At 46.9% G+C, this 48,217-nt stretch carries 32 protein-coding genes; 10 read left to right on the top strand and 22 right to left on the bottom strand.

Annotation, left to right across the window (positions count from 1 at the left end; genetic code table 11):
- Window positions 1-381: 381 nt before the first annotated feature.
- Both BC792_RS08605 and BC792_RS08600 read left to right on the top strand, forming a co-directional pair.
- Window positions 382-3,546, top strand: coding sequence for a SusC/RagA family TonB-linked outer membrane protein (locus BC792_RS08605; protein ID WP_148908586.1), 3,165 nt, complete (start codon window positions 382-384; stop codon window positions 3,544-3,546).
- A gap of 20 nt (window positions 3,547-3,566) precedes the next feature.
- A complete protein-coding gene (locus BC792_RS08600) occupies window positions 3,567-5,147 on the top strand; it encodes a RagB/SusD family nutrient uptake outer membrane protein (RefSeq protein ID WP_148908585.1) in 1,581 nt (526 codons plus the stop codon).
- 87 nt (window positions 5,148-5,234) lie between these two features.
- Here BC792_RS08600 and nrdF read toward each other — a convergent pair whose 3' ends face one another.
- From nrdF to BC792_RS08580, 4 genes are all read right to left on the bottom strand, one after another.
- Window positions 5,235-6,218, bottom strand: coding sequence for a class 1b ribonucleoside-diphosphate reductase subunit beta (gene nrdF / locus BC792_RS08595; protein WP_148908584.1), 984 nt, complete (start codon window positions 6,216-6,218; stop codon window positions 5,235-5,237).
- 97 nt (window positions 6,219-6,315) lie between these two features.
- Window positions 6,316-8,421, bottom strand: coding sequence for a class 1b ribonucleoside-diphosphate reductase subunit alpha (nrdE, locus tag BC792_RS08590; RefSeq protein WP_148908583.1), 2,106 nt, complete (start codon window positions 8,419-8,421; stop codon window positions 6,316-6,318).
- Window positions 8,381-8,788: a class Ib ribonucleoside-diphosphate reductase assembly flavoprotein NrdI gene (gene nrdI / locus BC792_RS08585; RefSeq protein ID WP_148908582.1), complete on the bottom strand. Its 408-nt coding sequence runs from the start codon at window positions 8,786-8,788 to the stop codon at window positions 8,381-8,383. The genes nrdE and nrdI overlap by 41 nt, the downstream gene beginning before the upstream one ends.
- 28 nt (window positions 8,789-8,816) lie before the next feature.
- Window positions 8,817-9,050 carry a glutaredoxin family protein gene (locus BC792_RS08580; protein WP_148908581.1) on the bottom strand — a complete coding sequence of 78 codons (234 nt, stop codon included), beginning with the start codon at window positions 9,048-9,050 and terminating at the stop codon, window positions 8,817-8,819.
- A 563-nt stretch (window positions 9,051-9,613) separates the two neighbouring features.
- Here BC792_RS08580 and BC792_RS08575 point away from each other — a divergent pair.
- Entirely contained in the window at window positions 9,614-12,016 is a 2,403-nt protein-coding gene (locus BC792_RS08575) for an alpha/beta hydrolase family protein (RefSeq protein WP_148908580.1), read from the top strand.
- A gap of 149 nt (window positions 12,017-12,165) precedes the next feature.
- Here the strand turns inward: BC792_RS08575 and BC792_RS08570 are convergent, their stop codons facing one another.
- Window positions 12,166-12,684: a DUF2911 domain-containing protein gene (locus tag BC792_RS08570; protein ID WP_148908579.1), complete on the bottom strand. Its 519-nt coding sequence runs from the start codon at window positions 12,682-12,684 to the stop codon at window positions 12,166-12,168.
- Window positions 12,685-12,877: 193 nt separating this feature from the next.
- Between BC792_RS08570 and BC792_RS08565 the strand changes: the two genes are divergently transcribed.
- Complete coding sequence (locus BC792_RS08565) at window positions 12,878-14,377, top strand: S41 family peptidase (RefSeq protein ID WP_170249996.1); 1,500 nt, start codon at window positions 12,878-12,880, stop codon at window positions 14,375-14,377.
- Window positions 14,378-14,796: 419 nt separating this feature from the next.
- Here the strand turns inward: BC792_RS08565 and ilvA are convergent, their stop codons facing one another.
- From ilvA to BC792_RS08485, 16 genes are all read right to left on the bottom strand, one after another.
- Entirely contained in the window at window positions 14,797-16,044 is a 1,248-nt protein-coding gene (gene ilvA, locus BC792_RS08560) for a threonine ammonia-lyase IlvA (protein WP_148908577.1), read from the bottom strand.
- A gap of 168 nt (window positions 16,045-16,212) precedes the next feature.
- The gene (locus BC792_RS08555; protein WP_148908576.1) at window positions 16,213-17,370 is read right to left on the bottom strand and encodes a 2-isopropylmalate synthase; all 1,158 of its coding nucleotides are present in this window, start codon (window positions 17,368-17,370) and stop codon (window positions 16,213-16,215) included.
- Window positions 17,371-17,452: 82 nt separating this feature from the next.
- Window positions 17,453-18,535 (bottom strand): 3-isopropylmalate dehydrogenase, encoded by a 1,083-nt coding sequence (gene leuB / locus BC792_RS08550; protein ID WP_148908575.1) that lies wholly within the window; start codon window positions 18,533-18,535, stop codon window positions 17,453-17,455.
- Window positions 18,536-18,603: 68 nt separating this feature from the next.
- Window positions 18,604-20,070 (bottom strand): ATP-binding cassette domain-containing protein, encoded by a 1,467-nt coding sequence (locus tag BC792_RS08545; RefSeq protein ID WP_211357503.1) that lies wholly within the window; start codon window positions 20,068-20,070, stop codon window positions 18,604-18,606.
- Window positions 20,070-20,654, bottom strand: a complete 585-nt coding sequence (gene leuD, locus BC792_RS08540; RefSeq protein ID WP_148908573.1) for a 3-isopropylmalate dehydratase small subunit — start codon at window positions 20,652-20,654, stop codon at window positions 20,070-20,072. The genes BC792_RS08545 and leuD overlap by 1 nt, the downstream gene beginning before the upstream one ends.
- A gap of 149 nt (window positions 20,655-20,803) precedes the next feature.
- Entirely contained in the window at window positions 20,804-22,204 is a 1,401-nt protein-coding gene (leuC, locus tag BC792_RS08535; RefSeq protein ID WP_148908572.1) for a 3-isopropylmalate dehydratase large subunit, read from the bottom strand.
- 101 nt (window positions 22,205-22,305) lie between these two features.
- Window positions 22,306-23,787, bottom strand: a complete 1,482-nt coding sequence (ilvC, locus tag BC792_RS08530; protein ID WP_148908571.1) for a ketol-acid reductoisomerase — start codon at window positions 23,785-23,787, stop codon at window positions 22,306-22,308.
- A gap of 38 nt (window positions 23,788-23,825) precedes the next feature.
- The gene (locus tag BC792_RS08525; RefSeq protein ID WP_148908570.1) at window positions 23,826-24,299 is read right to left on the bottom strand and encodes a DinB family protein; all 474 of its coding nucleotides are present in this window, start codon (window positions 24,297-24,299) and stop codon (window positions 23,826-23,828) included.
- Window positions 24,300-24,442: 143 nt separating this feature from the next.
- Entirely contained in the window at window positions 24,443-25,033 is a 591-nt protein-coding gene (gene ilvN / locus BC792_RS08520; RefSeq protein ID WP_148908569.1) for an acetolactate synthase small subunit, read from the bottom strand.
- 13 nt (window positions 25,034-25,046) lie between these two features.
- The gene (locus BC792_RS08515) at window positions 25,047-25,448 is read right to left on the bottom strand and encodes a four helix bundle protein (RefSeq protein ID WP_148908568.1); all 402 of its coding nucleotides are present in this window, start codon (window positions 25,446-25,448) and stop codon (window positions 25,047-25,049) included.
- A gap of 27 nt (window positions 25,449-25,475) precedes the next feature.
- Window positions 25,476-27,218 carry a biosynthetic-type acetolactate synthase large subunit gene (ilvB, locus tag BC792_RS08510; RefSeq protein WP_148908567.1) on the bottom strand — a complete coding sequence of 581 codons (1,743 nt, stop codon included), beginning with the start codon at window positions 27,216-27,218 and terminating at the stop codon, window positions 25,476-25,478.
- A gap of 85 nt (window positions 27,219-27,303) precedes the next feature.
- Entirely contained in the window at window positions 27,304-29,004 is a 1,701-nt protein-coding gene (gene ilvD, locus BC792_RS08505) for a dihydroxy-acid dehydratase (protein ID WP_148908566.1), read from the bottom strand.
- Window positions 28,988-29,878 carry a branched-chain amino acid transaminase gene (locus BC792_RS08500; protein ID WP_148908565.1) on the bottom strand — a complete coding sequence of 297 codons (891 nt, stop codon included), beginning with the start codon at window positions 29,876-29,878 and terminating at the stop codon, window positions 28,988-28,990. The genes ilvD and BC792_RS08500 overlap by 17 nt, the downstream gene beginning before the upstream one ends.
- A gap of 641 nt (window positions 29,879-30,519) precedes the next feature.
- Entirely contained in the window at window positions 30,520-30,768 is a 249-nt protein-coding gene (gene atpC / locus BC792_RS08495; protein WP_148908564.1) for an ATP synthase F1 subunit epsilon, read from the bottom strand.
- A 107-nt stretch (window positions 30,769-30,875) separates the two neighbouring features.
- Window positions 30,876-32,378 carry a F0F1 ATP synthase subunit beta gene (gene atpD, locus BC792_RS08490; RefSeq protein WP_148908563.1) on the bottom strand — a complete coding sequence of 501 codons (1,503 nt, stop codon included), beginning with the start codon at window positions 32,376-32,378 and terminating at the stop codon, window positions 30,876-30,878.
- A gap of 258 nt (window positions 32,379-32,636) precedes the next feature.
- Window positions 32,637-33,233, bottom strand: coding sequence for a hypothetical protein (locus BC792_RS08485; protein WP_148908562.1), 597 nt, complete (start codon window positions 33,231-33,233; stop codon window positions 32,637-32,639).
- Between the two features lie 377 nt (window positions 33,234-33,610).
- Here BC792_RS08485 and BC792_RS08480 point away from each other — a divergent pair, with 377 nt between their 5' ends.
- The 6 genes from BC792_RS08480 (at window position 33,611) to BC792_RS08455 (ending at window position 46,350) form a co-directional block, all read left to right on the top strand.
- Window positions 33,611-33,895, top strand: coding sequence for a hypothetical protein (locus BC792_RS08480; protein WP_148908561.1), 285 nt, complete (start codon window positions 33,611-33,613; stop codon window positions 33,893-33,895).
- 224 nt (window positions 33,896-34,119) lie between these two features.
- The gene (locus tag BC792_RS08475; RefSeq protein ID WP_148908560.1) at window positions 34,120-36,873 is read left to right on the top strand and encodes an alpha-d-galacturonidase; all 2,754 of its coding nucleotides are present in this window, start codon (window positions 34,120-34,122) and stop codon (window positions 36,871-36,873) included.
- 96 nt (window positions 36,874-36,969) lie between these two features.
- Window positions 36,970-38,502, top strand: coding sequence for an MGH1-like glycoside hydrolase domain-containing protein (locus BC792_RS08470; protein WP_148908559.1), 1,533 nt, complete (start codon window positions 36,970-36,972; stop codon window positions 38,500-38,502).
- A complete protein-coding gene (locus BC792_RS08465) occupies window positions 38,499-40,073 on the top strand; it encodes a glycoside hydrolase family 28 protein (RefSeq protein WP_148908558.1) in 1,575 nt (524 codons plus the stop codon). Before BC792_RS08470 ends, BC792_RS08465 begins: the two co-directional genes overlap by 4 nt.
- A gap of 5 nt (window positions 40,074-40,078) precedes the next feature.
- Window positions 40,079-42,868: a glycoside hydrolase family 95 protein gene (locus BC792_RS08460; protein ID WP_211357502.1), complete on the top strand. Its 2,790-nt coding sequence runs from the start codon at window positions 40,079-40,081 to the stop codon at window positions 42,866-42,868.
- Between the two features lie 41 nt (window positions 42,869-42,909).
- Complete coding sequence (locus tag BC792_RS08455; protein ID WP_170249994.1) at window positions 42,910-46,350, top strand: malectin domain-containing carbohydrate-binding protein; 3,441 nt, start codon at window positions 42,910-42,912, stop codon at window positions 46,348-46,350.
- 165 nt (window positions 46,351-46,515) lie between these two features.
- On the opposite strand, the gene BC792_RS08450 is transcribed toward BC792_RS08455, so the two are convergent.
- Window positions 46,516-47,391 (bottom strand): AraC family transcriptional regulator, encoded by an 876-nt coding sequence (locus tag BC792_RS08450; RefSeq protein WP_148908555.1) that lies wholly within the window; start codon window positions 47,389-47,391, stop codon window positions 46,516-46,518.
- Window positions 47,392-48,217 lie beyond the last annotated feature (826 nt).

Raw genomic sequence — 48,217 nt, 5'->3', positions numbered from 1 at the left:
AAACCCTTTAAACAAAAATGACCGAGTAAGGGAACACCTATACTCAGTCATTTCTTTAAATCTCATTAAAAAATTGAGGCTTTTTCAGTGCCCTCCTTTTTAGACGCCTTCTTTTTATATACTTTTTATAGTGTTTTATACAACTATGATGAGAAATATATTGTGTTGCAGCTAGAAGAAAGTGATATAGGCTGGAATATTCCTTTAAAAAATGTTCGATAATTTCTTGGTTGTTTTGATAATTTATTTGTTAATTAGTGTTAAGGGAAAGCAACTATAAACCTGTCATCTTCTGTTTTTTTTTCAAACAAGAGGGTGAGTATTTTGTTGTCTAACTTATAAATCGATTTAGCTAAACTACATTTTACAAACTTCAAACTTATGTGGAACTCTAACAAATTTAAAAAAAAGGGCAGCAGGGTGTGGATTGTCCCGCTCGTGCTTCTGGCGACTAGTTATGGAAATGCCTACGCCCATGGGAACCTCTTTCCGGAAGAAAGGGGGAGTAGCTATGGGGCACAAGTACAGCAGACGGTAACTGGAACAGTAAAAGACGCGGGAACGGGAGAACCTATCATCGGTGCCACAGTCGCGGTCAAAGGCACAACGGTTGCTACGCAGACAGATGAGAACGGGGCGTTTTCTATTGAGGCGACGGCCGGGCAAGTGCTGACCGCAAATTTCTTGGGCTACAAAACCGCAGAGGTAACAGTAGGAACGGGACCGGTTAATTTCTCTTTAGAGGGTGACGAGTCGTCTTTAGAGGAAGTCGTCGTTGTGGGTTACGGTACAATGCGGAAGTCGGATGTAACGGGATCTATCTCCATGGTAAAAGGAGAGGATATGGTCAAGGCTCAGAATTTCAGTCCGTTGGACAACCTACGGGGTAAAGCGGCGGGCGTGAATATCTTTTCTAACTCAAGCCAGCCGGGGGCCTACGCGAACCGCGTTGTTATCCGTGGTATGGCTACTATTAATTCGTCGTCGAACCCACTTTATGTGGTAGACGGGGTGGTTATGGAAGACTTCCACCTGCTGAATCCTAACGACATTGATCGTATAGAGGTGTTGAAGGACGCGTCCTCTGCCGCTATTTACGGAGCTCGTGGAGCGAATGGGGTTATCCTTGTGACAACCAAGCGGGGAAGCAAGGATGGACGTAAAACGGTATCTTACCAAGGCTCTGTCAGCTCGAGTTCTCCACAACGTTATATGGAGGTACTGAACGCACAGGAATGGGTTGATGCTTTTATGAAAGGATTAGAAAACGAGAACAAATGGCACGATGACTTCCTCGCGAACAGGAATGAAAATTGGACGCCGTGGTCTCTTAATAAAAGCGATTGGTTTAATGACCCGAACTATTTTGACGCGAATGGCAATCCGTTGTATGATACGGATTGGCAACGGGAAGCGACACGGACAGCACTGTCTCACAACCACCAGCTGAATATCCAGCAGGGTGATGAGAGTTCATCCATGGGGGCATTCCTGAACTATACGGATCAGCAAGGTATTGTCAACAATACGGACAACCGGCGTATTAACGGTAAGTTGGCCTACGACTCCAAACCGAAGGAGTGGCTGTCTACAAGTATTAATCTGACCGCGAACCACACCTGGGGGCGCTTTACCCCCGAAGATGGAGGCGGACAGGACGCCCGGAGAACCATGATTGAGATGTTGCCTTGGTATCCGGTATATCAGCCCGATGGTAGATATACGTCATCTGCTTCGTCCTCCGTTTCGGAAGTGTTGGGCTTTGAAGGAATGTCTAATCCTGTCGCTATTCTAGACCTGCAAAAACGCATGCGTTATAATACGCAAATCTTTGGTAACGCGGCGCTGACATTCCACCTGGCTGATGGATTGGATCTGAAAACGCAATTCGGTATTGATAGCCATAAGAAAGCGTACAAAGGCTATTCTTCCATTACCCTTAACAACCTGTCTATGCCGAATGGCTGGGCCGATATCCAGAATTCTGATATTTTATATTGGCAGGAAGAGACCTACCTGACGTACAATAAGCAGTTTGATAAGCATCGCATCAATGCGATGGCGGGATTGTCGTGGCAGGAACGTACGTTTGACTATAGCAGGGCACGTACTGAAGGGTTTACTAGTGATTTCTTCGAATGGTATAATCTAGGGGCGGGTAGTATACCTTCCACTCCGGAGTCTAGCTGGAACAGGTGGGCGATGAACTCGTACTTTCTACGTGCTGCCTACTCGTATAATGACCGGTATTCAGCAACAGTTACCGGGCGTTATGACGGCTCCTCCAAATTTGGTGCAAACAATAAATACGCCTTTTTCCCTTCTTTAGGATTGGCATGGAATGTTTCTAATGAAGATTTCCTAGCGGGGAATACCTTAATCAGCAACCTGAAGCTGCACACGAGCTACGGTTTGACCGGAAACTCCGAAATTAATCCGTACCAGGCTTTGGCTAACGTAACTTCGGGGACGATACTAATGGGCGGCTCTCGTAGTCCTTACTCTTATGTGAGTAGTATTGCGAATCCTGATTTAAGATGGGAGAAGACGGGCACTTATGATGTCGGCGTGGAGCTAGGCCTGTTTCAGAACCGTCTGAATTTTGATGTTTCGTATTACAATCGGAAAACAACAGACTTGTTGCTGGAAGCGCCCCTTCCTAATTCCTCGGGTTTTTCTTGGGTGATGCGTAATATTGGCTCAGTACGCAACCAAGGTGTAGATATTATGGTAACGGCTACTCCTGTTCAGCGTGACGAATTTACTTGGAATACGACACTGAATATGAACTATAACAAAAATGAGGTCCTGCAATTGGGTGCTAACAACGAAGATATACCCCAGCTCAGCTGGGTCGGCGGGCCGAATGCCATCATCCGCGTAGGTGAAAATCTAAATAGCTTTTATGGCTACAGACGGTACGGGGTGTACACGGTTGAGGACTATGAGAACGGAGATATAGCAAAAGAGCAGATCGGACGTCCTAAACGTTCCTCGACGCAGGAAATCTTAGGTAAAGGTGCACCTGATTGGACAGGAAGCTTTATCAATAATTTTAGTTACAGACGCTTTGATCTGATGGTGGATCTACAGTTTGTATACGGTGTAGAAACTATGCAGCAGTTTTATCACTCGACATACGATCGCTTTGGGATCACCAACGGCCTGAAGGAAATTCTTTACGGCGCTTATGATGGCACTAACCCGAATACAATGCAGCAGGCTGTTGTACTGACTAATAGTGGACATAGAGGACAGGATACAAATGTGGATTCGTCGTGGGTTGTAGATGGTTCATACCTTCGATTTAATGTGGTTCAGTTGGGATACACTTTTGAGCCGGGGTTAGCCAAGAAGATGGGATTTTCTTCGCTGAGGGTATACGGAAGTGCCAATAACCCTTGGTTGATCACCTCTAAGGATTTCAAAGGTTATGATCCCGAAAGCACGTCGCAAGGTGACAGTAACAAATTCGGTCAGAATATAACGTTCTTCTCATATCCAAGGGCGAAAACTTTTACATTCGGTGTGAATCTTACATTATAATATAAAGACAGATAAAAATTATGAAAACTAAATATATAGCGTTTGGCTTGTTATGCAGTGGACTGCTCCTGACAACTTCCTGCAGCAGCTTTTTAGATGAGGATCCTCGATCAGGAGTTACTCTCGGAGCGTATTATAAAGATGCGGCACAAGCCGTCGAAAATATCAGATCCTTATACCGAATGGGGGCGCCGGTTCGATATGGGCAAGCAGGCAGTGCGTACATTGGCCCCACAGCTTCTATCAACAGTATGTTGACAGGGTATTTCTCGAATAGCTATGAAGGACAGGAGCTCATCACTATGTATGCCCGGCAATTAACTCGTCAGCAAAACACCAGAATTGTCTCCAATACCATGAATACGATATGGAACGACTCATACAGGGCCATAAACATTGCGAATGGGGCCATAAAGCACATTCCGGAAATTAGCATGGATGTTAATGAGCAGAAGCGCCTGATTGCTGAGGCAAAGTTTTTCCGGGCTTTCAACCTATTTTACCTCGTGAAGACTTTTGGTGATATACCGTTGACGACAGAACCTTACGAGGCCTTCGACGGCGACATGGCTCCCTTCTTTCTATCCAGGACAGCAGCGGCACAGGTCTACGAACTCATAGAAGAGGATTTGAAGGAGGCTGTTGAAGTCCTGCCAGCTGCCATGTTCACGGATAACGGTTATCGTTTAACCAAATATGTGGCGGCGATGGCCTTATCAAATGTGTACCTGCAGCAGAGCAAATATGCTGATGCGGCCGTTTATGCAAAAATTGTTACGACGTCGCCTCACGCTTTGACCCAACATAGCGATCTTCACATGGGTAGCGCTTACAATAAACTGCGCACTGAAGATTTGATTCCTGAGGTTATTTATTCTTATGAATTTGACGAAACAATCAGCACAAGTGGATCTTGGCCTACGTATGCTTTTAGCTCTTCGGCAACCGCGGTATTCGACAAATACGCGATCTTCGAACGTGTATACGGACCGACAAACCGATTCTTGAATGTCTATGATGAAGATGATCTTAGGATCCAACCTAATCAATTTTTTCATTGGGAATATACGCATCCTATCAATGGCCGGAAATGGACGTCTGATGTGGCCGGCGTATGGTACTTTCATGATGAGAACGCGGTTGTAAACACTGGACGCGGTACGAAAGACTGGAATATATACCGCTATGCGGAAGCGTTGTTGATCGCGGCGGAAGCTATTGCGGAATCTGAAGGCGTTACGGCGGAAGCGGCGGGCTATCTGGCAGAGATTAAAGCGCGTGCTGATATGGACGGTAAAGATGTGGCTAGTTATACGGCGGAACTACAGGGGCTGTCCGCAGAGGAATTTGTAAAAGAGGTGTGGAGAGAACGTTTAAGGGAGCTGCCACTCGAGTTTAAAATGTGGGACGACTGCGTGCGGACGAGAATGTTTCCTGTGGTGTCTGCGACGGAAAAGGGCCGAATTGACTTTGTTCCATTAATCGGTGCTCAGAACGGAGCGGGAGCAACCTTTAGAGAGTCGGATCTGTTATGGCCAATATCAATGGATGAACTACAACGTAATCCTGAGTTGACGCCTACGGAAGGCTATCAATATTAAAATAAAAGAAGAAGGCACCCAAGAGTGCCTTCTTCTTTTATTTTAAAGCTTTGACGTCTGTTAAAGATATCACATGCAACGTCCTCTTTAAACTTCCAAAGAAACATCCATTTTAAAATCGTCATCTTTTAAGTGTACGATTTCCATGGCTTTCTCATAGTTCGTCGATTTCTTTGAAAAGAAGTCGTGCTGTGTTGTTTCGGTATTTAACCCGTTCAATACAATAGGGTTAACCTGCTTGACTTCGAAGATCGGATCAAAGCCCAGGTTCATTAACGCTTTGTTACCGTTGTAGCGCACGTATTCTTTTACTTCGGCTGTCAGGCCTACTACCGTATATAGTTCTTCGGTATACTTTAATTCGTTTTCGTAAAGATCATTCAAAAGAGTCAGGAAACGCGCCTTTACTTCTTCCTTGTTCGGTAGACGGCCGAATACTTCCTGTGCGATCAGGCCGACGAAAACGCCGTGAATAGATTCATCAGCAACTATTTTCTTAATAATATCGGCCGACGCTACCATTTGTCCTTGGCCACATAACCACAAAGGTAAAAAGAAGCCCGAGTAAAACAGAAAAGACTCCAACAGTACCGATGCGGCCAAAGCCATGAATAGTTCTTCGTCCGAGACGTTTTCTTTGTCTATGGCGCGGTAGTATTTATCGATTGTTGCTGCTTTGTACTGTAAGAACTTGTTTTCTTGTACCCAGCCGAACACATCGTTAATCTCGTTGGTGGTGGAGACAGTTGTGAAAATTGTGGAGTATGATTTCGCATGGATGGCCTCCATCATACACATATAGGACAATACAGCTTTGTTCTGTAGCGAGCTGATGTGATCGATAATTTTGGGCATACCGGTATGGCTTTGCAACGTATCCAATAACGTTAACCCGCCAAGAGCTTTTTTATAACACTCTTTCATATCCCAGCTGAGCCCTTTCCAGCTATCAATATCCTTCGAAGGGATATACTCTGTGTCAATCCAAAACTGTTTAATATTCTGTTCCCAGAACATCAACACATAGTCGTTCTCTGGGGTGTTCCAATTTACAGCGGTATATTGTTTCATCGTTTAATAGTCTTTTTAGTTTACGTTTCGTTACTCGTGACCGTTGTCCGTGAGCTTTGTCAGGCCCAACCAACCGGTTATGAATCACGAGTTACAGTTATGCCGAGCACGAAATACACTCCTCTACGGTCGACTTTCGTGTTCTGGTGTAATACAGGGACTTTAGGCCCAGTTTGTGCGCATAGATATAATATCTTGCTAAGTCCCTGGTGGAGTCTTTCGAGTTCGTATGGAGAATTGTCGATACGCCCTGATCGATATGCCGCTGGATGACAGAAATAAGTTTCAAGACCTTAAATTGATCCATATCGTAGGCCGATTTAAAGTAGAAATAGTTGTCGTTAGTTAAATATGGCATAGGATAATAAGTCGTGCTATCTCCGTATTCGCGGACCTCAATGATGTCTACTACCGGCATAACGGACGCGGTAGCGTTCATGATGTAGGAAGTCGATTGGTTGGGTGCTATAGCCAAACGATAGGCGTGGTAGATACCGTGTTCTTTTACCTGTGCTTTTAAATTCTCCCAATCCTGGCTTGTCGGGATGTAGATCCCTTCGAAAAGCTCTTTGACTTTATCTGTTGTCGGAACGTATTCTTTTTCTGTATAGCGGTCGAAATAGGTGCCGTCTGCGTAGGCGGATTTCTCAAAGCCGGCAAACGTTTTTCCTCTTTCTTTTGCAATTTCCATGGATGCTTCAAGGGAATAGTAGTTCATGATCATGAAGAACGTATTGGCAAAGTCCAGCGCCTCCGTTGATTCATACATGATAAAGCTCTTCGCGAGGAACCCATGTAGGTTCATTGCGCCCAGCCCGACAGAGTGTAATTCCCTATTCGCTTTGGCAATCGACGGCACCATATCAATGTTGGTCACGTCCGTTACGACGGTTAGTGCCCGCATAGCCGTTTTTACGGTTTCTTTGATGCGTTTATTGTCCATGACCGTCGCTATGTTCAAGGATCCCAGGTTGCAGGATATTCCATAGCGGATCGTGTCTTCCTGCCCATAGATGTTGATGTCTGAAACTTCAGACACTTGCATGATTTCCGTACATAAGTTGGAAAACTTCACTCTGCCCAGGCCGTTCAACGCGTGTCCTCTGTTTGCGTTTTCTTTAAAGAAAATATATGGATAGCCAGACTCTTTTTGTGTTTGAGCTATTCTAACGAGCAGATGACGGGCATTTATTTTTTTCTTTTTTACATTCGGATTGGTGATCAATTCGTCGTACATCAAATCCATATCCATTTCGTCCAGGTACTGTCCGTATTCCTGCATAACAGTGTGTGGATAGATGAGGTAGCAGGCTTCGTCTTTCTCTGCTAGTTCCATAAACTTGTCAGGAACGATGATACCTATGGAAAGTGATTTTATACGGACCTTTTCGTCAACATTAATCTTTTTACAATCCAAAAACTCCTCAATGTCGGCATGGAAAATATTCAAGTATACAGCTCCGGCGCCGGGTCGTTGTCCAAGCTGGTTCGCATAAGAAAATGTATCTTCCATGATCTTCATGATCGGAAGCACCCCTCCGGCACGACCGTCGACGCCTTTTATCGCTTCGCCACGGGCGCGTATTTTGGAGATGTTAAACGAAACGCCGCCGCCGATAGACGAAAGTTTCATCGCAGAATCTACTGCATAACCAATACCGTTTAGGTTGTCACCAATTTCGTCCAGAAAACAAGAAACGAGTTCACCGGAACGTTTTTTTCCGGCATTCAAGAACGTCGGGGTAGCAGGCTGATATTCTTGATTAATCATGATTTCGGCGTATTCGATAGCTTTTTGTACGCCTTCCTGACGAGCAAGGAACAATGCAACGGCAACGACGCGGTCTTCGTAGCGTTCTAAAAACTTCTCGCCTGAGTCATCGCGAAGCGCATAGCTTTGGAAGAACTTGAACGCAGCCATGAACGATTGGAAGCGGAATTTTTTAGCGTAGACGAAGTTATATACTTCCTCCATCTGCTCGAACGTAAACCACTCGTAGAAATTGATATAGTAGTTGTTCTCGATCAAATAGTCTATTTTCTCTTTTAGCGTGTAAAAGAACACCGTATTCTTGTTTACATACTCCAAGAAATAGGCACGTACAGCTTCCTTATCTTTGTGTAAGCTGTACTCCTCATCATGCTTAATCATGATCTCATTATTAAGCAATATCCAATTTTTTGCTACCTCGTTTGCTATCATTGTATTGGTGTTTAATTATGTCAATAAATTGATGAATATCTTCCATTGTGCCCGACAATTCGAATTTCATGGCCAATGGGACATCGTAATCTTCTGATACTTTATTGGCTGCTAATCCGAAATTTTTTCCCCAATTTCTATTGCCACTGGAGGTCACCGAGTAAATCATGTCCGCGTGTCTGTCCATAAACAATCTCGTATTATCTGGAACGCAGCCTAGCTTTGTCGTATACGTGACAAGATGTCCAGCCTCGCAGACTTTCAGTCCGTCCTCAATTTTGTGCACCTGCCATCCGGTGATTTGAGCCACCTTCTGGATAAAGCGCTGGACGTTTCCAGTTTTAGAATCGTAATATAAATGGACCATTTTCGCTCAGTTTAAGTTGTTAAACCTATTACAGTGCTAATGTTGCCAGCTCTTCAGGCTTGAAGCCGATAATGCGTTTTTGTACTTCCTCGTTTTCCAGGACTAGAACGGTGGGGACAGTTCTGATTTTAAACTTAGCGGCCAGATCGGGCTGATCAAAGGGGTTGATAGTTTCATAACTAATACCTCTGTTATCTAGGTAAGCCGACACCTGTGCGCATGGAGCACAGTCATTTTTTTCGAATTTAATGATTCTTGCCATGTTGTTGTTAAGTTTAATTTTGTGACGGAGGTTTTCTCCTCTCGCCTAGAAGTTAAAAACACGAAACTTGGAGCAGATGTGCATCTCAAGCATAACAAATATCCAAACTTTTAGACCCGAGTGTTAACGATACTTTTCCACATGGGAAGGAAAAGGAATGAATAAACCGCCTTCCTAGCGAGTTTTTTAGTGTAAAATATTGAATGACAGTTTGTGGCGTAAATGTTGAAAACTTTAAAAGTGTGTTTGATATACAAATTTACCTGTAAAAAGTTCGTAAAAATTTAGAAGCTTTCTGTTAAAAAAGCTGACTAATTTGTGACTAATTTTTCTGTCTTTTTTTGAATGGCGTTTCTTCTCTCGAAGCGACTACCGGCTGGGGTAATTGTCCAATCGCTCGACGGAAATCACTTCTATCTGCTAGCCAAAAAATCGAGCTTTCTGTATTTTTACGCGGGCAACCACGAGACATTGCTACAGCGCGCAAGACATCTTTCCTAAAAGATTGCCACAAGGTTAAGCTCATTGATAAATAATCCTTATTTTAGCATAAACTAACACATATGAAGCTATTTTTTAATCTCCTACTTTTCTCGTGCTTGCTTGGTGCTGTTCACGCCCAGGAAAGCATCACATTTCAGAAGCCGTCCGCAGAAATCCTGCAACTGGCAGACTACCAACGTCCACCTTCCGTGATGATGAGTCCGGATGACAATTGGTTGGTACTATCTTACAGGCCAACTTATAAGAGCCTCGATGAACTGAATCAGGCGGAGGTACGCTTGGCAGGGCTGCGCATTAACCCGACAACAAATATCGCTAGTACAACAGCCTATCTGAATAATATAAAGATCAAACGGGTTGGTACAGCAGATGAACTCCAGGTAAAGGGGCTGCCGGAGACGCCCAGGATAGCTAGCCTAGGCTTTTCGCCGGATTCCAGGACATTGGCGTTTACGAATACGACAGCAAAAGGTGTTGAACTGTGGATTGTTGATCTATCGTCTGCAACAGCCAAGCGGATTACGGATGATGACCTAAATGCCAGCATGGGGACACCCTATAGCTGGTATAGGGATAGCAAGAGCTTGTTGATCAGCAAGCTGCCTGGAAACAGGCCTGCATTAATTGATACGGAAAAGGAGTTGCCGAAAGGTCCTATCGTATCCACCAGCGGGGGCCAGACCTCCCAGTTGCGTACCTATCAGGATCTGCTAAAGACCCCTCAGGACGAAGCAAATTTTGAAACGTTAACGCAATCAGAGCTCCATCTGGTGGATTTACAAGGAAAGCAAACGAAGTTGCTGGATGCCGCAATATATAGCCAGCGTTCTTTTTCCCCGGACGGCAATTACCTACTTGTGACGACGATAAGCCGCCCGTTTTCCTACGTCGTACCCTACTATAACTTTCCGCAAAAGACCTCAGTATTCGATATGCAAGGCCAGCTGTTAAAAGTTGTCAATGAGACACCGCTGGTAGAGATCATGCCGAAGGGCTTTTCTTCTACCAGAAAGGGTAAGCGTAATATGGCTTGGCGCGCCGATCGGCCAGCTTCGCTCATGTATGTAGAGGCGCTCGATGAGGGCGATGCTTCCAAAGATGTAGCCTTTAGAGACGAAATTTTATCCTGGGATGCTCCGTTCAATGGACAGCCAGAATCGTTACTCAAGGTGGCTGATCGTTTCGCCAGCATCATCTGGGGCGACAAAAACAACGCCTTGGTCTACACACGCTGGTACGATACCCGCAATGAGAAGATTTTTTTGCTGAACCCTACATCAAAAGAGGCGAAGCTCCTATCTGAAAGGAATTCGCAGGATGTATACGGTCATCCCGGAAATGTTCACATGAAGCAAAACGAGTTCGGATCGTACGTAATGCATGTTAAAGACAATAAGACTTACTGGATAGGCAGTGGATTCACAAAGGAAGGGCAATTTCCGTTTGTCGAAGAACTTGACATGACAACTCTAAAGAAGAAACGCCTTTACACGTCGAATGTTACCGGAAAAAAAGAAGATATCTCGACTATTTTAGATATGAAGAAGGGAGAGATTCTGGTCTCTCTACAATCGGCTACGGAATATCCGAATTACTATATAAAAAATATGAAGTCTGGGAAGATCACGGCTTTGACACAGCTTGAAAATCCGTTTAAAGGACTTGATGGCGTGCATAAAGAAGTTATCCATTACAAGCGCAAAGATGGCGTGGATCTATCGGGTACATTATATTTGCCGGCCGGTTACGATAGAGACAAGAAGGAAAAGTTGCCGCTGCTGATATGGGCTTATCCAACAGAATATAAAGATAAGAGCACTGCCGGACAGAGTACGGCTAATCCCTACCAGTTTACGTATCCTTCCTACGGCTCCTTTATATACTGGGTCACGAAGGGATACGCGGTGTTGGATAACGCGGCTTTTCCGATTATTGGAGAGGGGACTGCCGAACCCAATGATACGTTTATTGAGCAATTGGTGGCGAATGGCGAGGCAGCTATCGACGCTGTGGATAAACTAGGATACATTGACCGCTCAAAGGTGGGTGTGGGAGGACATTCGTACGGGGCTTTTATGACCGCAAACCTGTTGACGCATTCTAAACTGTTTGCCGTCGGGATTGCCCGTTCGGGAGCGTACAACCGTACGCTGACACCTTTTGGCTTTCAATCGGAGCAGCGAAATTATTGGGACGCACCGGAGGTATACCATACCATGTCGCCTTTTATGCACGCTGACAAGATGAAAACACCGATGCTGCTTATCCATGGGGCGGCAGATAACAACCCCGGAACGTTCACCCTGCAGACGGAGCGTTACTTCCAGGCATTGAAAAACTTAGGCGCCCCTGTACGGATGGTATTGCTGCCTTTTGAGTCGCATGGTTATGCCTCCGAGGAAAATGTACTGCACACTTTGTGGGAGCAAGATCAATTTCTTGAAAAGTACTTAAAGAATTAGCCGTCAGCCGCTAAGCAAAGATTAGAGACACGAGAAGGGGGCGTGAGCACCCAGATCTCGTGTCTCTTTTTTTTTATCCGTCAATCGATGCGGTACAGTGCCCAGTGCTCTCGTGACCGGTGATCACGCTGGAACGGCGACACCGCAGGTTATTGATCGGCTTTCACCTGAAAGGGGAGAGCATATTCACCCCAGGCGAGCGTTACGATTCCGGTGGGGGTCACGGTTATCGAAAACTGCTCCTGCGGAGTGCTTGCTGTCGTATTGGGTATGTCCACCCGTAGCGCGTCCTGCGTCTGATCATATTTCGTTCCCCATTGATTCCATGACTTGTTAAAGATAATGGTCGACTGCTGCTCTCCCGGGATCGAATAAAGGCTGTATTTACCTGCGGGCAGCTTTTTGCCTTCTATCGTCACGTCTTTGTTGACCGCAAAGGTAGTGGCTTCGTTAGCTCCGGTACGCCATACTTTGCCTGCTGGAGCAACATCAACCCCAAGCTGACGTCCTTTCAGCGACGGTTTGCTGTAATGGATCTCAACCGTAACGCCGTCGTTTGTAGTTACGGTGACACTGTCGGGAGGGCTGGGCCGCTTGCTTTTGTCTGTCTGTCCAAAGCTTAGGGTACAGATCATCGTCAGTAAGAATAAGATGCTTGTCGCTTTCATGATGTGTAAATGTTAAGTTTCTGCTCTATCGTAAACAACCGGAGATGGTTTTTGTTTTAGCGTAGAGCCGGCGGTCAGCGAAGGCATGTCCAGGGGATCGTCTGCGGGACAAGTAATTGTTAAATCGCAAGAAGCTGCAAATAAATTCATATTTTACTGCTATATTCGTGTAGATGGTGTAAATAACCAATTTATGAAAACAATGAAGTATATCGCCGTGATGGGTATGGCGTTTTTTTTATTTGCCTGCAAGAAGGAAGTGGCTCCGCCAGAGCCGAAACCTGAGCCGGTCGAAGATACGAAGGAGCAATTGATCCGCGATAGCATTTATTACTATTATAACCTCTATTCGCTGTGGACAGAACGTGTTCCGGATCACGATGTGCTACGCACGTTCACCGCCAATTATTCGAGCTATGATGCCGTCCTGACTGCGTTAAAGGCGCTAACTCCCGCCCATCCGGGGTATCGTCAGAGCGGCGGCTATATAGACCGATTTTCATATTATACCGAAATAAGTGCAGGCGGGCAGGTGAGCCGGTACGGCCATTTCCGTATGGATAACAACGACGGCTATGGTCTTTATATTTCTTTTGGAGTAACCACAGACACGACAGCGAATCCGGTGATTCATTTTGTTGAAGGCGGATCTCCCGCACAGAAAGCGGGAATAAAGCGAGGGCATATTATTACTGCGCTCAATGGGGATGATAAGCTTGCGGTAAAAGTCCGAGAAGGAATAAATGAGAAAGGTGAAATTGTTTATTATATTGATGATCAAGCCGCCTATACCGATGTCGTAACCAAGTTATCAAACGCCTTAGAAAGATCAGCCCTGACATTAACGATAGAGACGGCTTCCGGATCCAGTCAGGATTATGCTTTGCAGTATACAACGTATGCAATAGATCCGGTTGTGGCCGACACCGTATATAAATTCCCTTCAAAAAATATAGGCTACCTGGCGTTCTCTTCGTTCGAGGAAGTAGATAATAACAGCCCGAACCATCAGAAGTTCGAAAAGATATTCACATCTTTTAAAGAGGGGGGAATAACCGAACTGATTCTCGATATGCGCTACAATACAGGTGGCTATGTGAGTACAGCGGAGTATCTGGCGAATAAGATCATTCATCCGGCAGGAGACGGGCAGCTCATGTTTACGTATGAGGTGAACGATTATTTAACCCGATATAAAACAGGCCGGAACGCAGAGTTTGCTGACGTGTATTTTTCGAGAAATAATGACCTGAGCCTCCAGACGGTTTATGTATTAGTAACGGAGTCTACGGCTTCGGCGGCGGAGTTGCTGATCTCGGTATTGAAGCCTTATCTGGACGTTCGGCTTATTGCCGAGACAAATCGGACGTATGGTAAACCGGTTGGCTTCTTTGAACAGAAGGTGCATTCGACAATATCCTTATGGGTAACGTCGTTCAAGACTATCAATAAGGATGGGTATACTGATTTTTGGGACGGAATGGCTGTTGACAGATCAAATGTCGAAGACTATATCTTTAAGGACTTTGGCGATCCTACGGAGAGTATGATTGCGGCGGCGCTCGATCTCGCCGGCGTACGGACCTCCTCTTCCAACAAGGCGTCCATAAACCGTTCTGCTACACCGGCACGGGTCTCGAAATCGAAGCTCGGCGTAGTCAATCAGGTAGAAGAGCGAAATATGCTGAAATAGGTGATGATTTTTCAGGCCCTTAGGCTCGCTGTTATAGTTTGGGGAGTCGACGACGGTTTCCCAAACTCTTTTGCGGATTAGCCACTTAACTTTTAACACTGTCCTTAGTGTGATTTTAGGGTAAAAGAGAGTCTCAGACTCCTCTACAAAGCCTTTTTTATCTATTCCATAATACCCTATTGATTGCCAACATGATGAAGATTTCAGGAGCTACCTTCGGTAACTCCTGCTCAGTTTCTCGTCTACCTTTTTTCGTTGCGGCGAGCACTAGCTAGGACGCAATCTTCCGGTATATCATTTAAGATCGCATCGTCGTGCCTCCTCGCGATGAGGCATTTATGCTTTTTTCGTTCATTGCGAGGAAGCGTGACGAGCTGCTGCACAAAGTTGCTACCGTCGAATCTTGACGAGGTACATATCTACACCAAATACTCGAACAACGTTTGGTCTTTGTTGACCTCGATAAATTCGAATTTGTAAGCTTTCATCCGCTCAATAAATGTGGTATAATCTTTTGGATCGTTCAGTTCAATTCCTATCAGTGCCGGTCCGCGCTCCCGTTCTGTTTTTTTAATATATTCAAAGCGGGTAATGTCGTCTTTTGGGCCGAGAACTTCCGTAACGAGCAACCGCAGTGCCCCTGGCCGTTGCGGAAAGCGCACAATAAAGTAATGTTTAAAACCTTCATAAAGAAGAGACATTTCCTTGATTTCGCTCATGCGGTCTATATCGTTGTTTCCACCGGAGACGACGCAGACAATCTTTTTCCCCCTGATTTCTTCTTTATGAAATTCCAGTGCCGCGATGGATAATGCGCCCGCCGGCTCGGCGACGATGGCGTCCTTGTTATAAAGTTGTAAAATCGTGGTACATATCTTACCTTCCGGAATCGGTTTCACGCTATCCAGCAGTTTGCTGCTGATGGCGTAGGTCAACGTACCGATCTTTTTGACCGCTGCTCCGTCCACAAACTTATTAATGTGTTCCAGCTCTACAGGCGCTCCGTTTTCCAGGGCGGCTAACATGGACGGGGCTCCCTCGGGTTCTACACCATACAGTTTGACGTGAGGAGCATACTTTTTCATATGATAGCTAATGCCCGACGACAAACCGCCCCCTCCAATAGGAATGAAGATAGCATCTAAGTCAGGTAGATCTTCCAATATCTCGACCGCTACCGTACCTTGGCCTTCGATGACTTTTTCATCATCAAAAGGAGGAATGAAAGTCATGTTCTGTTCTTTCGTGTATTCCAGGGCGGCCTTCTGGCAATCGTCAAAGGTATCTCCTGTAAGGACGATTTCGATGTTCCCATTGCCCCACATTTCCGTCTGCGTAATTTTTTGGCGGGGAGTAGGGCCAGGCATAAATATTACGCCCTTAATATCCAGCTTTTTGCAGGACAATGCGACTCCTTGGGCGTGGTTGCCGGCGCTGGCACAGGTGACACCTCTGCTTCTTTCGTCTGCAGATAGGCTAACAATTTTGTTATAGGCCCCCCGCAGCTTATACGATCGGACGACCTGGAGGTCCTCCCGTTTGAGGTAGATGTCGGCGCCGTATTTCTCTGACAAATGTATATTATACTGCAAAGGGGTACGGTTAACCACACCTTTTATGCGTTCGGCCGCCTGCTGTGAGTCTATGGTTATGGTTGATAGATCCATTTCTAGTCAAATTCAAAAGTAAAAACCGGGTTGCGTTCATCGAAAGACAATGAAGGGAAGCCGGTAATGCGTATGGGAGGAGAAAGCTTCTGGGGATCGCTTGTAGCGAAAATCAGAAGCTTTCTCTGCGGTATGTTCTACGGCTTAACGGTCGTCATAGCGCAAATATCAAGATTGCATTAATGATCTCAAGTCGTCGTCGCAAAGGTCCTTTTTGGCGTCGGCCAGTACTAGAAACTTTTCATAGGTTACTGCAAGCTGGTCTTTATCCAGTTGATAACCTAGGCGTTCCAGATGGTGCTTTAAGGCATGGCGGCCGGAGCGGGCAGTCAAGATGATATCTGCTTCACTTAAGCCGACGTCCTCGGGACGGATGATCTCGTAATTTTCGCGGTGCTTTAAGAAGCCATCTTGATGGATCCCCGAACTGTGTGCAAAGGCGTTCTTCCCGACGATGGCCTTATTCGGCTGGACAGGCATGCGCATCATGGAGCTTACTTTTTGTGAAATCGCAGTGAACATCTTGCTATTGATAGTCGAAGTCAGCCCCGGGAACTGTTGTTGGTGAACTTTGAGGATCATAGCTACTTCTTCCAATGAGGTGTTGCCAGCGCGTTCTCCGATGCCATTTATTGTACATTCCACCTGTCTGGCGCCGTTCTGTACAGCTGCAATGGAATTGGCCGTGGCCAGTCCGAGGTCATTATGGCAATGGGCGGAAATGATTGCCTGGTCAATGTTACTGACATGATCCTTTAGATACTTTATTTTGGCTCCATACTGATCCGGCAGGCAATATCCGTTTGTATCCGGTATGTTGACAACTGTGGCCCCAGCTGCTATTACGGCCTCAATCATCTGCGCTAAATAGGGCAAATCAGCTCTGCCGGCATCTTCTGCATAGAATTCGACATCCTCAACATACGATTTGGCATGTTTAACGGCCGCTACGGCACGTTCTAGAATTTCTTCGCGGGTAGAGTTAAATTTATACTTTATGTGCATGTCGGAAGAGCCGATTCCGGTATGGATACGGGGGCGCTTCGCGTATTTTAAGGCGTCTGCCGCTACGTCGATATCGTTTTTGTTTGCTCGTGTCAGCGCGCATATAATTACGTTGTCTACCGCCTTCGACAGCTCGACCACCGATTGGAAATCGCCGGGGCTTGACACGGGGAAGCCAGCTTCTATAATATCTACACCCAGACGTTCTAAGTCTTTCGCGATCTCAATTTTTTCAGGAGTAGTTAATTGACAGCCGGGAACCTGCTCGCCGTCGCGGAGCGTCGTGTCAAAAATATATAGGTGATTTGGATCGTGTAACATAGCTTAAATTTAAAAAGTTAAAATTAAAAAGGCAAAAATGGATTGCTCATCTAAAGCGTGTTCTTTATAAAGGACCTCCATCTTATTGCGCTTTATCCAATACTTCTATCACTTTGGCTCCCATTTCGTTGGTTCCCAGGATGCGGTCAGCGGATGTTGTCGCGTTGGCGATGTCACCTGTTCTCCACCCGGCCTTCAATGTGTCCGCGACAGCTTTGGTAACGGCCTTTGCTTCTTCCTGGAGTCCGAAGGCGATCTCCAGCATCAATGCTGCCGAGAGGATCGATGCTAATGGGTTGGCTTTGTTCTGTCCTGCGATATCGTGTGCAGAGCCGTGTATCGGTTCAAAGAAGCCGGTACCGTCGCCAATGGATGCAGAAGCCAACATGCCCATAGATCCGGCAATTTGAGAGGCCTCGTCGGTTAAGATATCACCGAATAGGTTTGCCGTCAGAACGACGTCGAACTTTTTCGGATTTTTTACCAGCTGCATAGCGGCATTGTCGATAAACATGTGTTCCGTTTCGACATCTGCATACTCTTTAGCGATCTCTTGTACCACTTCTCTCCACAAACGCGATGTCTCCAGTACGTTTGCTTTATCGACAGAACAGAGCTTCTTGCTGCGGTTGCGTGCTGCTTCGTAGGCCTTGCGGGTGATACGCTCTACCTCGTAGCGATGGTAGTTCATGAGGTCGGAAGCGAACGTGTTATCTTCATTACGTTTTTTTTCTCCAAAGTATACGTCGCCCGTCAATTCGCGGAAAAATAAAATATCCGTTCCACGTAGCACCTCTGGTTTAAGGCTCGAGGCATCTAATAGCTCATCGAACAGCAGAATCGGTCTAAGATTGGCATATAGGCCAAGCTCTTTACGTATTTTTAACAGGCCTTGTTCTGGTCTTACTTTCGCCGAAGGATCGTTATCGTATTTCGCATGACCGATAGCGCCGAAGAGGATGGCGTCGGATGCTTTTGCTTTTTCCAAAGTCTCGTCAGGCAACGGATTTCCGGTAGCCTCGATAGCCGTGTGCCCCATTATGGCTTCGTCGAAGCTAAATTCGTGACCGTATTGCCTCGCGATGGTTTCTAAGATCTGTTTACCCCAGGTCGTTACTTCCTGTCCTATGCCATCTCCTGGGATAATTAAAATATTTTTTTGCATTTTCTTCAAATTAATAGGTCAAAATTAAAGGATCAAAAGCCTCTATTTCTGTCTTGTTCTTATTCAAATTAAGTGGTCAAAAACGTATGCCGTTCGTTTAAAATTACTTCTCCTTTTTCCAGTACCAGCCGGCGGTCCAGGCAAGACGGTAGCTGCGACTCATAGTGGCCGACATAAATTAATGTTTTACCGTAGGCGCTAAGTTCGTCAACGACGGCATTGAAATGTGTCGTTTGCGATCGATCTAGTCCCTGGCAAGGTTCATCCAAAATTAGAAGCGGCGGATTTTTTACGATAGTCCGCGCGAGCAATGCCAGACGCTGTTTCCCTAACGGTAATGTGTGTAAAAGTTTGTCTTTGTCCTCGAGTAGGTCAAAGAAATCCAATAGTTGCTCTATCTTTTTCTTCTCTTCGTATTTGACATTTAGAAACCAGCCAATGCTATCGTAGAAGCCAGAGGCAATGGCATGCCATACGGTGGCATGCTTGTCGAAATACCAGTGTAGCTCGGGGGAAATGATGCCTATTTTTTCTTTGATATCCCAGATACTTTCTCCACTGCCCCGCTTTCTCCCGAATAACCAGATTTCGTTGGCATATGCTTGCGGGTGATCTCCGTTTAATAGGCTTAATAAAGTCGATTTTCCCGAGCCATTTGGGCCTTGTAGCAGCCACTTTTCACCTTTTCTGACACGCCAGCTTACGTTTTTCAGGACAGTCTTTTCGCCATAGCGGACAGATACATCCCGTAGTTCGGCGATCGTATCGCTGTCAGCCGTCGGCGCTTTCTGCAAAAAATATGGAAATGGTTTAGGCCGACGTTCCTGGTCCTGCGCCATGGCGGCTATGTCGGCCACCACGTTGATTTTACCGTCAGCTATTTCCGCAAACCGGTTAATCGAGGCAGGGATGTCGTTGTCGTTTGTAATCAGGATAAGGGATACGCCCTCGGCCGCCAATCTGTCCAGGATGACATTCAGCTGCCGGCGCGATTGTCTATCTAATCCCGTGTAGGGCTCATCCAGAATCAAAATCTGTGGCTTAAGCCATAAAGCCTGTACCAACTGCACTTTTTTATGCTCGCCGCTCGACAATTCTATTAGCTGGGTTTCCCGGCAATTATCAAAGCCCAGCGCCTCCAATATGGGTTCGGCATCGTGGAAATCGAGCTGATGTTTTTGGCCGAAGTGGATGAGATCAGCATAGACCGTTAACGTATCGTGTTGTTGGTGCTTGTTGTAACGTTGCTGGTAGTAGAAGTTCCGGTCGCCTTCCAGATTGGTGAACTGATACCAATTTGCTACATAATAAGCTACCGGTGGGAGTGTCAGTCCGGCCGTAAAACGCAGATGAATATCTCCGGATACTTTTTCCTGCTTAACGATAGCTTTGGCCAGGGAGGATTTGCCCGAGCCGCTTTTGCCCCCGATTACCCAGTTTTCTCCTGGATATATGCGCCAATCTAAATCGCGCAATACGGGTTGCCCCGCATAGTGCAGATTTAGATTGGTGATATGGACGACGGGGTTTGTCATTATCTGTTCTTTTCGAATTCTTCGATTAAATGTTTGTGACTAAGGATGAAGTCGATATCGTCATAGCCGTTGATGAGGCACGATTTTTTGTAGGGGTTAATTTCGAAGGTATAGCTTTCGCCTGTCTCGTCTATCCGCACCGTCTGCGCTTCTAGATCGACGGTTAATGATGCCTGCGGATTAGCAAATACCACGTTAAAAATCTGCTGCAAAAACTCATCCGTTACCTGTATAGGCAAAACGCCGTTGTTAAGGGCGTTCCCTTTGAAGATATCGGCAAAGAAAGAGCTGATAACGACGTCAAAGCCATAATCCTGTATGGCCCAGGCAGCATGCTCACGGCTGGATCCGCACCCGAAGTTTTTACCTGCAACGAGGATCTTGCCCCTGTACGTCGGATTGTTCATCACAAAATCAGCCTTCGGTTGATTGTTGCTGTCAAAGCGCCAGTCCCGGAATAGGTTGTCGCCAAATCCTTCCCGGGTCGTCGCTTTAAGAAAGCGGGCCGGGATGATCTGATCGGTATCTATATTTTCGATAGGCAGCGGAACCACCTGTGACGTTAATTTTTCAAATTTTTTCATATTTCCAAAGTAAAAGTTAAATTAAAAAGTCAAAAATGTTGCGATGTTATACTGATTGCCGAAGACTTTCTCCGCTTTTGAATAATGCCTGTTCAAAAGCCTGGAACCTCAGCGCTCGATATACAATATGGCCACCTCTATTATCATTTTTAATTTAACAACTCTCTCACATCCACGATCCTTCCGGTCACTGCAGCAGCAGCGGCTGTCAGCGGACTAGCAAGCATCGTGCGGGCATTAGGCCCTTGGCGTCCCTCGAAGTTTCTGTTCGACGTGGAGACACAATATTTTCCGGCAGGGATTTTGTCTTCATTCATTCCGAGGCAGGCAGAGCAGCCCGGCTCGCGCAGCATAAAGCCTGCTTCTTCGAAGATCTTGTCAATGCCTTCTTTTTTCGCTTGAGCTTCCACTTGTTTAGAGCCCGGAACAATCCAGACCTCGACACCCTCGGCTTTCTTCTTTCCTTGGACAAAAGATGCTACCTCGCGTAGATCTTCGATACGCGAATTTGTACAGCTACCTATAAAGACGTAATCCACCGGTTTGCCCAAAAGCGGCTCGCTATCCTGGAAGCCCATGTAATTCAGCGCTTTTTCATAGGAGGGACGTTCACTTTCCGGCTGCGCGGTGGTCGCGGGGATCGGTTCAGTGATGCCAATGCCCATGCCGGGATTTGTGCCGTAAGTAATCATCGGCTGTATGTCGGCGGCATCATATTCCAGCACAGCATCAAACTGGGCGTCTTCATCAGAATATAACGTTTTCCAGTATGCTAGTGCCTTATCCCATTCTTCTCCTTTGGGAGCAAATTCACGGCCGTATACGTAGTCGAACGTCGTCTGATCTGGCGCGATAAGTCCGCCCCGTGCGCCCATTTCTATGCTCATGTTGCAGATCGTCATCCGGCCTTCCATACTCAGCGAGCGTATTGCTGAGCCTGCATATTCGACAAAATATCCGGTTCCTCCGGCTGCCGATATTTTGGAGATGATGTATAAGATAATATCCTTTGCGCCTACGCCCTTCGCGAGTTTGCCATTGACTTCGATCTTCATTGTCTTAGGCTTTTGCTGCAGCAGGCACTGGGTCGCGAAGACCTGTTCTACCTGCGACGTGCCTATGCCGAAAGCGATGGCGCCGAACGCACCGTGGGTCGACGTGTGGCTATCGCCGCATACCATCGTCTTGCCGGGCTGCGTGATGCCGAGCTCGGGACCGATTACGTGGACGATACCTTGGTATGGATGGCCTAGGCCGTAAAGTTCTATGCCGAATTCTTTTGTGTTTTTTGTCAACATGTCCACCTGATAGCGGGACAGTTCTTCCTGAATGGGGAGGTGTTGATTCAGGGTTGGTACGTTATGATCTGCAGTAGCGACGGTCTGCTGCGGCCGAAAGACCGGCAGGCCCCTTTTGCGAAGGCCATCAAAGGCCTGTGGCGAGGTTACCTCGTGAATGAGGTGCGTATCGATATATAGGATGTCGGGGAAGCCTTCTTCACGCTTCACCACATGTGCATCCCAAATTTTCTCTACTAATGTCTTTCCCATTTTTCTCTTTCTCTTTTTGTTGATAAAGTTAGAAAAAGTTAAGAAAGTTAGATAAAATAACCTCTCTAACTCTCTTAACTCCCTTGACCTTATTAACTATTTCAAACGGTCTTTATGGCTTTCATGGCAGTCATCGCTTTGCGCAGTTTGACGCCGACGACTTCTACAGGATGGTTACGTAGGATTTCGTTCACTTGTACCAGCTGTATATTGTCTACAGCCCCGTCTTTCCCTTCATTGAAATTTTTGCCTACTAAATCGGTGTCAACCTTTTTCATAAAGTCGGCCAGTAGCGGCTTGCAGGCCTGATCAAATAAATAACAGCCGTACTCTGCCGTGTCGGAGATTACGCGGTTCATCTCGAACAGCTTCTTACGGGCGATCGTATTCGCTATCAACGGTGTTTCGTGAAGCGATTCGTAATAAGCGGATTCTGGTTTGATGCCCGCTTCAACCATAGTTTCAAATGCAAGTTCAACACCGGCTCTGATGAAGGCTACCATCAGCAGGTAGTTGTCGAAATATTCCTGCTCGCTGATCTTTACATCGCCGGCAGGTGTCTTTTCGAAGGCTGTTTCTCCGGTTTCTGCTCTCCATTTCAAAAGCTTGGCGTCGCCGTTAGCCCAGTCTTCCATCATGGTTTTACTGAACTCGCCGGACATGATATCGTCCTGATGTTTCTGGAATAGGGGGCGCATGATGTCTTTCAGTTCTTCGGACACTTCGAAAGCTTTGATTTTTGCAGGATTAGATAGGCGGTCCATCATGCCGCTGACGCCTCCATGTTTGAGCGCTTCAGTAATAACCTCCACACCATATTGCACCAATTTAGAAGCATATCCGGGGTCGATGCCTTTTTCTATCATCTTATCGAACGATAGGATTGATCCCGTTTGTAGAAGTCCACAAAGGATAGTCTGTTCGCCCATCAAGTCGGATTTCACTTCGGCGACGAAGGACGACTTCAATACACCTGCCCGATGTCCTCCTGTTCCGACGCAGTAGGCTTTCGCATAAGCCCATCCTTTGCCCTCTGGATCGTTCTCTGGGTGAACGGCGATTAAGGTCGGAACACCGAATCCTCTAAGATATTCAGCCCGGACTTCAGATCCCGGACATTTGGGCGCAACCATGATAACGGTGATGTCTTTACGGATCTGCATACCTTCTTCCACGATATTGAAGCCATGAGAGTATGATAGCGCGGCGCCTTGTTTCATCAACGGCATCACCGCATTGACAACGGCTGTGTGCTGCTTATCGGGTGTAAGGTTGATTACCAGATCAGCGGAGGGAATTAACTCCTCGTATGTTCCTACTGTAAAGTTGTTCTCCGTAGCGTTCTTCCAGGAATCTCTTTTTTGTTCAATAGCTTCTTTACGTAAGGCATAGGAAATGTCGAGGCCACTATCTCTTAGGTTTAAACCTTGGTTCAGACCTTGTGCCCCTGCACCTATAATTACGATCTTTTTACCTTTTAAAGCGTCGACGCCGTCTGCAAATTCGGACGAATCCATAAATTCGGCTTGACCGAGCTGGTTTAATTGTTCTCTAAGAGGTAATGTGTTAAAATAATTTGCCATTGTTTTACTATTAAATTTTGTCTTTTCTGTTAAGTTGATTATTGTTGTTTCTTTATCATTCTTCGTTGGGCCTGTGCATAGCCGAAGTGTAAATTGTCATGACCGATGGAGGTGATGATAACATCTTCAATTTGAGTTAACTGTGCATTATAGGTAGACGTAGCGTACGGCTGTATCGTCTTAAATCTTCCATCAAGATAGTCCGCTTCTATTTGTTGGATAGAAGAGAGGGCCAGCTCTTTTAATTCCTGAACTTCAGCCGCGCCAACGTAGTAGGACGGTTTGGATCCCTTTTCATAAGCCTCCACATATTTGAAAACAAGTTTGTCCTGTAGGATGCCTGTACGCACATAGCAAAGCGTCTGTGTACTGACGACGATGTGCCCGAAATTCCAGATAATGTTGTTGTTGAAGCCTTCAGGGACCGCGTTGAGCTCATCTAAAGTAAGTTCGTCCAACAAGCGGACGAAGGCTTTTCGACTATCTATGATAAAGTTGAATATTTCCTTCATGAGTATGTTTAGTTTTCTATCGAGGCATCTAAGATCCCGCTTCGCTATCATTGTGCAGCAGGGCTGCGATAGCTGATGCCGCCAAAAGCCGAGACCGGCTCACAGGAGGCCTTCACCCTGCACATTCCAGACGCCCTGTATTATTACATGGTGAATACGTTATCCCGTTGATCGAGATACTCATTTTCCACAATCTCGGGAGCAGGCTCTTCTTTCTCAAATTGTTTTAATTTGGTGTGGAAGCCGGCGCTGTCTTTGATGATGGCAATGCGTGCGCCCCGGACGAATTCGATAAGCCCGTACTTTGTTAGCTCGGCAGTAAGCTTGTCGATTTCTTCCCGGTGTCCTGCCGTTTCGAACACGGTATAGTCGTTGCGGATAACTACAGCCGAAGCCCCGTATTCACGTAAAAGACGTTCTACAGGAGCCTTCTCGGCGATAATATTGGTAGGCACTTTGTACAATGCCTGTTCTTGCCAGATCAGCTCTTCATCGGTGTTGTAGTATGCTTTCAGTACTTCCACCTGCTTCTCAATCTGGCGGCAAAGCTTCCGGACGACTTCCTCGCTCTCATGGATCAGAATCGTAAACCGATGTATGCCTTCCACCTCCGAAGGCGAGGTGTTGAGGCTTTCGATATTGATTTTCCTTCTGGAAAATATGCCAGAGATGCGGCCTATCATGCCGATGGAATTCTCTGTATATAACGTGATGGTATATTCTTGTTTTTCCATTTCAAATTAAAAATTAAAAAAGAAAAATTAAAAAGAGGCTAAGCATCTTTTTTTTACTGTTTTCTTTTGTTTTAATTATAATCGAAGCTAATATCTTAGATATTTCATTTGCTTCGTTGAGTAACCTGTTTAATGTTCCTTCGTGTTCTTTCCAAATAGTGTCTCTTAACAAGCAGAGCCAAAATTTAGATTCGTTGGCGGATTTTAAAGCAATAGTGTAAAATTTTATAAAGTCGTTTTTGGAAGAACCGGCATAACCTTCTACAAGATTTGCTCCAACAGAAGCTGAGCTTCTTAGCAGTTGATCTATTAATGAATGATATATATGCTTATATTCTTGTTTCCCAACGAAAAGAACGGTTTGCTTTGCGAAATCATAAGCCCGATGCTTAATGTCCACTCTGGTAGCCGTCATACTTTTTTAATTTTGACTTTTTAATTTTTACTTCAAACGTATCTCCGATACAGATGTTCCTTGTGCAACCATAGGGAATACATTATTTTCTTTCCCTACCATCACCTCTAATAGGTAAGCTCCGTCGTGTTCAAGCATCGTTTTCAGCGCATGATGTAAATCTTTCCGCTCAGAAATCTTGTTACCCTCAATGTAATAGCCTTTTGCTACGGCGACAAAGTCAGGACTGGTGATATTGACGAACGAGTAGCGCTTGTCATGGAACAGCTGTTGCCACTGTCTTACCATGCCCAAAAACTCGTTGTTCAGAATCAGTATCTTGACTTTAGCACCGAACTGCATGATGGTGCCCAGCTCCTGGATAGTCATCTGGATGCCTCCGTCTCCGATAATGGCGATTACGTCGCGGTCGGGAGCGCCATACCATGCTCCGATTGCCGCCGGTAGACCAAAGCCCATGGTGCCCAGGCCGCCTGACGTGACATTGGACTTGGAGCGGTTAAATTTCGCATACCGGCACGCCACCATCTGGTGCTGACCAACGTCGGTCACGATAATCGCATTTCCACCGGTCAATTCGTTTAAGACACGGACCACCTCGCCCATGGTCATGATATCAGATGTTGGGTTCAGCTCGTCGTAGATTACCTCTTTGATCTCTTCTTTTTCCAGTTCCCGGAACTGGGACAGCCACGCGCTGTGATCTTTCTTCTCGATCAGGTCGGTTAAAAGCGGCAACGTCTCCTTACAGTCGCCCCAGACGGGCACTGTGGTTTTTACGTTTTTGTCTATTTCTGCAGGGTCGATGTCTAAGTGGACAACCTTCGCTTGTTTTGCATATTTATCAAGACGTCCGGTAACGCGGTCGTCGAAGCGCATGCCCACAGCGATTAACACGTCGCATTCGTTGGTCATGACATTGGGTGCATAGTTGCCGTGCATGCCTAGCATCCCGACGTGCTGCGGGTGATCTGTTTCCAATGCGCTTAGCCCCATAACGGTAGAAGCCGCCGGAAATCCGCCTTTCTCGATGAATTTCCTGAAATCATCTTCGGCTCTCCCTAGAATTACCCCCTGGCCGAATAGAACGAATGGTTTTTTCGCTTCGTTAATGATCGCTGCAGCTTCCTCAATATATTCCTTTCGCACAATCGGCTTAGGTCTATAGCTGCGGATATGATCACATTTCTTGTAGCCTTCGTAGTCGAACAGCTGCAACTGCGCATTTTTGGTGATGTCGATCAGGACAGGCCCTGGCCGGCCTGTTCTTGCTATATAGAAAGCTTTTGCCAATACACTGGGTATTTCAGTAGCGTCGGTCACCTGGTAGTTCCATTTGGTGACGGGGGTTGTGATATTGACGACGTCTGTTTCCTGAAAGGCATCTGTTCCCAGCAGGGAGGCAAAGACCTGTCCTGTGATGCAAACAATAGGATTGCTATCAATCATGGCGTCAGCTAGACCGGTAACCAGGTTGGTAGCACCTGGACCACTTGTAGCAAAAGCCACACCGACCCGGCCCGACGTCCGCGCATATCCCTGCGCGGCATGGATACCCCCTTGTTCGTGCCGCACGAGGATGTGCGTCAACTTATCGTTGTAGTCGTACAACGCATCGTAGATGGGCATAATCGCACCTCCTGGATAGCCGAACACGGTGTCTACTCCTTCATGGATTAAAGCCTCCAATACCGCCTGTGATCCACTAAGTTGGGTCATCGTGGTGGTTTTTTGCTTAGGCTCTAATTCCGTTTTTTCCAGTGTATTCATTTTGTTAAAGTCAAAAGTTAAAAGTAAAAAGTCAAAAACCGAGATGACGTGTTACTTTTTTAAATTTTAATTTTCCTTTTTAATTTTAAATATCTGTTACACATCCCTCCGATGCGTCGGCCACTGTTTTGGCGTATTTGTACAACACCCCTTTAGTGACTTTCAATGCCGGTTTTACCCAGTTCGCGCGGCGCTGTGCAATGGTCGCTTCGTCAACGTGTAAGTTCAGCGTGTTGTTAACAGCATCAATTTCGATGATGTCGTCGTCCTCGACCAGGCCGATAAGACCTCCTGCATATGCTTCAGGAGTAATGTGGCCAACGACGAAGCCATGCGTACCGCCTGAGAACCGGCCGTCCGTAATCAGTGCTACTGATTTACCCAGGCCCGCACCGATGATCAGCGAGGTGGGCTTCAACATTTCCGGCATTCCCGGCGCACCAACAGGGCCTGCGTTTTTGATGACCACAACGTCGCCTGGCTTGATCCTGCCGGACGATACACCAGCCACCAGTTCATGCTCTCCGTCGAAAACGCGGGCGGGGCCTGTAAATTTTTCACCTTCTTTCCCCGATATCTTCGCAACCGAGCCCTTTTCGGCCAGGTTGCCATATAAGATCTGTAAGTGGCCGGTTGACTTAACAGGATTGTTCAGCGGCTGAACAATAGGCTGGTTATAGTCCATGATCGATTTTACATTTTCGAGGTTTTCGGCTACCGTTTTACCTGTAACTGTTAGGCAATCTCCGTGTAATAGGCCTTCGTCGAGCAGATAGCGCATGACTGCCGGCGTGCCGCCATATTGGTGTAGATCCTGCATGAGGTATTTCCCCGACGGTTTGAAGTCCGCAAGTACGGGCGTAATATCGGACATGCGCTGGAAGTCATCCTGTGTGATGTTAACGCCGATGGACTTTCCGATAGCGATAAAGTGCAGCACAGCGTTGGTACTTCCCCCAAGTACAATGATCGTACGAAGCGCATTTTCAAACGCCTTGGGAGTCATGATGTCTGAAGGCTTGATGTCTTTCTCTAATAAAATGCGGATGTATTTGCCGGCTTCCTCACACTCGGTTTTTTTTGCATCCGATGTTGCCGGGTTAGACGATGAGTATGGGAGGCTCATGCCCAGCGCTTCGAGTGCCGAGGCCATTGTATTTGCAGTATACATCCCACCGCAGGCTCCTGCGCCGGGGCAGGTATGTTTAATAATACCTTCATAGTCTTCGTCCGAAAGGTTGCCGCATAGACGCTGACCCAACGCTTCGAACGCAGATACAATATTTAGTTCCTGACCCTTGTAGTAGCCAGGGGCTATCGTACCACCATACACCATGATAGAAGGACGGTTTAGACGTCCCATGGCCATGACGGCGCCGGGCATGTTTTTGTCGCATCCGGGGATCGCAATTAAACCATCGTAATATTGACCGCCACAGATGGTCTCGATGCTGTCTGCAATAACATCACGCGATACCAGTGAGTAGCGCATTCCGTCGGTACCGTTGCTCATTCCGTCGCTGACGCCGATGGTACCAAACGTAAGGCCAACCAAGCCGTTATCCCATACACTTTTTTTGACCACTTGGGCCAGATCATTCAGGTGCATGTTACAGGTATTTCCGTCATATCCCATGCTGGCTATACCTACTTGTGCTTTGTCCATGTCGGCATCCGTTAAGCCAATACCATAGAGCATGGCTTTCGCGGCAGGCTGCGTTTCGTCCTGCGTAAAGATGCGGCTATACTTATTCAATACCTTTTCTGTGTCAGATGATGACTTCATAATTCTCTTCTTCTAATACTAATTTTTTATATTTTCTTTGGATAGATGCGCCTATGGTATGTTCCCAATCCTCTTGGTAGGCCACGCCGTCAACCTCTTTGATGCCGATGATTCCGGCCGCCGTTCCGCTCAAGAATGCGCTGTCGGCCTGGAGTATATCCTGTATCGTAAGTTTTTGCTCTACGACGTCGACATGCAGCTCCTTGCACAACTCGATTACCGTTTGTCGTGTGATGCCCGGAAATACGTCGGCTAGGGGAGGTGTATAGAGTTTTGAGTCCTTCTCGATAAAAAGATTTTCGCTGGCTGCCTGCGCCACGAAACCGTATTGATCCAGCAATAGAGCTTCGTCGTACCCCCGTTTGATCGCATCGCTGGATGCTAAAATCGCATTGATGTACTGCCCCGATACCTTGGCTCCGATTGGAAAGGATTGTGGTGTGGGCCGTTGTATGGCAGAGGTACATACACGGAGTAGGTTTTGGCCCAGATAGGGCCCCCATTCCCAGGCCGCAATGACGATATTGGAAGATGTTGCCGGAGTCAGGTGCATATTCGATCCTGAAAACACCAACGGGCGGATATATGCCGCACGAAGGTTGTTCTTTTCCAACAACTCATAAGTTCGGCTTATGAGATGGGGATTATGCCACTCATAAGGAAGATTGATGGCTTCGCACGATCGCTGTAAGCGTGCGAAATGTTCCTCAGCTTTAAAGATACGGGTCCCATGGTGTGTGCTATACGCTCTAAGACCTTCAAAAGCGCCGTATCCATAATGGAGAGACTGGCCAAACAGATCGATGCCTGCGCTGGCTGCCTTTACGAAATCTCCGTTTAAGTAGATGTACGTATCCTGATTATAGTACTGCATATGAAAAGCTGATTTTGTCCTCTAGTTTTTGTTCTGTTCCCTTCAGGTACACGACAGATTCCGGATAAGCCCGTTGTCGTCATTATGAAGAAGCACGACGGTGATCTGACAACGAAAAAAGAAGATTGCTTTGTACCTCGCAACAGCTCTTTTTTCAATAACGGATTTTCTGTCGTGTTCCTTTTTCCCTCAAGAGTGAACATCGATGATTTTCACTTCTGTTAAGTTAGCCCTAATCGAAATTCTTTACAATAGCAAAACAAAGTATTTTTAAAAAGTTTTTTATTTCGACAAAATCGTTTTTATGTAGTTTTGTTTTATAATTTATAGGTGTGTCGAAATAAAATTTTACGCTTGGTAGACTAAAATTAGAATCGGTATATTCGATAAAAACGGATGTGTTTCTATAAATAGTCAAAATTCTTCCTAAAATCGACGTTTTGTCTGAAAAACTTTAAAAAAATGTCAAAGAAAGCGGGTCAGAATTTAGCGGTTTATTTGATGTTTTCTTCGGCTTCCCAAGCAGTAGGGGGCCGGTCAGTCCAACAGAAATCTGCTCCCCTCACGGCGCCATCTATATCTATAAAAAAAGCCCTTAAAACATGGAAGTCTTAAGGGCTCTTACGTTATATCTTTCTCAGTTATTCTTCGATGATTCCTTCGGCTAAAACGGTAACGTTGTTGTCCTTTGCTTCCACGACCCCGCCTTTAATGACCAGTGTCACGACGCCTTCGGCACCTTGAATAATGACCTTCCCATCCTCTAAAGTAGACACAATCGGAGCATGGTCCTTTAAAATCTGGAAAGAACCCGCGCTACCTGGCACCGTTACTGCCGTAACATCGCCGTCGTATGCTAGTTTATCTGGAGTAATGATTGTTAATTTCATTTTGTTTATATTTTAGATGATAGACATTAGATTTAGACCTTGTCTTTTGAGGATAGATATGAGATAGTAAAAACGTCTACTATCTCATATCTTATGTCTACATCTAATTAAACAGCTTCAGCCAATAGTTTCTTGCCTTTCTCGATAGCATCTTCAATGCTACCTACCAGGTTGAACGCTGCCTCAGGGTACTCGTCTACCTCACCGTCGATAATCATGTTAAATCCTTTGATTGTATCTTTGATATCAACTAAGACTCCTTTCAAGCCCGTAAACTGTTCCGCAACGTGGAATGGCTGTGACAAGAAACGTTGCACACGACGTGCCCGGTGTACAGTCAGTTTATCTTCTTCAGATAACTCGTCCATACCGAGGATGGCAATGATATCCTGAAGTTCTTTATAACGTTGCAAGATTTCTTTTACGCGTTGGGCTGTATTGTAGTGCTCGTCTCCTAAGACTGCAGGCGACAGGATTCTTGACGTAGAATCTAAAGGATCTACCGCAGGGTAGATACCAAGCTCAGCAATTTTACGGGATAACACCGTCGTTGCATCTAAGTGGGCAAAAGTTGTTGCCGGAGCAGGGTCGGTCAAGTCATCAGCAGGTACGTATACCGCTTGTACGGAGGTGATAGAGCCGTTTTTGGTCGACGTGATACGCTCCTGCATAAGTCCCATCTCTGTGGCCAATGTCGGCTGGTAACCTACAGCTGAAGGCATACGGCCTAAAAGTGCAGATACTTCTGAACCAGCCTGTGTGAAACGGAAGATGTTATCGATAAAGAAAAGCACGTCACGTCCCTGTCCCTGTCCGTCGCCATCGCGGAAGTACTCTGCGATAGTAAGGCCGGATAGTGCAACTCGGGCCCGCGCACCGGGAGGCTCATTCATCTGTCCGAAGACGAAGGTACATTTAGAGTCCTTCATCAACTCGCTGTCAATCTTATCTAATGGCCATTCGCCTTTTTCCATGCCTTCCATGAAATGCTCGCCGTATTTGATAATGCCGGATTCAAGCATCTCACGCAACAAGTCGTTCCCTTCACGGGTACGCTCGCCTACCCCTGCGAATACCGATAAACCACCATGCCCTTTAGCGATATTGTTGATCAGCTCTTGGATCAATACGGTTTTACCTACGCCCGCACCACCGAATAGACCGATCTTACCACCTTTTGCATAAGGCTCTAATAAATCGATTACTTTAATACCTGTGAATAATACCTCGGTTTCGGTAGATAGTTCATCAAATTTAGGAGGGACGTTGTGAATAGGACGTCCGTTTTCTTTGTCCAAGTTCTGAATACCATCGATGGCATCACCTACCACGTTGAAAACGCGACCTTTGATCTCCTCTCCAACAGGCATCTTTATCGGAGCACCTGTGTCGACCACTTTCATTCCACGGATCAAACCTTCCGTTGCGTCCATGGCGATTGTACGGACACGATCCTCACCAAGGTGTTGTTGAACTTCTAAAACGATACGTTGTCCATTGTCTTTTTCAATATACAAGGCATCGTAAATCTTAGGAAGCTTGTCATTGTCGGCGAAGTTGACGTCAACTACGGGGCCGATAATCTGCGCTATTTTACCAATATTGGGCATATTATAGGGACTAAATAATTATTAATCAATTTAAAACAGATGGCTTTAACACCTGGATTTTGGAATGCAAAAATAAGTTATATCTATTTAAAAGCAAAACGCTTATTCATAATAATTGCTTTTTTTATATTTCTTCGTATGACATGAGATTTCCAACCATTCAGAAGATGATGGCGGATCTGTCTCATCTAGCGTATATACAAGCCGGTAAAAAAAGAAGTTTGCCGGAGCAAACTTCTTGGGATATTATGATAAGGTTTAAGAATTCCGTTTCATCTGTTCGTCGAGCAGCTGCCGCTTTAATATCTGCTCTTTTTCCATCGATTTCTTACGTAATGTCTGCAGTTCCTCCTGCAGTTCTTCTGTCGTCTTTTTGTGTTCATTCGTATCGACCTTCGCCTTTCTGAATGACGCCAGCGTGGCTAAGAAGGCAATGGCCAAAACAATAATCAATGCCCATACGATGGTATGATAGGTACCTTTTGAAAAGGCGATGCCTAAAAATGAGATGCTGTCTGTCTTTTGTCTTTCGGCCTGCAGCTGTGTGTCGAGTGCGGATACAGAATCCCGCAACGTTTTAACGGTGTTTACGGACGATGAAGAATTTGCCTTTAGATCAGCTATTTCCTTTTGGTAACGCGATATAGAATCTATTACATTTTTTCTTATGATCTCTAAATTCGTCTTTCGGATCAACTTAAAGTCTGCATCTTGTGATCTAGACAAGTTGCTTAAGTTGGTGAACTGATCGTTTAACGTTCCCTTTTGTATCGCATAGGGCAACATAGGCCGATTTTGACCCAACACGGTAAGCGATAGTAAAAGAAGTCCGAATAGCAAATGGTGTTTTAACATAAATTTCATGTAATTAAAAGTGGGTTATCCAAAGGATAACAGCGTTTAAAAAAAGCGATGTCGCCGCTAATTGGATAAAATTGAAAAATAAATCACGGAATTGCAAGAAGATTTGCAGGTTTTCCTATAAATCGGTTTTATTCCCGGCGCCAAAAGCTTGACGATGTAGAGCTCTTAATCTGAGAATGAGTGTTGAGCGGTACGTGACGGGTAGGCATATGGGGTTTGAGAGGCCACCATATTTTTTTAAGGATTTTTACGTCTTCGCTTGCTATTTTTTGCACTTACTGTTTTTATATCATCGTGTTTTAAGGCAACGTGAGTCTTTTTCTGTTGTGACAAAGGTTGGTCTCTGCTTGGTTGCATACGACAACTGTATGGCTGATCAGGGGACAGGGTTTTACCTAACCAATACCGCCCTTTCTTCGCCCTTTTACCTGCCGTTTTTCGGGGTGGCCGTTGGGTTTCCTTGGGTGCGCTTCGTGTCAGCCCCGAAGCCGACCCGAAGCCCACTCGAAGCCGACCCGAAGCCGACCCAGCTACCGGGCGGTCAAGGGGCGGTGTTAGTTGGGTGTTGGTTTGATGCTATCCTGTTTGTCGAGAAGGGGTCCATCTCAGCGTTAGATCGGCATAAGCGACGCCCCCATCAAGGCCTTGCATAGTTATAGCATATTCTCGCTTGTGTCGTCGCCTATCGTTATGCCGTCGGCAGCTAATGATAACATCTTGTAGTAAAAGGATAATTATACATAGGAAAGGAACGGTATAAAACTGTTTTTTTGAAGAACCATTATAAGCGGCTATAAATAAGCGTTGTGGTTTCACGGAGCTTGCTCTTTTTTTGATAGTCTCGTCTTTTAGAAGGCTGCGATATGGACTTTAAGTAATGATGAATAATAGTTTTGGGAAGTATATTGTAATATTTTATTTGTGTGTATTGGCGGGCTTGGCAGATCTTACTGCCAGGCCTGTTCGCACATTGGTTATAGAGGATCGCGTTGCCAACAAAAGCCGTTTCGACTATGCTATAGAAAAACTGCCTTCTGCAGGAGAGACGGTACGTATGGCTTCGCTTCCGGCGGCCTACCGTAAGGCCACCGGGGACGACGTTATTATCGGACTTTTGGACGGCGCGTCCTGGGACCGGTATGTGCCGGAAGCCCTACTGCAGCAGCTGAAAAAGAAAGAGTCGTTCTTACTGTACAGAAAAGGTAAAAATGCGCCCTTGATTATCATCGGTAAAGATGAAACCGGAGTTCTCTATGGGTGTGAAGAAGTGCGCCTGAGGCAGCAGGATATCGAGGGGCCGGTAAGTCTCGTTGACGCGCCGGAGATGGTGTTGCGTGGCACTGCTATCGGATTGCAGAAGACGGAGTATTTACCTGGCAGGGACGTGTATGAATACCCTTATACGGAGGAGCTGTTTCCATGGTTCTACGATAAGGATCTATGGATCCGCTACCTGGATATGATGTTGGAAAACCGCTACAACTCGCTGTATTTATGGAATGGACATCCGTTCTCTTCTCTGGTTAAATTGAAAGAATATCCATATGCTATCGAAGTTGATGAGGCTACTTTCGCGAAGAACGAGGAGATGTACCGCTTTCTTACGGAAGAAGCCAATAAGCGCGGTATATGGGTGATACAGATGTTTTATAACATTATTCTCCCGAAACCTTTCGCTGAAAGGCATGGGCTTAAAACGCAGGAGCGGAATCGCGTCATTACGCCGTTGATAGAAGATTATACACGTCAGTCTATTGCCGCTTTTGTCCAGAAATATCCGAACGTTGGATTACTGATCACATTGGGAGAGGCGATGGAGGGTGTAGGAGAGGACGACGTCCGGTGGTTCACGAAAACGATCCTCCCCGGGGTGAAAGACGGGCTGCAGGCTATTGGTAGCGATGTCGAGCCTCCGGTTATCTTGCGGGCTCACGACACAGATGCGCCGGCGGTAATGGCTGAGGCATTGCCGATTTACAAGAACCTTTATACCATGGCCAAATATAACGGAGAGGCGCTGACTACCTATACGCCGCGTGGTAAATGGGCCGAGTTGCACCAGCGTCTGGGTAACATTGGTACGGTACATATTCAGAATGTACATATTCTCGCGAATTTGGAACCTTTTCGTTACGCTGCGCCCGATTTTATTCAGAAGTGTGTCGTGGCGATGCACGATATACACCTCTCGAACGGTATTCACGTCTATCCGCAGGCTTCGTACTGGGACTGGCCGTACACGGCCGACAAAGTTGATGAGCGGCTGTTGCAGCTGGATCGCGACTGGGTGTGGTATCGTGCGTGGGGGCGATATGCCTGGAAGGCCGAGCGGGACAAAGCCGATGAAGAACATTACTGGTCTGAACAGCTGCAGAGATACTTTGGCCTGGAACAGCGGGACGCACGTTCTTTGCTGAATGCCTTACAGGAAATAGGCGAAATCTCCCCGAAGATTCTTAGACGCTTTGGCATTACCGACGGCAACCGGCAGACATCGTCGCTGGGTATGTTGATGACACAGCTTATCAATCCGTATCGGTACGGGCTGTTTACGCTATTATACGACTCCGAGGCTCCGGAAGGAGAAATGATCATAGAATACGCGGAAAAGGAGTATAAAGGCGAACCGCATGTCGGCGAGACTCCTACACAGGTGGCAGCGGAGATAGTAGCACATGGGCGGCGCGCAGTAGACCTCGTGGAGTCTATGGGAAAAGCTACCAGAAACACCGATGAGCTGCGACGTGTATTAAATGATGTGTATATCCATAGCGCATTGGCAGCGCATTACAGTGCGAAGGTTAAAGCCGCCATACAGGTGCTGTCGTATAAATATACGCGTAATGTTGAAGCCCTGAAGTCGGCTGTCCCCGATTTAGAGAAGAGTTTGGAGGCATATAGTACATTAGTAGACTTAACCAAAGACAGCTATCTTTATGCAAACAGCATGCAGACGAAACAGCGTAAGATACCTATGCGCGGTGTGGACGCTACCTACAAGCATTGGGAAGAAATGTTGCCGGTTTTTGAAGCAGAACTCCGTAATTTTAAGCACGCTATCGATTCGCTAACCCGTAATGCCGGAAACAGTATCAAAACGGAAAAAGTGCTTCTCCCTGTTTCCGTCGTCTTTGAAGGCAGCATAAAGCAGGTTTCTCTGAAAAAGGGAGCCAAGCCATACCGCGACCAGGAACTGGTTATTACGCACTTACCGGCCGAGCTTGAGGGGTTACAGGCTGTTCAGGTTGATTCGGAAAAGCAGAAGCGGGAAGGGACGTTGTTGCGTTTCACGTGTACACAGCCCGTCAAGGTGCTCGTAGGCTACTTTAATAGCGAAGATAAAGTATTTGCGCCGAAGCCCGTTCTGGAAATAGACGCAACAGCAAATGATTACGGGCAGGCCGAGGCCAAGATCAGGAATGCGGTACGCCTCCAATACATGCCTATGGTGGACGTGCACACGTACTCTTTCCCTGCGGGCACGCAGGAGTTGAAATTGCCGAAAGGGGAAGCCCTTATCTTAGGTATTGTGGACGATCGGGAACTTTTATATCCGTATAATGCGGACATTGATAATCAGGGTGATGACCTGGACGATTTATTCGGCCACTATGGCGAAACCAAATTGTAAATGAACACATCCGGTCTCATTAGGAACAGTGATGCTGATACGATAAACAACTATGATGATTACGTATCATCTGTAACATAAACAACTGACGTATAGATGAAAGGAATAACATTATTTATATTGCTGCTGCTGTGCAGCGGGCTGTCGGCGCAGGTCGATTTGAAGATGAAGCTGCAGGATTATGTGCAACAGTTTAATGCAGCCGATGATGAAGCTGTTGTCAACATGATAGCAAATAAGGAATCTGCAGGATGGCTGGAAGCGAATATTCCGCTGTTGGATTGTCCAGACCCGGCGATTGAGAAGATTTACTATTTTCGGTGGTGGTCCTTCCGAAAGCATATTAAGCATACGCCGGAAGGAACCATCGTCACGGAGTTCATCACGCCAGTGAAGCATGCTGGAAAGTATAACTCCATCAGCTGTGCCTTAGGTCATCACCTTTATGAGGGCCGCTGGCTGAAAGGACATCGCTTCCTGCAGGAGTATGTAGATTTTTGGCTGTACCACGCCGATAAAGGGCAGTCCCGTCCCCGTTTTCATCAATTTAGTTCCTGGTTGCCGGATGCATTACTCGCTTATTATATGGTCAGCGGGGATAAGGAATATCTCGTTAGCCGCCTGGCCGATTTAGATAAAGACTATGAAACGTGGGAAAAAGAAAGGCAGCTGGAAAATGGCCTGTTTTGGCAACACGATGTAAAGGATGGAATGGAGGAGTCGGTCTCGGGGGGACGAAGGGAGGAGAATATGCGGCCGACCATCAATAGCTATATGTATGGCAACGCCAAAGCCCTGTCAAGCATAGCCCGTTTAGCCGGTGACGCGGCACTTGCGGAGAAATACACCGGCAAGGCAGACCGCTTGCAGGCGCTGCTGGTCGATTCATTGTGGGACAGTAGCGATCTTTTTTTTAAGACACGCATGGAAAAAGGAGGTCTCCACCCCGCGCGGGAGGCCATAGGATTTATTCCTTGGTATTTTCATGCTGTTCCTGACAAAAAGATCTATGCCCGCGCTTGGGAGCAGGTGAAGGATACGGCGGGTTTTAAGGCCCCGTGGGGACTTACTACTGCCGAGCGGAGGGAGCCGACGTTCCGGACCAGGGGTTCGGGCCATGGCTGTGAATGGGACGGGGCCATCTGGCCCTTTGCTACCTCGCAAACATTGCGGGGCATGGCCAACCTATTGACGGATTATAAGCAGAAGGGGGCGATCCGTCCAGCCGACTTTTACGAAGAAGTATTGCAGTATGCGAAAGCACATGTGATGTACGGAAAGCCGTATATAGGCGAGTATCAGGACGAACGCAACGGCGAGTGGCTAAAAGGTGATGACCCGCGCAGTAAATTTTACAATCACTCCACGTTTGCAGATATCGTTATACAGGATTTAATAGGTGTGAAGCCGACGATGGACGACCGGTTTACACTTAGCCCATTGATACCAGCCGGACGATGGCCTTATTTCGCCTTGCAGCACCTCAGCTACAAAGGTAGACAGGTCGATATCTTCTGGGATGAAAAGGGAAGCAGATATGGCCATGGGAAAGGACTTTCTGTGTTCATTGACGGGAAGCGCGTGGCACATTCTAGGAAATTGAAACCTATAACAGTTAACTTAAGATGATAAGAAGAGGAATTTTAGTTCTGGCTACGCTCGTGGCCATAGGAATAAATTTAGGACAGGCGCAACAGTTTTACAATGTTCTGGACTATGGAGGAAAGAATGACAGTACCGGAATGAACACCGGGGCAATCGCTAAGGCGATTGATGCTGCGGCAGGCGCAGGCGGCGGGACCGTTTATTTTCCGGCAGGAAAGTATATCACCGGTCCTATCCATTTCAAAAGCAATATCACCCTGTTCATTGACGCGGGCGCTGAACTTCATTTCAGCGATAACTTCGACGACTATCTGCCTATGGTGGAATCGCGGTGGGAAGGGACCGCAGTGACGAACTTCTCTCCCTTCTTTTATGGCAAGGACCTACAGAATATAGCAATTGTCGGAAGGGGCCTAATCGATGGACACGGTAAGAAGTGGTGGGCATATTCCGAAGTTGAAGTCAAGAGGCAGACCGAGGACAGCAAGTGGCAGAAAGAGTTCAAAAGGCTGAATAAGGATGTGCTGGCGCCGGATCTACCCGGCTGGATTGAGCGGGGCTTTTTGCGCCCTCCTTTCATTCAGTTTTTACGCTGCTCCAACGTACAGATCAAAGATATTAAGATCCAAAATTCTCCATTCTGGACGGTTAATCCACAGTATTGTGACAACGTGACGGTAGACGGCGTTACCATAGACAATCCACCATCGCCGAATACAGACGGTATTAATCCTGAATCGTGTAGCAATGTACACATCGCCAATTGCCATATTAGCGTCGGTGACGACTGTATAACGATCAAATCGGGAAAAGACAGGTCTGGAAGGCAGATAAATATCCCCGCGGAAAACTACACCATCACCAACTGTACAATGCTACGTGGCCACGGTGGAGTAGTTATTGGTAGCGAGATGTCGGGAGGAGTAAAAAATATTGTTATCTCCAACTGTGTGTTTGATGGAACGGATCGGGGAATCCGGCTGAAGACCGCCAGAGGAAGAGGTGGTGTGGTGGAGAATGTGCGGGTCAGCAATATCGTTATGCGGAACATCCGGGATCAGGCAATCGTAATGGATATGCAATATGCAAAAACAGACGTAGAGCCAGTTAGTGAGCGGACCCCTCAATTTAAGAATATCTTTATCAGCGATATGGCGGGAACCACAAACCGCGTGGGGCTGCTCCGCGGGCTCGCGGAAATGCCTATTGAAAATGTCAGCTTTAATAACATTAATATGCAATCAAAAGCAGGGTTCTCTTTGGAAAACACCCGTAAGATCGTGTTTAACAATGTGCAGGTGGACGTCGCGGAAGGATCGTTTATTGCCGCTAAAAATGTGGAACAGTTGCAGATACGGACAATCCAGAATTATACGCCGGCTGCAGAGCATTCTTTACTTGTTTTCGAAGGCGTGAAGCAAGCGGATATTCAACAGAACTCTCCGGCACCGGGCACAGGCACTTTCTTATCCCTTGTGGGGGAGGGCAATGCGGATATCACGGTGCATGGCAACAACTTCCAGCAAATTGATAAAATAGTAGAGGGCAGCGCCAAAAGTATTGTACTCGACAACAATATAGGTATAAGAAAATGACAGCTATGCAGTATAGACCGTTTTGTCTTCTGATTGGGTTACTATGTATTGTTAACGTTCATGCGCAGCAAAGGCTCTGGTATAGCAGTCCGGCTAAGGAGTGGGAGGAAGCACTGCCTATCGGCAACGGAAGGCTGGGAGCGATGATCTATGGCGGCGATCACGAGGAGGAGGTCCAATTTAATGAAGAAACGTTATGGACCGGAGAGCCACGATCTTACGACCGCCCGGGGGCGCATCGCTATTTAGATACTATCCGTGAGCTTTTAGACCGCGGAAAACAACGCGAAGCGGAAGCATTGGCGATGGAGCATTTCATGGGAAAAAAAAGCCCTTCTGAAGATAATGCTGCGTGGCTGAAGGAGATCGGAAGGGAACGCTCCAAATCTAATGGCCCCGCATCTTTTGATTTTAATGACAGCGGGTGGAAATCGATCGCGGTACCTTCTTATGAAGGTTGGGAGGATGTCGGACTGGAAGGCGTGGATGGTGCGGTATGGTTCCGGACGGCTTTTCACCTCACGGAAACCGACGTTCAATCTGACTGGGTATTGGATTTCAATAAAATACGTGAGCAGGATTTTACCTATGTCAACGGCACCCTTGTCGGCCACAAGAATGGTGATCAGGAGAAACGCGTGTACAAGATCCCAAAAGAGCAGTTGCGTGTAGGCCGGAATATATTGGCTGTACAGGTAATCAACCTAACGGGAAAAGGCGGAATAGCAGGATATAAAGATACAGCACAGGCAATCGGACTGCGGAACGCCAACGGCCGCTTTATTCCCTTGGCCGGTACATGGAAGTACTGGATACAGAATGCCAACGTACCGAAGGTCGGCGTATACCAGGCTTCCTATCAGCCTTTTGGGTCGTTGCGGTTTGTGTTTCCAAAGGGAACGACGCGTGAGTACCGCCGCAGTCTCGACTTAGACCGCGGGGTAGCGGAGGTTCGATATAAGCAAGACGGCGTTTCTTTTGTCCGCTCTTATATTGCCAGCTTTCCGGACAATGCAGTTGCCATTCGCCTATCGGCGGATCTTCCCGGGCGAATCTCCTTTTCCATGACGATGGATAGCAAACATCCGCAGCACCGCTTGTATAAACTGGACGAGCATACGCTGGCGCTTCACGTAAAAGTGAAAGACGGTGTGCTGGAAGGAACCTCTTTTGTGAGTTTGAAACTGGATGGAGGAAAAGTTTACGAACAGGATGGATACCTGCATGTGGAGCGCGCGAATCGCGCTGACATCGTGCTGACTGGCGCGACGAACTATAAGGACTTCAGGCATATTTCACCAGACTACCTCGTGCGAGCGAAGGCCCATCACGCGTATGTTCACAAGCAGTCTTCGGACGCCATATGGCAGCGTCATGACAAAGATTACCGGAATTTATTCCACCGTTTTTCTATACAGCTGGGCCATCCGGAAAAAGATAATCTCCCAACCGATGAGCGTTTGCGCCGGTTTGTAACGGAGGACGACCCCGGTTTGGTAGCGCTTTATGTACAGTATGGACGCTATCTGCAGATTGCCAGCTCCCGGGAGGGGACACAGCCTGCTAATTTGCAGGGAATATGGAACCATCTTTTGGAACCGTCCTGGGGGAGCAAATACACGACGAATATCAATTTGGAGATGAACTACTGGCCGACGGAGATGTTCAATCTCAGCGAGCTGCATGATCCGCTGTTCCGGATGATCCGTGAGCTGAGCGAAGCCGGAAAAAGCACGGCTAGATCATACTATAACGCGAGGGGGTGGGTGCTGCATCATAACACCGATATATGGAGAGGAACCGCGCCTATCAACCATGCCAACCATGGTATATGGCCCACGGGAGGAGCATGGCTGGTCACCCATCTGTGGGAGCACTACCGCTATAACCAGGATACCGCATTCTTAAGGGCGTACTACCCCATCATCAAAGGAGCAGCACTATTTTTCAAGGACTTCCTTGTACGCGACGGACACACAGGCTGGTTAGTAAGCACTCCCTCAAACTCGCCTGAAAACGGAGGGCTTGTAAAAGGCCCTGCGATGGATCACCAGCTGATAAGGGCTTTGTTTAACATCTTTGTGAAATCGTCTGCGTTGGTTGGGGAGGATCAGTCACTGCGGGATTCCGTAAACACCATGATCCCGAAAATTGCTCCTAATCAGATAGGGAGATACGGGCAGTTGCAAGAATGGCTCGAAGATATTGATGATCCTGAAAATAAACATCGCCATGTTTCTCATTTATGGGGTTTACATCCTGGCGATGAGATTAACATGGATAGTACACCGGCCTTAGTGGAGGCCGCTAAGAAATCGTTGCTCATGCGTGGCGATGACGGAACGGGCTGGAGTCTGGCATGGAAAATTAACTTTTGGGCCCGGCTGAAAGACGCGCCGCATACGTACAAGATGATTAAGATGCTCCTAAGGCCGGCGGGCAAAGCGGGCGGATCTTACCCTAATCTATTTGACGCACACCCACCCTTTCAGATTGATGGGAACTTCGGCGGTGCCGCCGGCATTGGTGAGATGCTGGTTCAAAGCCATGCGGCATATATTGATATTTTGCCGGCTCTGCCGGAGCAGCTATCCGAAGGCCACGTCAAAGGGTTTAAAGCCCGCGGCGGCTTTGAGATGGATTTTCACTGGCAAGATAGCAGGCTGAGCGGCTTGCGGATTCGATCTACTGCGGGAAACCTGCTGCGTGTCCGTTGCGGAGGAAGGGCGGTGGAGATGGCTACTGTGAAAGATAAAATATATCAATTTGATGCCAACCTCAATCTCTTAAACTAATGCGCAGCTTCTTTTTCATATCATTACTGTTCTTCCAATGTATGCTACTTGCCTACGGTCAGTCGCCGCGGCGGATAATCCCGCTGGAACAGGACTGGCGCACGGTCATGCATGAGGAAGATAGTACGAGGCATGCGGGTTTCCAGCAGATCTCATTCCGTGGTGACAGCTCTTGGCAGAAGGTGGATGTACCACACAACTGGGATACCTACGGTGGTTATCGGCGCCTGCTACATGGAAACTTACACGGATACGCATGGTATCGTAAGACGTTTACAGTCGTCGAAAAAGGTAAGAACAAACGGTTTTATCTATTCTTTGAGGGGGTAGGTTCCTACGCCACAGTATGGCTAAATGGACGTAGGGTGGGATACCATGCCGGAGGCCGTACCACGTTTACCCTTGATGTCAGCGGTGTATTATATACGGACGGCCGGACAAACACGTTGGCTGTTCGCGCCGACCATCCTGCAGAGATCCGTGACCTCCCCTGGGTAGACGGGGGGTGCTCGTCTGAGCGGGGATTCTCGGAGGGCTCGCAACCCATGGGTATATTTAGACCGGTAAGCCTGGTAATAAAGAGCGATGTGAATATTGCCCCTTTTGGTGTTCACTACTGGAACGACGAAACCGCGGGGCGCGAGCATGCGACCATTCATCAAAACGTCGAAATTTTTAACAGTTCGTTAAGAGACCGGAAGCTGAAGATCGTGACGAACATGTTGGATGCCGGAGGCAGACGGATAGCTACAACAACGAACGAAAAAACGATCAGGGCCCGTTCGACAGAAGAGTTTTCACTGGCTGATATACAGGTGAATAACCCTCGCCTGTGGCGGCCGAAGGACGCTTATCTGTATACGATAGAGACGAGCATATATGAGGGAAGGAAACTGCTGGACCGCGAGCAGACAGCTTATGGCGTGCGGACGATACGGTGGCCCAAGGGGTTAAAACCGGTGGGGACAAATCAGTTGTTTGTTAATGGAGAACCTGTATTTATACATGGTATCGCTGAATATGAACATAAGCTTGGTGGCTCACATGCTTTCCCGGAGCAGGAAATAATGGCCCGTGTCGGGGAGATGAAGGCGCTGGGATTCAATTCGTTCCGCGACGCGCATCAGCCCCATAATCTACGATATCAGAAGTTCTGGGACGAAAACGGGATATTATTGTGGACACAGATGGCGGCTCATATCTGGTTTGATAATGACGATTTCCGGAGGAACTTCAAAGTGCTTCTACGCGACTGGGTCAAAGAACGGAGGAACAGTCCATCTGTATTCCTGTGGGGCCTGGAAAACGAAAGCACACTTCCCGAAGACTTTGCCAGGGAGTGCACGGAGATCATTCGATCCTTAGACCCAACAGCGTCCATACAACGCTTGGTTACTACCTGTAACGGTGGCGCAGGAACCGATTGGGATGTGCCTCAAAACTGGACCGGGACCTATGGGGGCGACCATCGTACCTATGGGGAAGATTTAAAAAAGCAGCTGCTGGTGGGGGAATATGGGGCATGGCGCACGTTGGAGATGCATGCTGAACCACCGTACCTCCCCAATCATTCCATGTATAGCGAGGATCGGTTTACGGAGATTCTGGAAACGAAACTTCGCCTGGCCGATTCCGTTCAGAACGAAACGATAGGACACTATCTTTGGCTCTGGAATTCCCACGACAACCCCGGACGCGTACAAGGTGGTGAAGGGCTTCGCGATCTAGACAAAATCGGCCCTGTCAACTATAAGGGCCTCCTGACACCTTGGGGTGAGCCGACGGATGCTTACTTTATGTACAGGGCACATTATGGAGATAACGATCCGATGGTCTACATCGCATCTCATACGTGGCCAAACCGTTGGTTAGCGCCCGGCATAAAAAACGATATCCGTATATATTCGAATTGTGAAGAAGTCGAACTTTTCAACGACCTTGGTCATGCGTCCTTCGGCGTGCAGAAAAAGGCGGGTTTTGGAAGGCCATTCGTTTTTAACGGCGTCGACGTCCAATATAACGTTTTGTATGTGGAAGGGAGGAACAAAGGTAGGACAGTGGCACGTGATACCATTGTATTGTTCAATCTGCCGGAAAGCCCACATTTCGATAGCTTGAGAGATCGATCGTCGACGCTCCTGAAGGGGGCGGAGCAGGTAAACTACCTCTACCGCGTGAACTGTGGAGGAGGAAGGTATGTAGACACTTTTGGGCAGGAGTGGTCGGCAGACCAACCCTATCACAAGGCGTTGGGCTGGGGGTCTTTCTCATGGACAGATGCATATGAAGGAATTCATCCCTTTTTTGCGAGCCAGCGTCGTATTTTTGATCCTATTAAAGGTGTGGCCGATTGGGACCTGTTTCAGTCTTTCCGTTACGGCCTCGGTCAGCTCGCTTATCAGTTTGACGTTCCCCCCGGCGAATACCAGGTGGAGCTCTATTTTGCAGAACCTTGGATCGGGACAGGCGGAGGAGAGGATGCCCGCGGGCGGCGTCTTTTTGATGTAGCGATTAACGGGCGGGTTGTTGAGAAGGAACTCGATATCTGGAGGGAGGTGGGACACGATGTGGCGATGAAGCGGGTGTACCATGTCCGTGCCGAAGAGGGTAAAATACGGATTAATTTTCCCCGGATTTTAGCGGGACAGGCGGTCGTCCATGCTATCGCTGTCGCGGGAACCATGGGGGGCGGAATGCCTGAGCAGCAGAGGGAGCACTATAACCTTGAGGTGATGGAGGGGAGCGCTCCCGTTGTAAAGTCCTGGATGGATCTAGGTCAAACGTTTGATGAAAAACGTGGCCTGTCTTTTCAGCACCTTCCGGGCGCATTGTATGGCGCAGACTTCTTTAAAGCGCCGGCCGGCAGACTCGCTTTAAAGTTCCGGTGGAATACAGATGTGTATGTCCTCGGGGGAAAGGAGCCCGAAGGATTTGAATCCATCGGCGATACGGTGACAGACAATCGGGGGCAGGCCTATCCGGTTTATAAAAGAGTGTTAAATAAGGATGTGCCGTTTGATCTACCTGATGTGACACCGGGAACGGTAGTTGCCTTTGCAGTGAGAAGCGGCCTTCAGCCGGCATACGACCTAAAAAAAGCGGATACCTACAAGGCGAATGAGGTATACACCTCCGGGGGGGCGGCGAGGAGGCTGTTCTTAAATCAAGAGCGTCTTCGGTTCACTGAAGATACCGGTTGGCTGGCTTTCGATATAAAAGTAGGGGTAGCCGATGTCTATTCACTTACGCTAAAGTACCACAATCCTTTTAAAGAAAGCAAATTTGTCACACTGGCTCTGGAGATGCCTGACGGTACGGTATTGAAGCGGGAGGAGCAGCTTCGGATGGATCCTACGCGGGAAGGTAAGTGGAATTATGTCAATACCAACACAGGAACGATGATCAACGCGGGGACCTATCGTGTTGTTGTGCGGGGGATAGACGTAAACGAGGTATATATTGACGCGCTAGATGTGCAGTAGGCTAGGTGCATAGGTTGATAAGTTGATAAGGTTAACAAGGTTGATAAGGTTAACATGGTTGATAAGGTTAACATGGTTGATAGGTTAATAAGTTAACAAGATTGATAAGGTTAATAGGGTTAGATAGGGCCGCTTCTAGCTCTTCTAACCCTCAATCCCTAACTGCTAATTTCTGCTTAGATAGCGTTTTTTATATTCCAACGGCGTCAGCCCCATGACCTTTTTAAAGTGTCGGTAAAAATTGGAGACATTGTTAAATCCGCACTCGAAGCAAATGACTTCCGTAGGGAGCTTGTTTTCTACCAATAGTCGGCAGGCATGGCTGATCCGTATTTCAACGAGAAAATCGTAATACGTCTTTCGGGTCATCGTCTTGAAGTACCGACAGAATGACGTGACACTTAAGTTTGCAATATTCGCTACTTCTTCCAGGGTGATGTTTTCTTTGTAATGGGCGTGCGTATGGTTGAAGATATTATTTAGACGGATATTATCGGCCTCATTCGACTGATGAAATGTCGTCTTGGTCTTAACGATGGTTTCGCACTCGTCACTTTCGGCCAGGATCTTTAGAATTTGAAGTAAAGCGATAATTTTGCCCAGTCCGTTTTCTTTCACACAATCATGCATAAGTTCAGCGACGGCGTCCTTGGTTCTGCCTTTAACGATAAGTCCACTTTTTGCTCTTTCAAACAGCTTGGGGAGCAGGTAGGATTCAGGCAGTTGCAGGAGGGGCCGTCCAAGGCAGTCGGGTAAGAACTGTAGCACGATAGCCTCAATATTATAATCGGGGTTATTTTGATAGTACTCTTCTTTACAGCGCCACGCATGCGAGAGTTTTTCGCCAACCAGAATGATCTCGCCGGGAGAGAAGGTGCTGATATTGTCGCCTATAAAGCGCACGCCCTCTCCACGGATGGTATAATGTAGTTCCAGTTCTTCATGGTAATGCCAAACGTTGCCAAAATTAGGCATGATATCGTGTCTTGCGGAAAACGAACTTTCCAACTTTGCTGGAAGTTTTCTGTACAAGGGTTTCATATGTAAATAATTTATCTTTTTATGGCCATATGTAACGTCCAGATTATCTTCGATGAGCTCACTCCGTCCGGTATATGTCTTGCAGACACAGCCAGACCCCTCATCGTATCCTCCTGATTTGAAAATGGTGCTAACAGCGGGTTTACAATTCTTATCTCAACATGCTAATATACGTTTTTTTCTTTGGTGGCACATGATAATATGCTAGAATGCAGGCATAATGTTACATTCGCTCACGCCTGGGAATACCTTACCTGCTTAATGGGTAGTCCGTCTGCCACGGCTCATTATCCCGATTAAAAAGCAGCGTTCGCCAATTCTTTATGTGCTCGGAAATTCGATAGCAACGCCAACTAAGGCGTTTCGTACAGTCTCATCGGAGTCGTCAAGGGCAGGTAACGATGCGTGTGCACCTGTCGACTAGCTTCTTTGTCCAAATTCATTTTGAAACGACCATGTTTCTTTCGGAAAACCTCCCGAAATTGCCCGCTATTGCTTCGTTCTTTTTCAGTTGAATCTAGACATTTCAAAGCGTTCTGGGCCGAAAATAAGACCGAACTCAAGTTATAACCCTATAAGAAAGGATGACCAATTTGTAACACGTAATCGGGAGACGGAAATCCGGTGCATGTGCACCGTTTCCTTACGTATTTGTTGTTTTGTTAACTTTAGAGTGAAATCCATGACAAGATGTTATAATAAATGGATAATCCTACATATTATTAAAGCGTTAATAATACGTTAATTTGAATTAACAATTATACGAACTGAGGGGAGACAAGAACCTGTGTGGCATATAACGTGTTTATAATTAGTCCGTTGTGGG

Origin of the sequence: Sphingobacterium allocomposti, from assembly GCF_008124885.1 — a bacterium.
Taxonomy (GTDB): Bacteria; Bacteroidota; Bacteroidia; order Sphingobacteriales; family Sphingobacteriaceae; genus Sphingobacterium; species Sphingobacterium allocomposti.
This window is presented reverse-complemented; position numbering and strand designations above follow the sequence as displayed.

What these genes read in the sequence shown, in the direction of transcription:
- BC792_RS08605 (WP_148908586.1), top strand. Translation starts at nt 382, where the DNA reads ATGTGGAACTCTAACAAATTTAAAAAAAAGGGCAGCAGGGTGTGGATT.
- BC792_RS08600 (WP_148908585.1), top strand. Translation starts at nt 3,567, where the DNA reads ATGAAAACTAAATATATAGCGTTTGGCTTGTTATGCAGTGGACTGCTC.
- nrdF (WP_148908584.1), bottom strand. Translation starts at nt 6,218, where the DNA reads ATGAAACAATATACCGCTGTAAATTGGAACACCCCAGAGAACGACTAT.
- nrdE (WP_148908583.1), bottom strand. Translation starts at nt 8,421, where the DNA reads ATGATAGCAAACGAGGTAGCAAAAAATTGGATATTGCTTAATAATGAG.
- nrdI (WP_148908582.1), bottom strand. Translation starts at nt 8,788, where the DNA reads ATGGTCCATTTATATTACGATTCTAAAACTGGAAACGTCCAGCGCTTT.
- BC792_RS08580 (WP_148908581.1), bottom strand. Translation starts at nt 9,050, where the DNA reads ATGGCAAGAATCATTAAATTCGAAAAAAATGACTGTGCTCCATGCGCA.
- BC792_RS08575 (WP_148908580.1), top strand. Translation starts at nt 9,614, where the DNA reads ATGAAGCTATTTTTTAATCTCCTACTTTTCTCGTGCTTGCTTGGTGCT.
- BC792_RS08570 (WP_148908579.1), bottom strand. Translation starts at nt 12,684, where the DNA reads ATGAAAGCGACAAGCATCTTATTCTTACTGACGATGATCTGTACCCTA.
- BC792_RS08565 (WP_170249996.1), top strand. Translation starts at nt 12,878, where the DNA reads ATGAAAACAATGAAGTATATCGCCGTGATGGGTATGGCGTTTTTTTTA.
- ilvA (WP_148908577.1), bottom strand. Translation starts at nt 16,044, where the DNA reads ATGGATCTATCAACCATAACCATAGACTCACAGCAGGCGGCCGAACGC.
- BC792_RS08555 (WP_148908576.1), bottom strand. Translation starts at nt 17,370, where the DNA reads ATGTTACACGATCCAAATCACCTATATATTTTTGACACGACGCTCCGC.
- leuB (WP_148908575.1), bottom strand. Translation starts at nt 18,535, where the DNA reads ATGCAAAAAAATATTTTAATTATCCCAGGAGATGGCATAGGACAGGAA.
- BC792_RS08545 (WP_211357503.1), bottom strand. Translation starts at nt 20,070, where the DNA reads ATGACAAACCCCGTCGTCCATATCACCAATCTAAATCTGCACTATGCG.
- leuD (WP_148908573.1), bottom strand. Translation starts at nt 20,654, where the DNA reads ATGAAAAAATTTGAAAAATTAACGTCACAGGTGGTTCCGCTGCCTATC.
- leuC (WP_148908572.1), bottom strand. Translation starts at nt 22,204, where the DNA reads ATGGGAAAGACATTAGTAGAGAAAATTTGGGATGCACATGTGGTGAAG.
- ilvC (WP_148908571.1), bottom strand. Translation starts at nt 23,787, where the DNA reads ATGGCAAATTATTTTAACACATTACCTCTTAGAGAACAATTAAACCAG.
- BC792_RS08525 (WP_148908570.1), bottom strand. Translation starts at nt 24,299, where the DNA reads ATGAAGGAAATATTCAACTTTATCATAGATAGTCGAAAAGCCTTCGTC.
- ilvN (WP_148908569.1), bottom strand. Translation starts at nt 25,033, where the DNA reads ATGGAAAAACAAGAATATACCATCACGTTATATACAGAGAATTCCATC.
- BC792_RS08515 (WP_148908568.1), bottom strand. Translation starts at nt 25,448, where the DNA reads ATGACGGCTACCAGAGTGGACATTAAGCATCGGGCTTATGATTTCGCA.
- ilvB (WP_148908567.1), bottom strand. Translation starts at nt 27,218, where the DNA reads ATGAATACACTGGAAAAAACGGAATTAGAGCCTAAGCAAAAAACCACC.
- ilvD (WP_148908566.1), bottom strand. Translation starts at nt 29,004, where the DNA reads ATGAAGTCATCATCTGACACAGAAAAGGTATTGAATAAGTATAGCCGC.
- BC792_RS08500 (WP_148908565.1), bottom strand. Translation starts at nt 29,878, where the DNA reads ATGCAGTACTATAATCAGGATACGTACATCTACTTAAACGGAGATTTC.
- atpC (WP_148908564.1), bottom strand. Translation starts at nt 30,768, where the DNA reads ATGAAATTAACAATCATTACTCCAGATAAACTAGCATACGACGGCGAT.
- atpD (WP_148908563.1), bottom strand. Translation starts at nt 32,378, where the DNA reads ATGCCCAATATTGGTAAAATAGCGCAGATTATCGGCCCCGTAGTTGAC.
- BC792_RS08485 (WP_148908562.1), bottom strand. Translation starts at nt 33,233, where the DNA reads ATGTTAAAACACCATTTGCTATTCGGACTTCTTTTACTATCGCTTACC.
- BC792_RS08480 (WP_148908561.1), top strand. Translation starts at nt 33,611, where the DNA reads ATGGCTGATCAGGGGACAGGGTTTTACCTAACCAATACCGCCCTTTCT.
- BC792_RS08475 (WP_148908560.1), top strand. Translation starts at nt 34,120, where the DNA reads ATGATGAATAATAGTTTTGGGAAGTATATTGTAATATTTTATTTGTGT.
- BC792_RS08470 (WP_148908559.1), top strand. Translation starts at nt 36,970, where the DNA reads ATGAAAGGAATAACATTATTTATATTGCTGCTGCTGTGCAGCGGGCTG.
- BC792_RS08465 (WP_148908558.1), top strand. Translation starts at nt 38,499, where the DNA reads ATGATAAGAAGAGGAATTTTAGTTCTGGCTACGCTCGTGGCCATAGGA.
- BC792_RS08460 (WP_211357502.1), top strand. Translation starts at nt 40,079, where the DNA reads ATGCAGTATAGACCGTTTTGTCTTCTGATTGGGTTACTATGTATTGTT.
- BC792_RS08455 (WP_170249994.1), top strand. Translation starts at nt 42,910, where the DNA reads ATGCTACTTGCCTACGGTCAGTCGCCGCGGCGGATAATCCCGCTGGAA.
- BC792_RS08450 (WP_148908555.1), bottom strand. Translation starts at nt 47,391, where the DNA reads ATGAAACCCTTGTACAGAAAACTTCCAGCAAAGTTGGAAAGTTCGTTT.